The organism is Facklamia sp. P12932 (assembly GCF_050409545.1).
Taxonomy (GTDB): domain Bacteria; phylum Bacillota; class Bacilli; order Lactobacillales; family Aerococcaceae; genus Facklamia.
Genome location: NZ_JBNUPG010000011.1, coordinates 1 through 45567, shown reverse-complemented (window position 1 = coordinate 45567; position 45567 = coordinate 1). Strand labels below are relative to the sequence as shown.

General features: G+C 35.9%; 41 protein-coding genes and 1 pseudogene. 5 read left to right on the top strand and 37 right to left on the bottom strand.

All coding sequences use genetic code 11. The annotated features are described in order from the left end of the window. The 16 genes and pseudogenes from ACQV2P_RS05915 to ACQV2P_RS05840 all read right to left on the bottom strand — a co-directional run. Positions 1-921: pseudogene (locus tag ACQV2P_RS05915) on the bottom strand (transposase); the annotation flags it as partial. 135 nt (positions 922-1056) lie between these two features. Further along, positions 1057-2004, bottom strand: coding sequence for a substrate-binding domain-containing protein (locus ACQV2P_RS05910; protein WP_428894743.1), 948 nt, complete (start codon positions 2002-2004; stop codon positions 1057-1059). A gap of 139 nt (positions 2005-2143) precedes the next feature. After that, positions 2144-2803, bottom strand: coding sequence for a phosphate signaling complex protein PhoU (phoU, locus tag ACQV2P_RS05905; protein ID WP_428874185.1), 660 nt, complete (start codon positions 2801-2803; stop codon positions 2144-2146). 20 nt (positions 2804-2823) lie between these two features. Beyond that, positions 2824-3585 carry a phosphate ABC transporter ATP-binding protein PstB gene (gene pstB / locus ACQV2P_RS05900; RefSeq protein WP_428874184.1) on the bottom strand — a complete coding sequence of 254 codons (762 nt, stop codon included), beginning with the start codon at positions 3583-3585 and terminating at the stop codon, positions 2824-2826. A 1-nt stretch (position 3586) separates the two neighbouring features. Then, positions 3587-4402 (bottom strand): phosphate ABC transporter permease PstA, encoded by an 816-nt coding sequence (gene pstA / locus ACQV2P_RS05895; protein WP_428894742.1) that lies wholly within the window; start codon positions 4400-4402, stop codon positions 3587-3589. After that, a complete protein-coding gene (gene pstC, locus ACQV2P_RS05890) occupies positions 4402-5310 on the bottom strand; it encodes a phosphate ABC transporter permease subunit PstC (protein WP_428874182.1) in 909 nt (302 codons plus the stop codon). The genes pstA and pstC overlap by 1 nt, the downstream gene beginning before the upstream one ends. A gap of 177 nt (positions 5311-5487) precedes the next feature. After that, entirely contained in the window at positions 5488-7245 is a 1758-nt protein-coding gene (gene pnpS / locus ACQV2P_RS05885; protein WP_428874181.1) for a two-component system histidine kinase PnpS, read from the bottom strand. After that, the gene (locus ACQV2P_RS05880) at positions 7242-8009 is read right to left on the bottom strand and encodes a response regulator transcription factor (RefSeq protein WP_428874180.1); all 768 of its coding nucleotides are present in this window, start codon (positions 8007-8009) and stop codon (positions 7242-7244) included. Before ACQV2P_RS05880 ends, pnpS begins: the two co-directional genes overlap by 4 nt. A gap of 137 nt (positions 8010-8146) precedes the next feature. Then, positions 8147-9031, bottom strand: coding sequence for a permease-like cell division protein FtsX (ftsX, locus tag ACQV2P_RS05875; RefSeq protein WP_428875491.1), 885 nt, complete (start codon positions 9029-9031; stop codon positions 8147-8149). Continuing rightward, entirely contained in the window at positions 9018-9704 is a 687-nt protein-coding gene (gene ftsE, locus ACQV2P_RS05870; RefSeq protein WP_428874178.1) for a cell division ATP-binding protein FtsE, read from the bottom strand. The genes ftsX and ftsE overlap by 14 nt, the downstream gene beginning before the upstream one ends. A 42-nt stretch (positions 9705-9746) precedes the next feature. Beyond that, a protein-coding gene (gene prfB, locus ACQV2P_RS05865; protein WP_428874177.1) for a peptide chain release factor 2 occupies positions 9747-10857 on the bottom strand; the annotation gives its coding sequence in 2 pieces (ribosomal slippage) (positions 9747-10784 and positions 10786-10857; 1110 coding nt in all). A gap of 77 nt (positions 10858-10934) precedes the next feature. After that, positions 10935-13391: a preprotein translocase subunit SecA gene (gene secA, locus ACQV2P_RS05860; RefSeq protein ID WP_428874176.1), complete on the bottom strand. Its 2457-nt coding sequence runs from the start codon at positions 13389-13391 to the stop codon at positions 10935-10937. A 225-nt stretch (positions 13392-13616) separates the two neighbouring features. Further along, a complete protein-coding gene (gene hpf, locus ACQV2P_RS05855) occupies positions 13617-14189 on the bottom strand; it encodes a ribosome hibernation-promoting factor, HPF/YfiA family (protein WP_428874175.1) in 573 nt (190 codons plus the stop codon). 118 nt (positions 14190-14307) lie between these two features. Next, positions 14308-15066 (bottom strand): ComF family protein, encoded by a 759-nt coding sequence (locus ACQV2P_RS05850; protein WP_428894741.1) that lies wholly within the window; start codon positions 15064-15066, stop codon positions 14308-14310. Positions 15067-15082: 16 nt separating this feature from the next. Beyond that, the gene (locus ACQV2P_RS05845) at positions 15083-16480 is read right to left on the bottom strand and encodes a DEAD/DEAH box helicase (RefSeq protein WP_428894740.1); all 1398 of its coding nucleotides are present in this window, start codon (positions 16478-16480) and stop codon (positions 15083-15085) included. A 72-nt stretch (positions 16481-16552) separates the two neighbouring features. Next, positions 16553-17425: a DegV family protein gene (locus ACQV2P_RS05840; RefSeq protein WP_428894739.1), complete on the bottom strand. Its 873-nt coding sequence runs from the start codon at positions 17423-17425 to the stop codon at positions 16553-16555. Positions 17426-17538: 113 nt separating this feature from the next. Here ACQV2P_RS05840 and ACQV2P_RS05835 point away from each other — a divergent pair, with 113 nt between their 5' ends. Beyond that, positions 17539-18180: a YigZ family protein gene (locus ACQV2P_RS05835; RefSeq protein ID WP_428874171.1), complete on the top strand. Its 642-nt coding sequence runs from the start codon at positions 17539-17541 to the stop codon at positions 18178-18180. Between the two features lie 6 nt (positions 18181-18186). Here ACQV2P_RS05835 and ACQV2P_RS05830 read toward each other — a convergent pair whose 3' ends face one another. The 13 genes from ACQV2P_RS05830 to ACQV2P_RS05770 form a co-directional block, all read right to left on the bottom strand. After that, positions 18187-19230, bottom strand: coding sequence for an MraY family glycosyltransferase (locus ACQV2P_RS05830; RefSeq protein WP_428881991.1), 1044 nt, complete (start codon positions 19228-19230; stop codon positions 18187-18189). 17 nt (positions 19231-19247) lie between these two features. Beyond that, positions 19248-20081 (bottom strand): ammonia-dependent NAD(+) synthetase, encoded by an 834-nt coding sequence (nadE, locus tag ACQV2P_RS05825; protein WP_428874169.1) that lies wholly within the window; start codon positions 20079-20081, stop codon positions 19248-19250. A 13-nt stretch (positions 20082-20094) separates the two neighbouring features. Next, the gene (locus tag ACQV2P_RS05820; protein WP_428874168.1) at positions 20095-21585 is read right to left on the bottom strand and encodes a nicotinate phosphoribosyltransferase; all 1491 of its coding nucleotides are present in this window, start codon (positions 21583-21585) and stop codon (positions 20095-20097) included. A gap of 137 nt (positions 21586-21722) precedes the next feature. Continuing rightward, on the bottom strand, positions 21723-22694 hold the full coding sequence (locus ACQV2P_RS05815) for a hypothetical protein (RefSeq protein WP_428894738.1): 972 nt from the start codon (positions 22692-22694) through the stop codon (positions 21723-21725). Positions 22695-22759: 65 nt separating this feature from the next. Beyond that, positions 22760-24151, bottom strand: coding sequence for a sugar transferase (locus ACQV2P_RS05810; protein WP_428874195.1), 1392 nt, complete (start codon positions 24149-24151; stop codon positions 22760-22762). Positions 24152-24338: 187 nt separating this feature from the next. Next, positions 24339-25322 (bottom strand): ribose-phosphate diphosphokinase, encoded by a 984-nt coding sequence (locus ACQV2P_RS05805; protein ID WP_428874165.1) that lies wholly within the window; start codon positions 25320-25322, stop codon positions 24339-24341. A 22-nt stretch (positions 25323-25344) separates the two neighbouring features. Then, entirely contained in the window at positions 25345-26712 is a 1368-nt protein-coding gene (gene glmU, locus ACQV2P_RS05800) for a bifunctional UDP-N-acetylglucosamine diphosphorylase/glucosamine-1-phosphate N-acetyltransferase GlmU (protein WP_428874164.1), read from the bottom strand. Between the two features lie 76 nt (positions 26713-26788). Further along, complete coding sequence (gene purR, locus ACQV2P_RS05795) at positions 26789-27619, bottom strand: pur operon repressor (RefSeq protein WP_428874163.1); 831 nt, start codon at positions 27617-27619, stop codon at positions 26789-26791. A gap of 118 nt (positions 27620-27737) precedes the next feature. Continuing rightward, positions 27738-28562 carry a metal ABC transporter permease gene (locus ACQV2P_RS05790; protein WP_428873159.1) on the bottom strand — a complete coding sequence of 275 codons (825 nt, stop codon included), beginning with the start codon at positions 28560-28562 and terminating at the stop codon, positions 27738-27740. Further along, complete coding sequence (locus tag ACQV2P_RS05785) at positions 28520-29215, bottom strand: metal ABC transporter ATP-binding protein (RefSeq protein WP_428875435.1); 696 nt, start codon at positions 29213-29215, stop codon at positions 28520-28522. The genes ACQV2P_RS05790 and ACQV2P_RS05785 overlap by 43 nt, the downstream gene beginning before the upstream one ends. Positions 29216-29238: 23 nt before the next feature. Further along, positions 29239-30216 carry a metal ABC transporter solute-binding protein, Zn/Mn family gene (locus ACQV2P_RS05780; protein WP_428881989.1) on the bottom strand — a complete coding sequence of 326 codons (978 nt, stop codon included), beginning with the start codon at positions 30214-30216 and terminating at the stop codon, positions 29239-29241. A 151-nt stretch (positions 30217-30367) separates the two neighbouring features. Beyond that, positions 30368-31573, bottom strand: coding sequence for a YcjF family protein (locus ACQV2P_RS05775; RefSeq protein WP_428894737.1), 1206 nt, complete (start codon positions 31571-31573; stop codon positions 30368-30370). Positions 31574-31593: 20 nt separating this feature from the next. After that, positions 31594-32292: a zinc metallopeptidase gene (locus ACQV2P_RS05770; RefSeq protein ID WP_428876078.1), complete on the bottom strand. Its 699-nt coding sequence runs from the start codon at positions 32290-32292 to the stop codon at positions 31594-31596. Positions 32293-32640: 348 nt separating this feature from the next. Here ACQV2P_RS05770 and ACQV2P_RS05765 point away from each other — a divergent pair, with 348 nt between their 5' ends. Together ACQV2P_RS05765 and ACQV2P_RS05760 are read left to right on the top strand one after the other, a co-directional pair. Then, entirely contained in the window at positions 32641-32919 is a 279-nt protein-coding gene (locus ACQV2P_RS05765; protein WP_428894744.1) for a helix-turn-helix domain-containing protein, read from the top strand. 421 nt (positions 32920-33340) lie between these two features. Further along, complete coding sequence (locus tag ACQV2P_RS05760) at positions 33341-33748, top strand: transposase (RefSeq protein ID WP_428875430.1); 408 nt, start codon at positions 33341-33343, stop codon at positions 33746-33748. Positions 33749-33813: 65 nt separating this feature from the next. Here the strand turns inward: ACQV2P_RS05760 and ACQV2P_RS05755 are convergent, their stop codons facing one another. Then, positions 33814-35181 (bottom strand): uracil-xanthine permease family protein, encoded by a 1368-nt coding sequence (locus ACQV2P_RS05755; RefSeq protein ID WP_428875429.1) that lies wholly within the window; start codon positions 35179-35181, stop codon positions 33814-33816. 170 nt (positions 35182-35351) lie between these two features. Here ACQV2P_RS05755 and ACQV2P_RS05750 point away from each other — a divergent pair, with 170 nt between their 5' ends. Further along, complete coding sequence (locus tag ACQV2P_RS05750; RefSeq protein WP_428892358.1) at positions 35352-36035, top strand: hypothetical protein; 684 nt, start codon at positions 35352-35354, stop codon at positions 36033-36035. 44 nt (positions 36036-36079) lie between these two features. Here the strand turns inward: ACQV2P_RS05750 and ACQV2P_RS05745 are convergent, their stop codons facing one another. Further along, a complete protein-coding gene (locus ACQV2P_RS05745) occupies positions 36080-37357 on the bottom strand; it encodes an RNA polymerase subunit sigma-54 (protein ID WP_428875246.1) in 1278 nt (425 codons plus the stop codon). A 242-nt stretch (positions 37358-37599) separates the two neighbouring features. Between ACQV2P_RS05745 and pepD the strand changes: the two genes are divergently transcribed. Continuing rightward, entirely contained in the window at positions 37600-39015 is a 1416-nt protein-coding gene (gene pepD, locus ACQV2P_RS05740; protein WP_428873150.1) for a beta-Ala-His dipeptidase, read from the top strand. Between the two features lie 58 nt (positions 39016-39073). Here the strand turns inward: pepD and ypfJ are convergent, their stop codons facing one another. From ypfJ to ACQV2P_RS05710, 6 genes are all read right to left on the bottom strand, one after another. Next, positions 39074-40015, bottom strand: a complete 942-nt coding sequence (gene ypfJ / locus ACQV2P_RS05735; protein WP_428875244.1) for a KPN_02809 family neutral zinc metallopeptidase — start codon at positions 40013-40015, stop codon at positions 39074-39076. 17 nt (positions 40016-40032) lie between these two features. Continuing rightward, positions 40033-41592, bottom strand: coding sequence for a cardiolipin synthase (cls, locus tag ACQV2P_RS05730; RefSeq protein ID WP_428894736.1), 1560 nt, complete (start codon positions 41590-41592; stop codon positions 40033-40035). A gap of 20 nt (positions 41593-41612) precedes the next feature. Further along, entirely contained in the window at positions 41613-43613 is a 2001-nt protein-coding gene (tkt, locus tag ACQV2P_RS05725; RefSeq protein WP_428894735.1) for a transketolase, read from the bottom strand. A gap of 72 nt (positions 43614-43685) precedes the next feature. Beyond that, positions 43686-44249, bottom strand: a complete 564-nt coding sequence (locus tag ACQV2P_RS05720) for a hydrolase (protein ID WP_428894734.1) — start codon at positions 44247-44249, stop codon at positions 43686-43688. Between the two features lie 30 nt (positions 44250-44279). Next, entirely contained in the window at positions 44280-44489 is a 210-nt protein-coding gene (locus tag ACQV2P_RS05715) for a hypothetical protein (protein WP_428875241.1), read from the bottom strand. Between the two features lie 191 nt (positions 44490-44680). After that, positions 44681-45567, bottom strand: an 887-nt coding sequence (locus tag ACQV2P_RS05710) for a transposase (protein ID WP_428894733.1), incomplete at its 5' end; no start/stop codon positions are given.

Below are 45567 nucleotides of genomic sequence, written 5' to 3'. Positions count from 1 at the left end.
TCTCCCGTTTACGTCTTGGCCGTGTATAAGGAAACACCGGTGTAATTTCTTGTTTGAATAGGAATTGAGCGATAGTAGGCGTTTTATATCCCGCGTCTGCAATGACATGCTTAGGGTTAAAAGGAATAATCTTTTCAAAGATTAAAGGAAAAGCTTGGGTATCGTGTGTATTTCCCGGATGGACACTATATCCTAAAACCCACCCATTACGATCACAGGCTGTTTGAATGTTATAGGCAAAAACTTGCATATGATCTCCTTTATGGAGCCATCCTGCCTCCGGATCATTAGGACTGATTGTTTGGGATTTTGTTAAGTGCTCCTTTTCGGTATTTTTTAGAAGCTTTTGCCGTGAATCGCTCGGTCTTCTTGAACGGCTTCCATCATTTCCTCTGCCAACCATTTTGCTTGGACGATCACTTCTTCATTCGTATACTTTCGGCCATTGGCGCAAGCTTTAACATGGCTACCATCGATAAAAATATCCTTTGAATCCACCACGCCAGCCTCAACGCATTGCTTTAAAATTTGGGCAAATATTTGCTCGGCTAAACTTTGAGATTCGAAACGACGCTTATAATTTTTACCGAAGGTTGAAAAGTGTGGCACAGTATCCGTTAAAGAAAGCCCTAAAAACCATCGATAAGCAACATTCACTTCAATCTCTTGAATGGTTTGGCGCATACTTGGAATACCAAAGAGATATTGAATCATAGGGATTTTAATCAAAGTTATCGGGTCAATACTTGGTCGACCGTTATCTTGACAATAGACGTCCTCTACCAAGTCATAGATGAAATTAAAATCAATATGATGATCAATTTTCCGCAAAAGATGATTGGGAGGTACCAGTTCTTCAAGGGCATAAAATGCCATTTGATTACGTGCTTCAAAGGTTTTACTGTCAGCATTTTTTGACATCATACGAATCACCCGTTTTCTTTTTATTATACACAAAAAAGCCCTCTAATTCACTAAGAAGTAGTGGTTTAGAGGGCTTTGTCTTCAGTCTGAGCGCACCCAAGGTGCGCCTTGATTATTTACTTATTCACTTAATTATTTTACCGTATCTTCCCAAGTAGAAATTTCTCCTAAGAAGATTCCACGGATTGCTTCTAGAGTCATTTCTTCAGTAGGGTTTTCATTATTTACTACTACTGCGATACCATCGATAGCAATTGCGTCGTGTTTTAAAGCTTCCATTTCCTCATCTTTTAATTCACGAGAAGCCATACCTAAGTCAGCGGTATCATTCATTGCTGCTTCCATACCTGCAGATGAACCGTTTGAAGTAATATTAATTTCAACGTTTGGTTGGAATTCTTTATAGGCTTCAGCAAGTTTTTCCATTAAAGGAGATACAGAAGTTGATCCAACAACTTCAACAGTTCCTTCTAATTCTGCAGTTGCTTCATAAGGAGCTAGCTCACTTTCTACTTCTTCAGTTTCTGCTGCTTCTTCTGATTCTACTTCTTCACTTTCTGCTTCTACAGTTTCATCTAACTCTTCGCCAGCAGGTGTTACGCTGATGTATCCTTCTTCTTCAACTACTGCTTGTCCTTCTTGAGAATGAATGAATGTTAAAAAGTCATTTGCAACTTCAGATAATTCTTTTTCTGCTGACCATGCAACATTAAATGGACGAGCGATTGGATAGTCTCCAACTTTGATAGCTTCAGGAGTCGCTTCAGAACCATCAACTTTTAATGCTTTCACTGAATCATCAAGTGATCCTAATGAGATATATCCGATTGCTGAAGGGTCTCCAGCAACTGTTTGCATTACACCAGATGTTTGGTTTTGAACAGTAGCATTTTGCGTAGTTAGGTCGTTATCATCTTCATCAACAACACCGACAATTTCAACAAATGCGCCACGGGTACCTGAACCATCTTCACGACTAATTACATTAATTGGCCCTTCTTGAGCCATTGCTGGAACAACTACCGACAACCCTAAACCTGCTACAGCTACTAATAGTAAAGCTTTTAATGATTTTTTCATTAATTACATCTCCTTAAATTTTATCAAATCAGCAACACAACTACATTGCCAACATCGAACTCACTCAACGTTAGCACATTCATAGTATACATAAAATTTGTAAATTTAATGTAAATTTAGTGTTAAGTTTGAGTAAATACTAGTGATTTAAATCAACTATCTCTGCTTTTTTAAGATATACAATTCGCTCACAAATATTAGTGACATAGTCACCAATTCTTTCAATTGAATTCCCAATTGCTAGATAGTTAATTCCTGTATTAACAGACTCTCTATTCTTTTCCATTCGTAAAGCAGAGTCATTATAAAGTTGTTTAAGACAGGCATCAACTAATTCGTCACGGTCGGCAATCTCTTGTGCTTTTACCGCGTCTCTTTCCGAAAAAGCTTCTAGAACATCATTGATCATTTCAAAAACCATTTGAGCCATTTTATTTATTATTTCTGTTAAGGATTTAATTTTTTCTGTATCTTCATTAGTTCGATTAACATTTTTTGCTATTAAAACAGCATGGTCACCTATTCTTTCTAAGTCAACACTGATGCTCATTACTGTAAAAATCAAACGTAGATCTTCCGCCACGGGTTGTTGTAAGGCGATTAAACGATAAGCTTCTTTTTCAATCTCATTGGCTAATTGGTTAATTTCTTGATCTGCTTCTTTTAATTTTGAAGCTGCACTGGTGTCGTCATTATTGAATGCGTTAATAGCTAAATGCACATTTTCGATGACTGCTGTTGCTTGTTCTGATAACTTATTTGAAAAGTCTTCTAAATCCTTTGTGTAAATATTTCTCATGATTGACTCCTTTCAAGTGTCTATCCAAAGCGTCCAGAAATATAATCTTGCGTTTGATCATTAGCTGGATTCGAGAAGATTTTTTCGGTTTCATCGAATTCAACCACTACACCTTCATAGAAAAAGGCAGTTTTATCAGAAATACGTCCGGCCTGTTGCATATTGTGCGTAACGATAATTACGGTATATTTTTTCTTCAATTCACTCACTAAATCTTCGATTTTGTTTGTTGAAATAGGGTCCAAAGCAGAAGTCGGTTCATCCATTAGAATAACTTCAGGTTGGTTGGCAATTGCACGCGCAATACAAATTCTTTGCTGCTGCCCACCAGATACGGCAGTAGCATTTTGATGAAGCTTATCTTTAACCTCGTTCCAAATAGCTGCCCCTTTTAAGGACTCTTCTACTATTTGATCTAATTGTGTTTTATCTTTGATACCGTGAGTTCTTGGTCCGTATGCAATATTGTCATAGATAGACTTTGGAAAAGGGTTGGGTTGTTGGAAAACCATTCCGACTCTTTTACGTAAATCATTAACATCCATCCGTTTATCGTAAATATCCATGCCATCCAAAGCTACTTTTCCATCCACTCGTGTACCCGGTGTCAAATCTTGCATTCTATTTAAAATTTTTAAGAAAGTAGACTTTCCACAACCAGAAGGTCCGATAAGGGCTGTTACCAAATTTTCTTCTATTTCCATATCAATATTTTTTAAGGCATGAAACTCACTGTAATAAAAGTCTAAATTTTGAACTGAGAATTTTGATCTGTTTGCCATTTTATTTTCCTCCTGAACCTAATCGAGCGCCTAAGAGTGTAGATAGCCAGTTGATAATTAAGACCAGCAATACCAAAACCACTCCTGTTGCATAAGCTTCTTTAACGTGAAAACCTTCTGAAGATAAAACATACATATGTGTAGCCAATGTTCTACCCGAACTCAATAGGTTTTTAACCATACCTGAGGACGTACCCATCGTATAAATTAAGGCCGCCGACTCCCCTACAATACGGCCAATTGCTAAGATAATTCCGGATAAGATACCTGGCATAGCAACAGGAAGAACAACTGTAAATATCGTTCTTAATTTACCAGCACCCAGAGCTAAGGAACCCATCCTTAAAGAATTATTAACCGAAAGTAAAGCTTCTTCTGTTGAAGAAATAATGATTGGTAAAATCATAATGGATAACGTTAAAATGCCAGCAATGTGAGAATAGGTTTTAAAAATTACATTCACAAACAGTAACATCCCGAATAAACCATAAACAATTGAAGGAACCGCAGCCAGTGTATCGGTTGCTAACCGAATCCAATGTACATATCGATTTCCACGGTCTGCATACTCAACTAAATAAAAAGCTGAAAAGACTCCGATTGGAGCAGATATTAAAAGTGAACAGCCAATCATAATTAAGGTTGAAATAATAGCAGGCATCATCGATACATTGTTTGAATTGTATTCCCAGGCAAAAAGTTGAGTGTTCATAACCGGCAAGCCGTTCCAAAGAATGAAACCGATGATAAAGAGCAACATACCTATGGTAAAAAAGGCTGCTAGCCAAACAATAAAGCGAATGATTTTTGCGCTCATTAAGTTCTATCTCCTTTCGATTTAATCCACATGAAGGTACCGTTAATAATTAAGATAAAAACAAATAACATTGAGGCTGTCATAATTAGTGCGTGCTGGTGATCACCACTTGCATATCCCATTTCCAACACAATATTGGTAGTCAGTGTTCTTGTTCCTTCAAACAAGCTTTTAGCCAACCTTGGTTGATTTCCAGCAATTAAAACAACCGCCATTGTTTCACCAATCGCACGACCAATCCCTAAGATAATGGCAGATAGAATACCAGATTTAGCCGCTGGGACAATGACATTTAAAACAGATCGCTCATGAGTAGCACCAAGACCCATTGAGGCATTATAATAGTGTCTCGGCACCGCTCGAATAGCTGCTTCTGAAAGTCCAATTACAGTCGGTAGAATCATTACACCTAATAAGACCGAAGCTGTCAGTATATTCATTCCATTATTAGCTGGTAAAAACTTTAATCCTCTGATGAATGGAACCATCATTTGAAGAGCAAAAAAACCATAAACGATTGAAGGAATGGCTGCCATTAAGTTAATTGCTGGCTTAAAGATTCTATATAAAAAATCTGGACAAAAATATGCCATAAAAATAGCCGTTAGAACTCCAATGGGAACTCCAACAACAATAGCGCCAACCGTAACATAAATAGACCCCATAATGAAAGGGAAAATACCATAAAGAGGCTCTTTCCAAGAAGGCTGCCACTGCTGACCTACAAAGGTTTTTAAGAAGCCATGCTTCATTAGAAAAGGAATTCCACCTTGGAATTTCCAAACTCCGTCATCAACTGTTCCACCTACAAAGATGAAATAGAAGATTAAAACAATTGATAAAATAGATAAGAATGCACAAAACATAAAGACATATTTCATGAATCTTTCTAGCACTTTGCCCTGCATTAAGACAACTCCTCCACAATTTACTTGACTACAATAACTCTTGCATTGATAGTACATTGTTATTGTACTTCACCTATGTAAATTCTTTGTAAATTTTCAGCAAATAATGTTACAAATATGTTACAAGACCCTGGGTGAAGGGCTTTCTTATAACATTCTTAACTGTAAGCGTCATCATTAATTAGGGAGAATTATCGTAAACGATGTCCCTACCCCCACTTGACTTTTTACCTCGATTTTACCACCCATCATTTTGACTAAATTGCGCACAATCGAAAGCCCAAGGCCTGTTCCACCTGAATTTCGACTGCGCGCTTTATCAACTCGGTAAAACCTTTCAAAGATTCGATCCATCTCTGTTTCGGGTATCCCTATTCCTGTATCAGCAACAGTTAATTCAATTTTTTTCTTTTTTTCTTTAATACTAATTGTTATTTGACTGCCTTCATCTGAATAGTTAATAGCATTGTCTAATAGATTGGTTAAAATTTGCTCAAAGCGATATTGGTCTGCTTTCAAAGCAATATTGTTATTAGAAATCAATTCGACCTTAATTGATTTTTGAGCAGTTTTTTGAGAAAGAAACTCGATCATATTTTCTGTTACTTTATCCACATAAAAGCTTGATCTAGGTAAATTATTTTCACTTTTTTCAACACGAGATAACTCAAGAATATCTTCAATAATCATTTCCAGTCGATTACTTTCTTTGGCAATAATGTTAACAAATTTATTAGCTGCCTTCTTATCTTTTAGCGCTCCGTTTAAGAGTGTTTCTGCAAAACCTTTGATAGCAGTCACAGGTGTTCTTAGTTCATGTGAAGCGTTGGCTACAAATTCACTTCTTACCGTTTCTAAACGACGGATTTCAGTTATATCATAGAGTAATACCAAAAAAGACATTTCACTGGCTTGATATTCTTGATAGGAAAGGATATTGACATCCAAGAATTTTGATTTAGGTACATAAACTTCTACTTCTTCTTGTACAGGCAAATGTGTTTGCATCACTCGATTAATCAAACTGATTAATTGAAAAGATTTTAAAATTGCTTGGTAAGGACGCCCAATTACTGTTGGCGACAGTCCTAAAATTTTTCCTAAAGCTGGATTCATGAGATCAATCTTTCCTTGAGAGTCAATGACTAATACTCCAAGGTTGATGTTCTCCAGTAATAAAGAGTATTGCTGTTGTCCAGAAATCAGATCATTGCGGTCTTCTCCCAAATACTTGACAATATCGGTAACTGATTGTCCTAATTGATTAACTTCGGGAATCGAATGTTCAAGGTATTCATAATGATAATCGGAATCTCTAACCTTTTCTATCCCTTGCCTTATTGATTGAATCGGACCCGTAGTTTTTAGCAAGGCTAATCGAATAGCTAAGAATATAAGGGAAAGCTGAACCATAATATAAATTGCTACCAGCTTCCAATATTCTTGCCATTTGAAAGAAAAGTAGTTCTTATCGACCGATTCAACCAACCAAACAGTTTGTTTGTTCCAATTTAATTTCTTACCAGCATAGATCCGTTGATCAGCTCTCCAGGAAATTATATTTTGACCTTTATTTTTAATAATCTTTTGATGAATGAGACTCAGACTGCTCTTTGTATTACCTTCTTTTGAATTTCTCCATAAAGTATTGGGTACTAAGCGATTTTTCGAATTATTTCTTTGAGAAATTAAAAAAACCTCGCGATCTTCACCACTAAAGATACTATCTAGGTCTTGATAATAATCTTCTATCCGACTTTGATCTTTAATGAATATGTAAGCTGAATGAGTTTGCACTTGATCTTGTAAAATCGTATAAATTGTCTGCTCAATTTGTCTGTAACCCAAATAAACTAAAGATAAAATACCTATCATAAATAGGACAATTCCTAGTCCCAATTGTCGGCGTCTTTGGCTCGGGTCTATCAGTTTCATGCTTGTGGTACCTCAAATTTATAACCAAACCCTCTTACCGTTTTAATATATTCAGGACTTTTTGTGTCGCTTTCAATTTTTTCCCTTAAATGTGAAATATGGACATCGACGATACGCGTTTCACCCGCGTAGTCAAAATTCCATATGTTATTAAGCAGTTGATCACGACTAAGTATACGCCCTTTTCTAACTGCCATATAGAGTAAGAGTTCAAACTCTTTGGGCGTTAAATCAATTGATTTACCATCACATATCACTTCATAGCGGTCTGGAAATATTTCTAACTTACCGAGCCTTATCACATCATTTGAATTCTCAGATGCATTAGTAGGAACTTGTAGAGGTGTAATATCTACTGATTCTGTCTGACTTTCAACCTCTTTTACATTCTTTTCGCTACTTTGCATCCTACGCCCAATTGCCTTAATTCTGGCAATAACCTCCCTTGGGCTAAAAGGCTTGGTCATATAATCATCTGCTCCTAATTCTAAGCCAATAATCTTATCATATTCATCATCTTTGGCCGTCAACATTAAAATAGGTGTTTCAATTTTTTCTTGACGCACACGGCGACATACATCCATTCCATCCATTTTTGGAAGCATAATATCTAAAATGATAAAGTCAAACTTTTCTTTTTTAATCAATTTATAAGCGGTCTTACCGTCTTCTGCAGTGACCACATCAAAACCAGCTTGATTTAAATTGTATTCTAATAACATTAATATCGATTGTTCATCATCGACAACCAGCACTCTTTTCATAGCCAACCTCCTAGGATCTCTAAGTACTTTCTTATTCTATCAGACGCCTTCATCTATTAAAAGATATCTTCTAATCAATAGCTTTCACTACTATAAAAAGACCTCCCTTTAAAAGAATAGGGAAGTCTTTTAAATTTCTATTTAAAAAATTTGTTTACAGCTCTTTTTGCTGCTAAAACACCTAATAGATAGCCCAAAACCAGCAAAATACCAGATATATACAAGATATTAGGATAAATAGGCATGGCATACTCCGGATTAAAAGCCAGTAACTCTTGAGCCAGGCTAAGGATTGCTTGGTAGGAAAAATATAAAACAATACTGGCTATGGCAGCGCCTATAATTCCTACACTTCCCCCTTCAATAACGAAAGGTGCCTTTATATAAGATTTTTTTGCACCTACCAGCTCCATGATTTCAATTTCTCTTGAGCGCGACTGAATAGTTACTTTAATTGTGTTGGAGATAAGTAAGATAGCTATCAGAATAAAAACAGCTCCTAAAATAGCTATAGCATATCGCATAATTTCAATTGTTTGGATCAAGCTCTCAAGATTGACTGAACCAATATTAGCACTTTGAACCCATTTTAATTTTTGAACTTTTTTGGTTACTTGCTCTAATGAATTAGCTGAATTTACAGTGACTAAGTACATATTGTTAAGAGGATTTTGATCCATTAAAACATCAAAATCTTCTGTAATAACTTCTTGGTAAGACTCTAATTCTTCTTCTGCCGACCGATAGACAACTTTAACAACATTATCCATCGCTGCAATTTCATCACCAAGTTTTCTCTCATCAGCAACCTCTGCTAAAGGATCAATCATCACTCGTACTTGAATCTCATTTTCAATCGTTTCTGTCAATTGATTAATATTCAATACGAGAACAAAAAAGGTGCCTAATAAAAATAAAGTTAGACTCATAACTACGATTGATGCAGAAGTCAGCCAGCCATTTCGAAATAAATTTCTCATTCCGTCTCTAAAATGACGAATACGGGATCTAATCCATTTCATTTTTTACACCTCTTTTTATATCTCTTACCAATCTACCTTGGTGCATTTGTAAAATTCGGTGAGGGTGGGAGTTAACGATATTATCATTATGAGTTCCCATTAGAATAGTTACTCCAGAGCGATTAACTTTTTCTAAAGCTCGCATTATCAAAACCGCACTGGTTGGATCTAAATTACCCGTCGGTTCATCCGCCACAAGCACTTGAGGACGATTAGCTAAAGCTCTCGCTATGGAAACCCTTTGTTGCTCTCCACCTGACAACTCGTTCGGTAATTGATGCATTTTAGACTTTAAACCAACGATATCAAGAACTTCCAACACACGTTTTTTAATTTTCTTTTTACTCTCTCCTGTAACTTCTAATGCATAAGCAATGTTTTCAGCTACTGTAAATTGGTGTAAAAGTTTGAAATCTTGGAAAACTACACCAACTTGCCTTCGTAATAGGTGAACTTTCCTTTCAGCTAAGTCATGCGCTTTAAACTGATTAACAATCACTTGTCCGCTTGTAACTTTTTCTTGACGATTTAACAATTTCATCAGCGTAGACTTCCCCGAACCACTAGGTCCTACTAAATAAACAAATTCTCCCTTATTTATCTCGAGACTCACATCTTTAACAGCCCATATTCCATTACCATACTGTTTGCTCGCTTTAATTAGCTTAATCAACAATTTCACCTCACATACTAGTAATTCTTCACTCTTTATTACTTATTTTTCTTCTTGGATATTCCACCTTAAGTAAGCATCAATAAAAGGATTTAATTCTCCATCCATTACAGCGTCGATATTCCCCGTTTCATAATTCGTTCGATGGTCTTTTACCATTGAATAAGGGTGGAAAACATAGGACCTGATTTGTGAACCCCAGGCATTATCTTTTTGCTCACCTTTTATCGCTTGTAATTCAGCTTCTTTTTCTTCCACTTCTTTTTGATAAAGTTTTGCTTTCAAGAGGCTCATAGCTTGCTCTTTATTTTGAATTTGTGAACGATTGGATTGACTTTGAGTAACAATTCCTGTCGGAAGATGTGTAATTCGAACGGCAGAAGAAGTTTTGTTTATATGTTGTCCGCCAGCTCCTGAAGCTCTATAAGTATCGATACGTAAATCTTCAGGATTTACTTCTAGCTCAATCGAACCATCAATCATCGGAGTAACATCAATTGAACAAAAGGAAGTGTGTCTGCGCGCATTAGAATCGAAAGGCGATATCCGTATGAGACGATGAACCCCTTTTTCCGACTTCAGATGTCCATAAGTTTTATAGCCAGAAACCTCAAAAGTAGCGCTTTTAATGCCTGCTTCATCCCCATTTTGATAATCTATAAATGTTATCGCATAATGATTGTGACTCGCCCAGCGTTCATACATTCTCAACAACATTTCGCCCCAATCTTGGGATTCTGTCCCTCCCGCTCCTGGGTGAATTTCCATAATCGCATTGAGATGGTCATGATCTCCCGACAAAAGAAGAGATAGTTGATAATCATCAATTTGTTTATTGAGTAAGACCAGCTTTTCTTCTAGCTCTTTTTGTAATTCAGGATCTTGGCCTTCTTCAATAAGCTCTAGTCCAATCATTGCATCATCCAGTCCTTCTTCTAATTGATAAAAAGAGTTTTTTTCGAGTTTACATTTATTTAATTCTTGAATTAAAGATTGAGCAGCTTGATTATCGTCCCAAAAATCTTCCTTTAACATCTTCGATTCCATTTCAGCAACGTCTGCTTCCAATTTATCGATGTCAAAGGGACCCCCTTATTTTTTCAATATTAAGTTGGGCTGATTCTATTTGGTCCTTAATTTCATATATTTCCATCATATCACCTTACTTTTTAAAATTGACACAAAAGGTCCTTTGGAGTTAATCCGCAGGACCTTTGCTATTCTGTCATATTAGCCTTTTAATGTTTTTACACTTTGGTGTTTAGGCATTGAACTTGGTTTTACCCGAGGGCTTGTGGAATTAACTTGCTCCCTCTCCAAATTCTGACGAATTTGTGCCTTCATTATGAATCGAGTGATGTCATATTCAATTGCAGCAATCATTTCTTGGAAGCGATCAAAGCCTTCTGTTTGATATTCTGTTAGTGGGTTCGTTTGAGCGTATGCTCTTAGACCAACACCTTGACGTAAATGATCCATCGCATCAATATGGTCTGTCCATTTCGAATCAACCACACGCAAAATAATTACTTTTTCAAATTCTAAAACTTGTTCAGGACCATTTAGTAAAGCAATTTTCTCATCAAAAGCCGACACAGATTCATTATACAAATAATTTATTAATTCTTCTCTGCTCTTACGTTCTAAGTCTTTTATTGAGATTTTTTCTGGACTAAATAATGTATTGTGAACGAAGTCCAATAGACTGTCTAAATTCCAATCCTTTTCATCGTTTTCAGTAGCATAGGCCACTTCACGCTCGATGGTCCGTTTAATCATTGCTTTAATATGAGGTGTTAAGGTTTCTTCTTCATTAATCACCGCCAATCTTTGACCATAAATAACTTCTCTTTGCTCACGCATAACTTCATCGTACTCTAAAACACTCTTACGAGTATCGTAATTATTACCTTCCACTCTCTTTTGGGCTGATTCAACTTGACGAGATAACATCTTACTTTGAATAGCAAGATCTTCTCCTTCATTGTTGTCGTCTGTCATATTCAGTTTTTCCCAAACCTTTTGAATTCTGTCTGATCCGAAACGACGCATCAAATCATCTTCTAGTGATAAATAGAATTGTGATGCCCCGGGATCTCCTTGACGTCCTGCCCGTCCACGTAACTGGTTATCAATTCGACGTGATTCGTGACGTTCAGTTCCGATAACAGCGAGTCCGCCTACTTCTTTAACTCCTGATCCTAACTTAATGTCGGTTCCCCGTCCAGCCATATTGGTCGCAATGGTTACCGCACCTCTTTGACCGGCAGCCATAACAATTTCAGCTTCTTTAAAGTGATTTTTAGCATTCAAGACTTCATGAGGAATACCTTCTTTTGTTAATAATTTTGATAGGTACTCTGAAGTTTCTACAGCCACTGTCCCTACTAAAATAGGTTGCCCTTTAGCATGACGTTCTTTGATTTCTTCTACGACGGCAGCAAATTTAGCTTTTAAGTTTGGATAAAGCAAATCTGGGTGGTCTTTTCTAATAACTGGTCGATTGGTTGGGATTGAAACGACGTTAATATTGTAAATTTCTCTAAATTCTTCTTCTTCCGTCTTAGCCGTTCCCGTCATTCCAGATAATTTTTCATACATACGGAAGTAGTTTTGGAAAGTAATCGTTGCCATTGTCTTGGACTCATCTTGGATTTCAACATTTTCTTTTGCTTCAATCGCTTGGTGAAGTCCATCTGAATAACGACGACCGTCCATAATACGACCTGTAAATGGATCGACAATCTTAACTTCCTCTTCGTCTACCACATAGTCAATATCATGAATCATAATGTAATTTGCGCGTAAAGCTTGATCAATATGATGAACCAGTGATGAATTTTCAACATTATACAGGTTTTCTAAGCGAAAGATTTTTTCAGCCTTGTCAACTCCAATATCTGTTAAAACAATTGACTTAGAAGTCAAATCAATGGTGTAGTCTTCTTCTTCTTTCAATCCCTTAACAAAATAATCTGCTCGATTATAGAGGGCTGTCGATTTCTCACCTTGACCAGAAATAATCAACGGTGTACGAGCCTCATCAATTAAGATAGAGTCCACTTCGTCTACTACCGCAAAATATAATGGTCTTTGAACCATTTGAGACTTGTAAACAACCATATTATCTCTTAAATAGTCAAAACCTAATTCGTTATTTGTAGAATAAGTCACATCACAAGCATATGCTTCACGCTTTTGAGCAGCGTTCATTGAGTTTAGATTTAAGCCGACTGTTAAGCCTAAAAAGCGGAAAACTTCTCCCATTTCTTTAGAGTCACGAGTTGCTAAATAATCGTTAACAGTAACAACATGAACCCCTTTACCTGACAAAGCGTTTAAATAAACAGGCATTGTCTCTGTCAAAGTTTTACCTTCACCGGTTTTCATTTCAGCAATATCACCCTTATGAATGACAAAGCCGCCTTGAATTTGGACACGATAGGCCAATAAGCCTAATACTCGATAAGCAGCTTCTCTTACAACAGCAAATGCCTCTACCTGAATATCATCTAAACTTTTTCCACTAGCTAATTTATCTTTTAAAATAGTAGTTTGGGCACGCAGTTCTTCATCAGTCATCGTGCGGTAATCTTCTTCTAAGTCGATTACCTGGTCAGCTAATTTTCCGGTTCTTCTCAATTCAGCATTATCATTTTCAATTAAATTTTTTAAAAAGTTGGCCATTAATATGCTCCTTTAATTCCCATAATCCTCATTTACCCATTCCATGAATAAATTTTCTCACTGTAACATTGTATCATTAAAAACTCGACTTTCAAACATTTTTATCTGCTAGTGTATTGTAAAAGTTTAATTCCTTCTGCTTTTTAACAATAAAAAATGAAGAGCATTGATAAGCTCTTCATTTAACATTTGATATTCACTATATTCTAAGGATACAACTTAATCTTAATCCATTCTCGCTGTTTCAATTAATCCATATCGACCATCTTTACGGCGGTAAACGATATTAATTTCGTTTGTTTCTCCTTCTTTATATACGAAGAAGTCATGGCCTAGCATATTCATTTGTAAGACTGCTTCTTCTGAATCCATCGGTTTTAAAGCAATTCGCTTTGAACGAACTATTTGTAAATCGGGTTCGCTTTCATCTTCATGATTATTTACATTTGAAGCTTGTACCAAATCTGATGTAGTTATTCCTTCGAAGCCTTTTTCACGTGATTTGCGATTAATTTTAGTCTTATATTTCCGTACTTGTCGCTCTAATTTATCAACTACAAAATCAATACTCGCATATAAATCAGGTGTTGTCTCTTCAGCTCTGAGCACTAAGAAAGATAAAGGAATAGTTACTTCTGCCTTTGCTGTTTTATCAGGATAAACCCTCAAATTTACATAGGCAGTTGCATTCGGTACATCATTGAAAAAACGCTCAAGTTTTGAAACTTTCTTTTCGGCGTATTCTCGAATAGCTTGAGTAACCTCGATATTTTCTCCACGAACATTATAGTTAAACATAAATATCCCTCATTTCCTCTCTATTTGGTCTAAGGCTAATGAGCCATAAACCCAAAAGCTATTACTAGCTTAAAATTATTATAACACATGCCCACATCGATTGAAAGCGCTACACATTCTAAGCAAGTGATTGATTTCTTGCTAAAGTAATACTTTTTAAATCCATTTCTTCTTTAGCAATAGCTTCAAAATGTTGAACTATCTCTAATTTTGCTTGTATCATAGTTGCCCCTGTTGTATAAACATCATCAAAAATCATTAGACCTTTCTTTTCTTTTAATTTTTCTTTTTCTATATTTATCCAAGCAAATGGACGATTGAGTGTTAAACGATCTTTTCGACTTTTTGCTGCTTGTCTAATTTCATTTCCAATGTAATGGAAGGGACAACAATAAGGGATGTGGGCTATTTCTAATAAATATGCGGTCGGATGAAACAATCTCCTTTTCAAGCTTGATTCAGAGCTAGGTAAAATTAACCAAAGGTAGTTTGGATAGTGTTTATATGTTTTCTTTAAGACATGCTTCATTACATTCGCCATCCGGCAATCTCCATCATATTTATAACGAGTGATCCAATTTTTAAAACCAGCATTGTAGTCAAATAAGGCTTGATTGTTTATTAGCTTTAGAGGATATTTTTGGCGCCAGCGATAACAATCTAGACAGTAATTCTCATCAGTATCTTTGATTCTATAAGTAGTTTGATAGTGGTTGCTACCATCTAATTTTCTTCCACAGGCTCTGCAACTTTCACTCTGATAATGATAAGGAACGAATGATTTTAAACAGTCTGAACACAATGGTTCAAATTCAATAGCTTGCCAGGAAAATAACTGTTGCCAACTTAAATCACGTTGGTAATTTTTCTGGCACATCAAACAGACCCTTTCATCAAGCATTTGCATTTAAAAGTCCTCTCTTGCTCGCTAACTGATTCATTCCCTTAATTTCTATAGCCGCTCTTTTCATTTCTTTTGTAATACCATAATGACCAAAAACAACTTTACCTGATGGATAAGCAGCCTTCCTTCCTACCCTGCCACTCATTTGAACTAAAGCTGATTTAGAGAAAAGAGGGTCCTCAGCACCAAGGACAAACACATGACAGTTTTCAAAAGTTACTCCCCTTTCAAGAATAGATGTAGAGATTAGTATGTCATAATGACCTTTGCGCATTTTTTCTACCTTTTGATGTCTTAGAGGATCTGTTGAATATACATAGGTAAGTCTAAGGCCTTTAAAAAGTTTCTCTAACCAGTCAGATAATAGAATTGCCAACTTGATATTGGCTATAAAAATTAGTTTTCGACCTTCAAGCGCAATAAAATGTTTTAGGCTTAAGAGAAGTTTGGAATTCTTTTGTTGATTTACTAAGTTAGTTTTCCAATCTCCCAACCACAAAAATATGGGTTCAACCAAAGGAAAACCATGAAATCGCGCTGGTAAAATGGTCTGGTGAATCAAGCCTTTTTTGACCGCTTCCACAATTTTTTTATCCGGTGTTGCTGTCAGAAAGATTAATTTACCCTTCTTTTTAACTGCTCGATTTACCGCGAAATGTAAACTCTCATTATCAACATAGGGAAAGGCATCTACTTCATCCACTATTACTAGGTCAAAGGCTTGAAAAAACCTTAGCAACTGATGGGTAGTTGCTATTAAAATTTCACAGGGCTCATATTTTGTTTCACTCTTTCCATGAAGCAAAAGAACTTTGACCGAATTAAAAGCAGCTTTAATTCTTGGAAAAAGTTCAATGCACACGTCAACTCTTGGAGAGACTAAAGCTATCTTTCCATCCTTTCTTAATATTTCATCGATTATTGGAAAAAGCATTTCTGTTTTACCAGCTCCCGTTACAGCATGGATTAAATGTGGGTGACTACTATCATCCAATTGTTCCGCAACTTCTTGTGAAGCCTTATTTTGCTGTGGCGAAAGTTTCCCTTGCCAGGTGAGAAAGGATTTTTGATTTCTTATAGTTAAAGGTTGATTGTTTGGTAAATAATAAAGCAAATCGTTACTACAAATTCGTCCCATTTGAAGACACGAACAACAATATATAATCTTCTTTTTATTAAAATAAAACTTATAGTATTGTTGTTGATCTTGACAATTGCACCTGGAACAAAGGATGTGCTTTTGTTTTATTTGTATAGCAGGCATTGCGTGTAGATGATTAAATATCGTCTCTAATTTCCAGCTGGATTGAGAAAGAAATTTATCCCAGATTATTGTTACTTCTCTTTGAGTCATTAATTGACCAATAAAATACTCTTTCCACTCCATCAAAAAAATCTCCTTCCATGTCTTTTTATAAAGTACACAGAAGGAGAATAATTAGTGCTATTATTTACTTGTTTAATTAGGATCGTAATTAGGCATTATGGCCAAGCCAATACAACCTTTTCCGGTATGTGTACCGATAACAGGGCCGATCGAGTTAATTTCTATATCAGAGATCGTTAACTCTTTTTCAATTAATTCTACAACCACACTACATTCGTCTTTAGCATTGGCATGTGTCATCATAAGCTGAATACCTTGGGGATATGATTCAATTGCTTCTTTAATTAGTTGAATCCATCTAGCATACACCTTTTTATTAGTACGGATTTTTTCAAAGAGAAGAATATTTCCTTCCTCATCAAAATGCAATAAAGGACGAATTTTAAGCAATTGGCCTAGTGTAGCAAAACCTGCATTTAAACGTCCACCTTTAACTAGGCTCTCTAACTCTTCGACCATCAAATAAGTTTGTGTATGATTTGCTTGCCAAGTTAGTTCAGCCACGATATCTTCTAATTCCTTATCCGCTTCGAGTCCTTTTAAGGCTTTCCTTGCCAAACCTTCAATGACTATGCATGAAGACTTAGAATCGATAATATAACTTTGAATACGATCTTGGTATTCAGTTAGTACCGATTGCGCTAAAGCTAAAGTTCCTGATATTTTTGAAGATAGATGGATAGCTATGACTGCTTGAAAACCTTCTTCAACAATCTGATCCATCAATTGGTAGTAGTCACCTGGATGTGGTTGAGAAGATTTAGGTAATCGATCACTTTTTTCCATATACTGATAAAACCGCGTCTGCTCATCAATATCAGATGAATCTTTAAAAACAGTCCCATCATCAAAAATAACACTAAGATCGACTTGAAAAATGTTTGATTGACTGGCTATTTCCTGGTTTAAATATGCTGTAGAATCTACTATAATTGCTGTTTTCATTTTTCACTACCATTCCCTGTCTGACTAATAATCAGTTGTTTTTTAAATATGTTACACTGTTTAAAGAATCTATATGTTATCTATTATCCTAACATAAATGAAAGGAAAGCTATATGTTTAATTATTTAAGTATCCAAAAAGAAATTGTACATGAAATTGAAATAAAAAAATCTCGTTTTATTTGTTTTCTGTTTCCAATCAAAAGTGAAGAAGAATTTAATCAACACTTGCTTAGTATACAAAAAAAGCATTATAAAGCAAATCACCACTGCTATGCTTTTAGTTTAGAGGCTGACTCAAGTATTCAACGCATGAGTGACGATGGCGAACCAAGTGGTACAGCAGGTCTACCAATGCTTGAAGTTCTTAAAAAAGAGGAATTAACTTTTGTCGCAGCCATTGTTGTTCGCTATTTTGGTGGAAACAAGTTAGGTGCAGGTGGTTTAATTCGCGCTTACACCCAAGTAGTTAGTGAAAGCTGCCAATTGGCCAATAAAATTAAAAATGTTAACCAGACCCTTCTTCAAATTGAAATGGATTATGCACAGCTTGATCGCTTTAATCATAATCTTGCTCAAATGCCTGGCTTACCTTCTGTTCTAACCATCGAATATCTCGAAAAAATTCAAATGACAATCGCTATTCATTCTGACTTCCTAAAGGAATTTGATAGCTATTTAGTCAATTTTTTAAGTGGACAAGTTAAAATAGACAGTTTAGGTAATCGAGATATAAATATACCTTTTAAAACTTAAAAAGATTCATTTGTTTGGAGACTCTTTTCCAATATGCACAGTAAAATAAACCATTGCTACAATCAATACCATTGTCATCACCCATATCAGCCACTTTAAATTAGGAAAGGCATGGAGGGCTAGGGTAATCAATGAAAAAACGGCAGATAAAGCCATCATCATTTTATTGATTGAACTTTCATTATAACCCCTTCGCAGTAACCGATGATGGATATGCTCTTTGTCTCCTTCAGTAACCGGGGTTCGTTGGTGTAAACGCCTCATGAAGGCAAAAACAGTATCAAAAAGTGGAACAGCAAATAAAAGTATTGGAAAAATAAAAGAGTAAAGACTGGCGTTTTTTAGATTAGTAACGGTTAAACTAGCGTACATAAATCCAATAAATAAAGCCCCAGTATCTCCCAACATAATTTTAGCAGGTGGCCAATTAAATATTAAAAAACCAGCAATTGCTGCAAATAAAAATAACAACTTTAATACAAAATCCAATTGAATGGTTAAAGAAAAACCTAAAGTTATTATAACCATTGAAAAAAGACTCACCAGGCTAACACTTGAAGCTAGGCCATCAATCCCATCTAATAAATTTAATGCATTAGTTACTAAATAAATCCATACTATGGTTAAGAGATATTTCAAACCATTAAAAAGTAATGGGTCTTCAAAATTAATGAGTTGAGATGAAAAAGAAATGTCACTATAAAAATAGACATAATGACAGGCGATTAAAATACCGATTGATTTTTTTAAAGCAGATAAATTTAACCTATCATCTAAAACGCCCGTTACAAGGATAATTAAGGAGGCTACAAAAAGACTCCCTTGCTTATCCCAAAGAGTAAAAGGATTTAATAAGTAATAGCTTAACCAATATGCCATAAATACAGCAATACCACCGTAAGCAGGTGGTGTTTTTTTGCTATTATTCTCTCTATTCTTAAAATCAAGGGGCTTTGTAAAATTAAGCAACTTTAATAAGGAATAGGAAAATGCTAATGACAATATGAAAGCAAGCACTACCCTCATTATTATTTCCAGTACAATGGACATTATTTCATCTCCTTAAATCAAGATTCCCTCCAAAACTGATCAAAGACAGTGACTGGCAGATGGCGTTTATGTTGGCTACTTAAGTACCATTTTTCAATTATTGCTGCTTCATGGTCTTTTACTTCACGTCCTGTCAAATAACGATCAATGGTTTGATAAGAAACACCCAACGCTTCTTCATCGGATAACATAGGACGGTCTTCTTCTAAATCGGCTGTCGGTATTTTTTGATAAAGGTCTGCCGGACAGTTTAGGGACTGTAGCAACTGCTTACCCTGATCTTTGGTTAAGCGCCACAAAGGCATTACATCCGCTGCCCCATCTCCATATTTAGTAAAGAATCCTGTGACACTCTCTGCTGCATGGTCACTTCCTACTACAACACCTGAAAACTGTCCTGCTACCGCATATTGCATCACCATACGCTGTCTCGCTTTAATATTTCCTTTATTAAAATCGCTAACTTCAATTTGTTCTTTTTTCAAAGCTTGAACAACTCCTAAAGTCGCCTCTTCAATATTTAGATTTAAAATTCGGTCTGGTGCAATAAAATCTAGAGCCTTTAGTGCATCTTCTTCATCATTTTGGACAGCATAAGGAAGTCGTATAGCAATAAATTGATACTGGTTATCGTTTGTTTCAGTTCGGATTTCTTCAATAGCCATTTGCGATAATTTCCCTGCTAAAGTGGAATCTTGTCCTCCACTAATACCTAATACCAATGACTTTAAACCTGCATTTTGATAGAGATAATCTTTCAAAAAGTTAATAGATCGCCGAATTTCAGCTTCTGGTTCAATCCTTGGTGAAACTTTTAAATTCCCTATGATTTCTTTTTGCAATTGTCTCATATTATTCTCCTTATCAGAATTGATCTGTTTGAAACGCCTCAACTCTTAAATCAACTTGGTCGCGAACCTCTTGTATACTATCCATTTTCAAATCGTATAATTTTTGCGATAAATCAACTGGATAAACTTGTGGATTTAAAATGCGCTTATGCTCTTCCCATAAGCAGTTAATCTTATCCTCTGAATAATCTTTAATAGTTAATATATCTGGTAAATCATATACTTGCTGACCCTCTTTGTATATATCTATTAAAAGTGGACGCGCTTCAAAGTCCTTAACAGTTTTATTGATATAGGTATGAACTGGATGGAACATGAAAAGTTCCTCTAAAAGATCGGGCCTTTCATCTATTAAAGCAATATAGTCACCTTCCACCTTGCCATCTTTTTTTCGAGTAATTCGCCAAACTTGTTTCATACCGGGTGTAGTGATTTTTTCTGTATTGGAAGAAATTTTAATTGTCGGTACAATCTCACCTTTGTCATCTTCGATTCCAACTAATTTATAAACAGCACCTAGAGCAGGCTGATCATAAGAAGTTATTATTTTAGTTCCAATACCCCAATCGTTGATTTTTGCACCCTGCATTCGTAAGTTTAAAATGGTTTTTTCATCCAAATCATTGGAAGCTATTATGCGCGCTTCGGTGAAACCTGCTTCGTCCAATTGCTCACGAATTTTTTTTGATTGGTAAGCCATATCTCCCGAATCAATTCGAACACCGATAAAATTGATTTTGTCACCCATTTCTTTAGCTACTTTTATAGCGATAGGTATGCCTGAACGTAATGTGTCATAAGTATCTACTAAGAAGACGACATCACGATGCGTTTCAGCATAAGCTCTAAAAGCTTGATACTCATCTCGGTAAGCTTGTACCAAAGAATGAGCGTGAGTACCAGAAACAGGAATACCAAATAATTTCCCAGCCCTAACGTTTGAAGTTGAATCAAAGCCTCCAATAAAGGCTGCACGCGTTCCCCAAATAGCCGCATCCATTTCTTGCGCTCTTCTAGCACCAAATTCAGAAATTTTATCCCCTTCACCCACTACCGAACGAATACGTGATGCCTTTGTGGCAATTAAAGTTTGGAAATTTATTATATTTAAAATAGCTGTTTCAACTAATTGGCACTGACCAAGTGGTCCTTCAACTTGCATCAAAGGTTCGGTTGCATAACAAAGCTCGCCTTCTTGCATAGACCTAACAGATAACTCTAGTTTCATATCTGCCAAGTATTGAATAAATGTTTCGGGGTATATTTCTAAGCTTCTTAGATAATCCAAGTCAGTCGCTGAGAAATGAAATTGATTCAAATAGTGAACAACTCTTTCTAAACCAGCAAAAATAGCGTAGCCATTGTTAAAAGGGTTTTTGCGAAAGTAGACTTCAAAAACAGCCAGTTTTCGATCAATCCCTTTTTCCCAATATGTTTTCAACATATTGATTTGATAAAGATCGGTGTGGGTCATTAAGCTGTCATCAGAATATTTATAGATCATTTTAATCTCCTCAACTGAATAATTTTATTTATTGTATCATACTATTGCCCTCAATGTTGATTCAAAAAGAGTGCATAAGTTATAAGCTCATTATAAAAAAGCCTTTAGTTGAATGCTCAACTAAAGGTTTTTACTAATTACTCTTCTATGGTATTTTCTTCAGAAGTTTGCATGGCCTCCAAAGGAACCTGAATATTAAAGCTTTGACCATACTGGTCAAAGTCAAAATTAGCCGAAATACTTATAAGCTCTGGTAAGTTAGACCAGTCTGTTTGACTCACTGAATCGATAAAAACTTTAGGGTCTGTGTCAATCATAAAGAAAAAGTTCTTTATCAGCCCTGTCACACTCTCATATGTAACAGTCATTTGTGGATTCATATTAAAGAAATCTTCAAACATATCAGGATTCAAGAATTCCCCCAGAGATTCTTCATATTCTCGGTCGATGGGTTGTCCCAGATCTTCTGATTGATCAATCGCTTTGTTAGCTGATTGCTTAACCAACTGTTTTAAATCGATTGCCTTATCTAAATCATTGTAAAAGCTAGCTCCATTAATATCTTTTTTCAACTTAAAAAGATAATCTTGACCTTTTTCTTCAAATTCAAAGTATTTATCAATAAATGTTTTGGCCTCTGAAGTCATTTCGCTTTCTACTAAGCCATTTGATACATTTTTAAAGGATGCTTGAAGACTATCTAAGATATCTTCTTCTGATACCGTCCATTCTGAAGTCTTCCACTCTTTAGATTGAGTGTTGTAAATATAATTAAATCCTTCTTTAGCATAGCTTTCAAAACCTACAGCCTCTGAACCTACAAATGGAGAAACAATTTTTGCTACCATTTGTAAAGCGATCGGTTGAGCATTTACTAATGCGTCAATTTCTAGGTTTCCAAAATCACTGGTCATATTTTGCGAGGAAATTTTCACACCTACTGTACCTTCCATATGAAAGGATTGGAATTCTTGTTGGTTTGCTTTTACCGCCACATCTTGCCAAGCATCTGAAACTGTTTCTTGAGCACTCACATAAGACTGAGGGATTAGCAGCAGATTAACCATTATCATTAAAAAAAGTGTTTTTACCTTATTACGTTTATTCATAATATCCTCCTTATAATTTACTAGCAAAAGCCTAACATAAACAATAAACAACATCTAGAAATAGCTTACTCATAAATATGAATTTTGGATTGAAAATCCTTCCATGAAGGTTGGCAGAGATCTTCTTGGTCTAAACCTCTTGAAGAAACCTTATCAAATAATATTTTTAATGTTTGAAACAACAATTTAAAATCAAAGGCTAATGAGTAATTTTTAATATAGAGCAGATCAAAGTTTAATTTATTATTAAAGTCTGTAGCATATTTTCCATAGACTTGAGCATAGCCAGTGATTCCTGCACGTACATGATGACGCAATTCATAATAAGCATTTTCTTGACTAAATTGATTAACAAAAAAAGGACGTTCAGGTCGCGGTCCAACGAGCGACATATCACCTTTTAACACATTGATTAATTGTGGAAGTTCATCAATCCGAGTAGTGCGAATAAACTTTCCTACTCTCGTCACTCGTGAATCATTAGAACTAGCTAATACGGGTCCAGATTTTTCTTCAGCCGTTTGAGTCATTGAACGAAATTTTAAAATGTTGAAAGGTTTAGATCCTTTTGTAATTCTAACTTGACGATAAAAAATTGGTCCCTTACTGTCTAGTTTTACAGCTATGGCTGTTATTAACATGATAGGCGAAGCTAAAATTAATAAAAGAAGAGAAGAAGCAATATCAATCGTCCTTTTGATAATAGCTTGTTCAAAAGCAATTGAAAAAGTAGATACTTCAATTAAACTTTCATCTTCAAAGCTCATTATATTTGGATTAACCATCATTAAATTTGCAAAGTTAGTCGATAAAAAGAGCTTTTTGTTATTCCGCATCAAATAATCGTATATTTTTAGTCGTTCTGTTTCTTCGATATAACCAGTAAGGTAAACAATATCGACCGCATCCGATAATTTAACCACACGCTGGTAATAATCTGACAAGACTACATGAGTTACCTCATGTCTACGATTGGTCATTCTATCAAAATTAACCACTGCATTTAACGCCTTTTTATTCTCCCCTACGACTAAAACTCGTTTACGGCCAGATAATCGATGATAAAGGATGTAAGCTACAGCATTAAATAAATATACCAATATTGTCCCTACGAAAAGGTTAAGTAAAATAACAGATCGCGGAAAAGTTAGCCAAGACCCAGCATAAGTAACGGCCATCATAAAAAAAGACAAAAATAATTGAGATAGCATGGTAAAGTAGAAAAGGTCCATTAAAGTTTTATTATAAAATATATAGGTACCAAAGAAGAAGTTGATCAAAATAAAACCTATTGCTATCCAGAAATAACTTGATTCAAAAGCTATAAAATTTCTATAGGGAATTTGGCCTGAAAATTTTAAATAAAAGGATAATAGAATTCCTAAAAGACATACCAGTGAACCCATTATAACTACAACAAAGCGTAATAAATTATTCCATTCTTTTCGATGGTTCATAATAAAACCTCTTTCTTTCCGTTGGTTCTTACTCATTATACCGACTTCTTTAAAAAATAACCATCAACATTTAGTCTGATTAATTTTTACGCTCTCATATATTTGTATTGAAATAACTTAAGCTCGTCCCATCTAATTTAAAGATAGAACGAGCTTAAGCTTCAAATAAAAAATTTACAATTAAAGTCTACTCAATGATAGTGAATTTTTCATTGAAAAGAGGTGAAACAGAACGGTTCTCGTGAATACGTTTAATTGCTTCAGCAATTAAGTGTGCAACAGACACAATTTCAATTTTATCAATTTTTTTGTCTTCAGGCAGTAGAATGGTGTCTGTAACAATTACCTTCTTGATAACAGAAGTTTGCAATCTTTCTAAAGCTGGCCCAGAAAGAACCGGGTGAGTACAGGTGGCATAAACTTCTTTGGCTCCACGATCAATCAAAGCTTGAGCAGCGATTGTAATTGTTCCTGCCGTATCAATCATGTCATCAATTATCACTGCTGTTTTATCTTTAACATCTCCAACAATACTCATCACTTCTGCAACGTTAGGACGTGGGCGACGTTTATCAACAATAGCAATTGGTGCCTTTAAAAATTCTGCTAGTTTTCGTGCACGAGTTACGCCGCCATGGTCAGGTGATACAACAACAACATCATCGCCAAAAAGTTTGTTATCAATAAAGTAATTTGCCAGTAAAGGAGCACCTAATAAATGATCTACAGGTATATCGAAAAACCCTTGAATTTGGGCAGCGTGTAAATCCAATGCCACTACACGGTCTGCTCCTGCTTGCTCTAACATATTTGCTACCAATTTAGCTGTAATTGGTTCACGAGACTGTGCTTTACGGTCTTGACGTGCATAACCATAGTAAGGAAGCACTACATTGATTGTTTTTGCTGATGCGCGACGCAAAGCATCAATCGTAATTAATAATTCCATTAAATTATCATTAACTGGTGAGGAGGTCGATTGTACGATATATACATGTGCCCCCCTAGTCGATTCATCAATATTTACACGTATCTCTCCATCAGCAAACCTAGATAAAGAAATTTCACCTAATTCTACTCCAACAGCTTTTGCAATTGCTGCCGCTAACTTTTCGTTAGAACTTAATGCAAAGATCTTTAATTTTGGATCCTTATAGTGTTCACTTGCCAACCAAATCCCTCTTTCCTTAAATTTATTTATTGATGTATTTAGTCCAATAACCTAACTTATTAACCTGTTCGCTACGTGAAATAGCTAAGGCTTCCGCTTCAACATCCTTTATAATAGTTGAACCAGCAGCTATAAAGGCACGGTCCCCAATCTCAAGTGGAGAGACGATATTAGAGTTACTTCCAAGAAATACTTGATCGCCGACTTTCGAACGATATTTTCTTTTACCATCATAGTTACAAAAAATAACACCACAGCTTACATTGACATCTTTTCCTAATTCAGCATCACCGATATAGGCTAAGTGACCTGCTTTGGTATCTTTACCTAGTTGAGAATTTTTAACTTCAACAAAATTCCCAATACGGACGCCCTCTGCCAAATAGCTATTCGGTCTTAAATGCGCAAAAGGTCCTATTTTTGCTTTATCTTCAACCTTTGATTTCTCAATAACTGACTGAGTAATTATTACTGAGTCCCCTACTTGGCTATCTACAATCTCACTGTTGGCACCAATTCTTACTGATTTACCAATAAATGTTTCGCCCTTAAGCTGAACTCCCCCCTCAATCACCGTATCTTCACCAATTTTTACATCCGCTTCAACATAAGTCATTTCAGGATTAATAAAGCTCACGCCATTTCGCATATGATTTGTAATGATACGTCGGTTCATTAGCTGCTGAGCTTTAGAAAGCGCTACTCGATCATTCACTCCAATTGATTCTGCAAAATCATCCATATTAAAAGCATGAACTTTTTTTCCTTGTTTTTGAAGAATTTCAATAATATCTGGTAAATAATACTCGCCCTGGGCATTCCGATTGCTCACTGATTTCAAAGCTTTAAACATACTTAAATTATCAAAAATGTAGGTCCCTGTATTAATCTCATCTATAATAAGTTCTTTTGACGAAGCGTCTTTTTGCTCCACAATTTTAAGAACTTGGCCTTCATCATCACGAACAATTCGACCATAACCAGTAGGATCTGAGGTTCTTGCAGTCAAAACGGTTGCTTTTGAACCTGTGCTTTCATGATGCTCAAAGAGTTTAGTTAATGTTTCTCCTGACAATAAGGGTGTATCTCCACATATAACTAAGGTACTTCCTTTTTCATTTGCCAGAAGATTCTCAGCTTGGAGTACTGCATGACCTGTTCCTAATTGCTCGGATTGAAAAGCAAAATCAGTGAGGTTTTTTAATTCTTCTTTCACTAAATCTGCCCCATTACCAACAATAGTTACGATCTGCTCGGCACGACTTTCCAAGACTGATCGAACAACATGTTCTGCCATGGAAATTCCACTAATTTTATGGAGAACTTTAGGTAAGGCTGACTTCATGCGTGTACCTTTGCCAGCTGCTAAAATAACCGCCATTCTTTTCATTCACTCACACTCCTTCTATCTGCGACATTTACCCTTATATTATATCTATTTAAGGACCATATGGCTATGCAGTTTCCTAATTAAAAAAATTTCCTGCTTCAATTTCCAATTGATAATGACCTAACTCATTGTTATAACGTAATTGAGTTTCAAAAAGAGCGTGATAATTTGGAATACTCATTCGATTTTTTACCTTATTCTCTGCAAAAACGCATATTCCAGCTGCTTGCGAATCAAATTCTTCAATTAAATTTAAAAGCCCTGTTAATGTTCCGCCATTACGAAGAAAATCATCCACAATTAATACACGACTTTGCGATTGCAAAGCTGACTTCGAGAGTTCCATTTTCTTAACAGTCTGCGTAGAACCCGAAGTATAATTAATCGAAATAGTTGATCCTTCTCCAGAGGTAGATTCTCGACGTACCACAACATAAGGTTTGTTTAGATATAATGCTACTGCCGCTGCTAATCCTATCCCTTTAGCTTCTATGGTAAGAATGGTATCAATCTCTTTATCTGCATATTTAGCTGCAATAAGTTGAGCAATCGGATTTAAAACACTCGGATCTTGTAGTAGGTCATTCACGAAAATATAGTTTCCTGGGAGAATTCTCTTACCTTGAGAGAGTCGCTCTTTTACTTGACGCTGAATAATTTCAACTTCCTCTCCCGACAGATGTGGACGAAAAATAACACCTCCTGTTTTACCAGTCAATGTTTCAAGTTGCCCTAGTTGCATTTCATCAAAAACTCCTCTGACCATTCCCAAATCTTCACTAATTGATGATTTAGCACATTGAAATTTATGCGCAAAATCTTGTAAGTTTAAGAGTTGGTTGGGATTATTCATTAGTTGTTGGGTAATTGCTATTAAGCGCTGGTTTCGTTTATATTTTTTTATCATTTATAAAAAGCCTCCTTTTCCAAACATTAAGCAAACTTTATCATTATTTGTTCGAATTTTCAACAAAAAATCTCTATCGAAAAAGAGTTCTAACAGCTGTTAGAACTCTTAAAAATTATCAATGCTTATGTTTGCGTAAGTATCTTTGTAGGCTTTGAACAACAGCTACTAAAACGAATATCAAAATAAATATTAAAGTAATAGATGCTCCAGGAGGGGTGTCTAATCTGTAGGAAGCGAATAATCCCAAGTAAATTCCCACGATGTTTATCACAAAACCAATCGCTATTGCTTGTTCAAAGGACCTAGAAAGTCTAATAGCTGTTGAAGAAGGAATCACAATTAATGCTGATACTAATAAAACACCAACAATTGGCATCATAATGGAAATAGCAACCCCTGTTAAAATTGAAAAACAAGTTGAAATAAAACGAACCGGCAGTCCTGCTGTTTTAGCAGTAGCTTCATCAAAAGATATAATATAAAGTGGTTTTCTAAAAATTAGATATAAGCATAAAATCACCAGCGCTAGTCCAATTAATAAATAAACCTCTTGGTCTTGAATTAAGATAATCGATCCAAACAGATATTGGTCTACTTTAAATACACCACTATTGGAATTAAAGCTTAGAAGAAACAAGGCTAAAGCCATACCAGTGGACATCATTAAAGCCACAGATATTTCAGTGAAATGTCTATACACCGTTCTAAGATACTCAATTCCCAGTGAAGCAATCACAACAATCACTATGGTCGAGTATGTAGGTTGGATACCTAGTATAATTCCTAAAGCAACTCCAGCTAAAGAAATATGAGATAAGGTATCTGCCATTAAAGATTGCCTTCTGAGAATGAGGAAGAGACCTAAAATAGGTGTTATAAAGGACATGGCTAATCCTGCTATAAAGGCGCGTTGGATGAAGTCATACTGAAACATCTCCAAGGAGAACCCTCCTCTCTAATTAAGCGAATTTCACGATCATAGAAGCCTTCAATTTCATCATCAGCATGTGTCACCATCATGATGGATTTACCATGATGCTTGGTAAGATGTTGCAAAAGTTGATAGAACTTTCGGCGTGATTGGCTATCCATACCGTTTGTCGGTTCATCTAAAACATATAAATCTGGATCCAATGCAAAAATGCGCGCTAAAATAATCCGCTGTTTTTGGCCGCCTGAAAGTTGCCCGATTAATTTATCTCGCATATTCGCCATACCCACTGCTTCAAGGGCACGATCAACGTGTTCATAATCTTCAGCATCTAAAGATTTAAACCATCTATTTTGACTGTAACGACCCGACTCTACAAAGCGCTGAACCGTGCTAGGGAAGCCTGAATTAAAGGCGGAAATGTTTTGTGCAACATAACCCAACGATAGCTTATCTCCTGCTTTATTTTTTTTGGCAATACTTATTTCTCCTGTTGCTGGCTTTAACAGACCGATAATATTTTTAACTAACGTTGACTTAGCCGCTCCATTTTCTCCCGTTAAAATAACAAATTCTCCGGATGCGATATCAAAAGTGATATTATTCAAAACTTTTTCTTCTTCATAATAAAAAGACAAGTTTTTAACGGATAACACCTTCATTTTTGGCCTCCTTACACTAGTTTCTAATTTTGAAGTAGTTGTTCAAGATTTTTACGCATTAATGTAAAATAGTTTTCCCCTGCTGCTGCCTCTTCCTCAGAAACTAATTCCAAAGTTCTTAAGGGCAGTAATTCTGCTTTAGTAGAGCTTGCTACTGTTTGAGCAATCTTAGAATCAATAGCAGGATCAACATAGATTTTGTTCACTTGTTTTTCTGCTAATAGCTTTTGCATTTCAGCAATTTGTTTGGCTGAAGGTTCTTGATCTGAAGAAAGTCCTCCAATTGAAATTTGCTCTAAGCCATAAGCCTGAGCTAAATAGCTAAAAGCTTTATGTTGAACCACGATGGTTTTATTTTCTAAATCTTTTAATTTAGTCTGAAATTCTGTATTTAATGCTTCAAGTTTTTCAACCAAAGCCTTACAGTTCTCTTCATAGACCTTCTGATTATCAGGATCTATTTCTATCATTGCCTCTTTAATGTTTTTGGCTTGTTGACTATAAACCATTGGGTCTAACCAGGTATGAGGGTCAAATTCATGAACGTGTCCTTCGTGACCATGCTCTTCACCTTCATGATCGTGCTCTTCACCTTCATGATCGTGCTCTTCACCTTCATGATCGTGCTCTTCACCATCACCGGATAACAAATCAATGCCGTCGGTTGATTCTAAAACTTTGGTAGTATCTAAATCAACTAAAGACATTAAATCCTTTATAAAAAATTCCATTTCATCATCTTGATAAATAAATAGATCACTTTCTTGAACTTTAATTGCAGCTTGTGCACTTGCTTCATAAGCGTGAGCATCTTGATTGGCATCTAGTAGCATAGAAACCTCCATTTTATCTCCTGCTATTTCTGAAGCCAAAAAGTACACTGGATAAAAAGTGGCCATAACTTTTGGCCTGTCTTGTGCAGAAACAATTTTAAAAGTTGTATGACCTACCATCGCTAGACTTAAAAAGATAGTAGCTATTATTTTCATTAGTTTATTCATATTATTTTACCCTCCGTTTAAATAGTAATAGTTACATATATCTTTATGTATAGTATCTTCCTACTAGAAGTTTGTCAAGGTAAATTTTAAGATATAATTCACTAAAAAAGCGGTAAGTCCTCTATTAAGAAGGCAAACCGCTAAATTGATATTACTCGTATTGATCTAAACTGTTAGTCATCCATTCTGGCAATGAATCTTTGACCTTGTCGGGAAATCGATGACTGATTGTTTCGAGCTCCTGACCAAATGTCTTGCGCATCAAAGCTGTTATCTCCTTAGGTAATAACTTTTTCCCTTGATTCTCTGCAAGCGTTATCTGCTTTAGTATTTCAATGTATGAATAAGCTAATGCTAGAGTAACAGTTGAGGCAGTAAAACCATTAACCATTCCTCCTGTAACTGATCCCACTCCTGGCACCCATTTAGCAGCTGACGAAGCTAGGTATTTACCCACCATACTCGCTAAACCTGTCCCTCCTACCCCAGCCATCATACTAACAATTTGTTTTTTATCGATAGACAAGCCGAATATACTAGTAATGTGAGCTAGCATTGTAATTTGGATAGGAACTAAAAGAGCTGAGTCAGCAATCGGTAAGGGGGTTAGACCAATTCCAAAAGTTGTTTTCATATACTTGTTTGCCCAACTTCTAGATTGAGCTATTTTTAAAGCCAAGTCTACTCGTTGGGCATTAATAAAAGCCTTCTCTACCTCTTCCGGAACAAACTCATAACTATGTTTAGTCAACTCTTCTAAGCCATAAGCTTTAATTTTTTGGCCACCTGCTAATTCAAAGTCTTTGGCTAAAACAGGAATAACCCCTTGGACTTGAGGGACTGCTTTTTTAACAGAATCTTTAAAGCCTTTAATATCCTCACCAATTGCTTGTGTTAAGACCACAATAACCGGCAGTTCTTGAGCCAGCATTGCAATTAGGGTAATTTCTTGCGGTTCAATTCTTGCCATCGTCGCATTGATACAATAGTAAACCAAGTGAATAGGCTCTACCGCATCGCCTTTTTTAGCGTCTTTTACTAAATGAAGTAAGTGTTGGATACTTTCATCTTGCGACTTTGAATGTAACTCTAATCCTTTAGTATCATAGATAACTAGTGGTAAGCCTTTTTTAGTTATTTTCTGGACCTTTTGAGTCACTGGAAGACCTACTCCTGTTGAAGCAATATTTTCTCTAAAAAGAGCGTTCACAAGAGTGGATTTTCCCGATCCCGTTTTACCAGCGAGTAAAATGCGAATGGGCTCCATCTTTTCCACTTCCTGATCTGCTTGCCTTAATAGATCAAGTGCTAAGTTAAGATTTAAAGGACTAGTCTTAAATTTCTTCCATAAATCCATAATTCGCCTCCATCTATGCCTTAATTCCTACGCGAGCGATTAGATAAAATTATTAACCTTAAAATTTGTAAAGCCGTTGAAAAAGTAGCCGCTATATAAGTAAGGGCTGCTGCATTCAAAACTTTACGAGCAGCGGGCAACTCCCCTTGAGTGAAGATATCTAGCTGTTCCAAAGAAATTAAAGCCCGTTTACTTGCATCTAGTTCAACTGGTAAAGTTACTATTTGAAATAATAAAGCCGTTGATAGTGCAATGATACCAATTGTTACCAATCCCATCATTTGGAAAAGAAAACCCAAAATGATAATTGGCATACCAATCATTGAGCCAAATTGTGATACGGGAACTAAAGCTGATCTTAATTTTAGAAATTGGTAGTTCTTAGCATCTTGCACGGCATGACCACACTCGTGAGCTGCAACTGCTACCGCTGCTACAGAGCTGTTGCTATAAGTAGCTTCCGATAATCTTAAGATTTTCTCTTTGGGACTGTAGTGGTCTGTTAAGTTCCCAGCTACTCTTTCAACTCTCACATCTTGAATTTGATTTGCTTGCAGAATTAATTCCGCGGCTTCTTGTCCACTTATATTACGCTCACTCATTAATTCGCTGTATTTAGCAAAGGTTGATTTAACCTTCCATTGAGCATACATTACAATAGCCATACCTATTAGTATTAAAATATATGTTGAATCAAAATAAAAACCGTAGGGGTACATTGAATTCCTCCTTTAAAGTTCAAACACTATAAACAGTATTCTATCAAAACTTCCTTTGGTTTTCTATTTTAGTAACTTTTAGATGAAAATTTCCCAGTCCTGATACTTAAATTAAAAAACATTTAGAAATGTACTGACTCCTTAAACCCGAACAAGGATTTAGGGGGGGTGTATGGCAAAATATAATTTTGAATTTATATTATAGTTAGTAAGAGAAATCGAAGAAGGATATGAAAGAAAATTTCTTTCAAGAAGGTCTGGAGTCAAAGCTTCAAACGTTTCTAATTGGATAAGACAAGATAAAATGTATGGAGAAAATGGACTTAGAAAATCTATGTCTAAAACTAAATACAGCGGAGAATTAAAAAATCTGTAATAAAATATAGGCAATACAATGAACTATCCTATAGAGAAGCAGCAGAGTACTTTAAAATTAATAATCCTTCAATAATTGCTAATTGGAAAAGAAAATATAAACAAGAAGGTTTTGAAAGATTCAATGCTAATGAAGGAAGACCTATAAAGAATGGGGATACGACTATGTCTAAAAACACCGATAAATCAAATGAAATTAAGAAGTTAAAAAAATCAAAGAGAAGAATTAATAGAGCTAAGGCAAAGAAATGAATATCTTGAAGCAGAAATACTCTATCTAAAAAAGTTAGATGACTTAATTCAAAAGAAAAAATCTCAAACAAAAAAAGACAAAAATAGTACTTGAAATAGGCTAGTTAAACCGGATATTAAGTTAAAAATATGGCTTGATATAGCAAAACTACCAAGAACGTCTTTCTACGAATGGAAAGAAAAGCGAGATAGAGTTAACCATAAAAGAGTATTAAGAATCATGAAAGTTAGTAAACTTCTATGTAAAAATTTCCACATAAGAACAATGAAATATAGCTCATATAGAGGAGAAATAGGTAGGATAGCAGATAACAAATTAAATAGAAACTTCAAAGTAGAAAAAGCTAATGAAGTATGGGTGAGTGATATAACAAAACTTAAAGTTAAATCTTCTGAAAACAGGTTATAACTATCACCAATAATGGATTTATTTAACTGTGAAATAATATCATATCATTTAAATATATCACCTACTGTATATTTTACCAATAAGTCCTTAGAAGATGCTGTAAAGAAACTTCCACAAGATCACCATTTAATAGTTCATACAGATCAAGGATTTCATTATCAACCTAAGTCATGGGTAAAAATCCTTGAAGATAACACTATAAAACAAAGTATGTCAAGACGAGCTAATTGTCTAGACAATTCGCCTATGGAAAACTTCTTTGGGCTTCTAAAACAAGAAATATTTTATGCGATTAAGTATGATAGTATAGATGAATTAGCTGAAGAAATAAAAAGATCTATTTATTGGTATAACCATCATAGGCTAAAAGAAAAATTAAACGGCCTTTCACCTATTGAATATAGGTTGCAGGCCGCATAATTAATTTTAATATTATTGTTCGTGTTTATGGGTTCACATCAAAATTCTAAATGCTTAATTATTTTTTATTTTAATTCAGGTAACATAGCATTCAAAGTAATTCCTACCAGTGCACTTAAGGCTGTTCCGGAAACAACAAATGAGCCTCCCAAATCTAAAACAGCTCCCCCCAATCCGATAACCAACATAGCTGAAGCAATAATTAAATTTCTAGATTGTGAAAAGTCAGTGTGATCTTTTATTAATACCTTCAGACCATTACTAGCAATCACACCATACAATAGAATCGACATTCCTCCCAATACTGCGGAAGGTATTGATGCCACTAAAGCATTAAATTTGCCAAAGAAAGATATCAAAATAGCTAGAAAAGCTGCATTTCTAATGACACTAACAGATGCAATTCTTGTTAAAGCAATCACACCAGAGTTTTCACCATAAGTCGTGTTTGCAGGACCACCAATTAAAGCTGAAACGAAAGTAGCTAACCCATCTCCTGCTAAAGTTCGGTGTAATCCTGGCTTTGATAAAAAATTACGATCACAAATTTCACTAAGAACCACATGATCACCTGTATGCTCAGCAATGGTAACCAAAGCAATTGGTAAAATCGCCCAGGCTTCTGGTCCAAAATAAAACTTATATTGTTGCCAATTTGCAACAGGTGTAGCAAATGGAAGGGATAAATCCGGCAAACGAATCCAACTAGCTTCTATTACGGGAGTATAATCAACGATTCCAACCATTAACGAAAGAAGATAGCCGCCAATAATAGCGATTAAGAATGGAATTACTTTAAAGAAGCCTTTACCAAATATCTGCATGTAAACTGAAATGAGTAGCGTTCCTACTGAAACGAAAATGTTTCGCCAATCCCCACCCGATACAAAGCCAGCATTATTTACTGCAGAAGAAGCTAATCCTAAACCGATAACAATAATCATCGGCCCAATAACAATCGGTGGTAATATTTTATTCAACCAATCGGTGCCGGTATACTTGATTACTCCAGCAATCACAACGTAAAATAAACCGACCATCATGATTCCAGTTTGCGCTGCAGAAACATCCCCATCTAGTTGTTCCATTGCTAAAGCCATGGCAGCAATATAAGCAAAAGAGGATCCCAAATAAACTGGCACCTCCCCTTTTGTTATAGTAAGGTAAATCAATGTTCCTATCCCACTTGCTAACAAAGCAGTTGAAACAGATAGCCCTAAAATTAAGGGAACTAAGATCGTTGCTCCAAACATAGCAAAAACATGTTGAAAACTTAATAATAATCCTTTGGTAAACTCCGGCTTTTCGTGAGGTTGCAGCAATAGCGTCATTTTATCTTTTGAATTTTCCATTTTAATCTCCTTATATGAAGGCATAAAAAAGAGCCCTTTATTTGAAAATAAGGACTTAAAATACTCAGTAGACTTTGGCATCCTCGCTGGAATGCATTAAAAGTCCTTACATTTCTAATCGATTTTATCATTGTTTGACCAAGTTGTCACACTCTTTTTAGGATTTAATTTAGTAATTTGTTATCAACTTGTTACCTAATATCCATATTTTTCTGATACACTGATGGAACGAAACAAAAAGGAATGATTTCATGAAAAAAATACTTAGCCTTATGATTGCATCTCTTTTATTATCTGCCTGTCAGATTTTCCAATACTTTCAAGAACCAACCGCTAATGAGAAAAATGAACAATCAGAATTGGCTGCTGTCTCCCAAGACCAAATAACTAGTCAAACAACTGAAAACCTTGAATCAGAAGATAGCCAAAAGGAGCAAACAGAAAAAAATAAACAGAGCAATACAGCCCCTCGCTTTTTAAAAGAGAAACTAAGCGTTTCTTCTGATTTCCCTAATTTGACACTTCCAGATGAAGTGCCTCAAGATATTAATCAAGCCATGGAAAGCTATTATCTAAATAATTTTACAAATCAAGAGCAACAAGTTAATAAAAATAAAGTAGCAAGTAAGGATTTAAATCAAATCCTTTCACAAATTAATTCGGAGGAAGATTTAAGCCAACTAGATGTTTCTATTGATCAAAGCCAATTCCAAATCAATGGAGAAACAATCTTTATTCCTCGCATCATCGTACCCTTAACTTACCAAGAAGCCGAAAAGATTGCCAGTGATAACGATACACGTTTAATAAACCACGCTTTAACACAAGTAGGAAACCGATTAGTGCTATTAGCTTATTATCGTCCTCAAACAAAGGAACTTATTCCTATGCATCTAGTCAATTCAACACACTCACTCTTTTTCTATCAGCAATAAGCATAAAGTCCCAGCCATTTGTTAAATGGCTGGGACTTTATGCTTTATCCTTTTGCTTGCTTTTTTAGAATATTTTGACGATAGCGCTCTACTAAACGATGACTGATAATGATTTTTTTATCTGCCAGTTGATCGATAATTTCTTGATCAGAAACATCTTGGCCATGCTTTGTTATAACATCTTGAATAAAAGCTTGAATATTTAGAGCAGACAACCCACTACGTCCGACTTTTGCTGAAACATTAATAAAATCCGAAAGTGGAGACACATTCTCTCCATAAGCGAGGTTCTTATTGATAATGATGCGACTGACAATAGACTCAGATAAGCGCAGCTGATGAGCAATGTCTTTAATTAATAAAGGCGTTGGGCTTTTGTCTTCTCCTTTGAGATATTGCAGCTGAGATTGAACGATAATCTTAGTCACTGCAATTAACAATTTCTCTCTAGAGCGAATACTTGATAACATTTGCTGGTAGAATTCCTTATGCGGTTGGATATATTCTTGAAGCTCAGTATTATTTTTAGCTTCCATTTCATCATAATAATCTTGATCAAAAATTAGCCGTGGATAATACTGACGGTTAATGTGAATTTGTATTTCTTCTCCCATGAGTTGCAGTTCAACATCTGGAATCAAATTAATTCGCTCAATTCGTTCATATAATGAAGATGGGCGTGTCCGCAATGTATGGTAATAATTAACAATTTGTTGGATTTCAGCTAGCGTTAAGTTTGTACGCTCCATAATCTCTGCATAATCTTCTTCTAATAATTCAGCAAAATAATTTTCTAATAAAAAATAGGCATGATTTGGCGAATGTTGGTCTTGGTCTGTTTGCAACATTAGACATTCTTTCAAATCATAAGCCCCAATCCCAGTCGGCTCTAATTGTTGAAAAAGAGTAATGGCATCTAAGGCAATCATAGGGTCTATTTGTAGTTTTTTTGCAAGTTCTCCATATTTATAAGGTAAATAGCCACGTTCATCTAAAAAGGGAACCATTTGCACCATAGCATCTCTAATCGGTGTTTGCCTATATAACATAATCTGCTCGAAAAGGAAGGTTTCTAATGTTTGAGGAGAGCTTGGACTTTGAATATCAATATCTGGATCAGCTGCAGGCCTTCTTTCTTGTAAAATCTGGGAAACCTTATGCTCAATAGGGTATTCAAACTCTATAAACGGATTATCCAAAAACTTTTCTTCAAAATAATAGGTTAGCTGTTCGCCATTTAAGTCTAAAATTTCTAAAAGTAATGGATTTTGTGTGACTTCTTCTTGTGTAAGCGATCGAAAAATTTTTACTTCTTCTGACATCTAATCACCTTCTTTCTGACTTTTATCATTCTCTCTCTATTATAGCTAATGCTTAGAATTTCGTCTAATCATAATTCTTGTACTAGCACAATTTAATGTGCTTAAATTATTTAAAAAGACTAAAATTTTAAAAATAATTTTGAAAACCTTTGTATCTGCTTTTTTTTAGTTTTATAATCAACTTAGAAGCCATTTGATAGCGTTTGATTTTGTCGACGCTTAAGATGAAAGGAGAAATTAAATTGTTAGAAAATCTACAACCTAATCGAGTCTTCCACTACTTTGAAGAGTTAACCAAAATACCTAGAGAATCTGGTAATGAACAAGCAGTTAGCGACTACCTGTATCATTTAGGAAAAGAATTGGGTTATGAAACTATTCAAGATGAAGCTAATAATATTATTATTAGAAAGCCAGCCCATCCCGACTATATGGATCATGAACCAATCATCATTCAAGGACATATGGATATGGTGGCTGAAAAGGCAGAAGGCATAAAACACGACTTTGCCAAAGACCCTATTCCATTGGCAGTAGAAGGGGATTGGGTTAAAACCAAAGGGACAACCTTAGGAGCAGATGATGGAATTGCAGTAGCTATGGGTCTAGCAATCATTGAAGACAAAGAAGCTAAACACCCTGCTCTTGAATTGCTGGTTACTACGGATGAGGAAACCACCATGTCTGGTGCACGAGCTGTAAAAAAAGAAAATATTCGTGGCAAAAAATTAATTAACATTGATGCAGAAGAAGAAGGCATCTTACTGGCCGGTTGTTCTGGTGGCCATAACCTTATTGGTAAGCAAAAACTTAAATATCAAGCTCGCCAGTTAAAAAACACTTTTGAATTAACTATTAATAATATGTTAGGTGGACATTCAGGAATGGAAATCCACCAAAAAAGAGGAAACTCCATTAAATTTGCCTTACAGGCTATGAACTTAATTAAAGAGGTGTCCGACTATGAATTAGTGTCGATTGTCGGCGGATCAAAACATAACGCGATACCCCGCGATGCAAGAGTAGTATTTGCATCAGATGAAGAAGATTATTCCATTGATTTTACAAACTTAATCGCTAAATATCCTCTTGATAAAGACATGCAAGTAACCATTAAAAAAATTGATAATATAGATGAGGTCTTATCGGCACAAAGCCAAGAAAATATTGAGCAATTTATCGCTGAAGTCCCACACGGTGTCTATAGTATGATGGAAGAATATCCTGATATTGTTGAGTGTTCTAACAATCTCGCTATCTTTGATATTCAAGATCGTCAATTAAAAGTCACTATTTCCCTTAGAAGTTCGAATCCTGAATCTTTTGATAAACATACTGAAAATGTGACAAAAATCTATCAAAAAAATGGATTTGATGTGATTGAAGCAGATTATTATCAAGCTTGGGAATTTGCAAAAGAGTCTAGTCTAAGAGAGACTGCCCTAGAAGCATTTAAAGAGACTTTTAATAAAGAAATGAAAGTTGAGGTTGTCCATGCTGCTCTTGAACCGGCTGTTTTTACAGATACTTTCCCTGAAATGGAAATGATTGCAGTAGGCCCTACGATGAAAGACGTGCATAGCCCTAATGAAAGACTTTCGATTTCTTCAACTGAAAGAACCTTTAAATTTATCAACAAATTGCTTGAAAAGCTTTAGAGAAAAGCTTTAGAACAAAAAGAACGCTTTATGAAAATTCATAAAGCGTTCTTTTTTGTTAAATATCACCATTAAAGGTATCTGCTTCTTGGAAATCACCAGCATATTTATAGCCTCTAGCAAACCATTCTTGTCTTTGCTTAGATGTTCCATGAGTAAAGGAATCAGGAACTACATACCCCATCGTTTCTTTTTGTAAAGTATCATCCCCTACTGAAAAGGCTGCTTGAAGTGCTTCTTCAATGTCTCCTTCATCTAAGATACCTTGCTCATCAGCATAGCGTGCCCAAGCTCCTGCATAATAATCTGCTTGCAATTCTAAGCGAACCGTTAATTCATTCTTAACGCCTGGATTTTGTTGAGCCAGTTTCTGATAATCATCCATTGTCCCTAGCTGTTGTTGGACATGATGCCCCACTTCATGAGCCAGAACATAAGCCATCGCAAAGTCTCCTGGAGCGCCATATTTATTAGCTAATTCACGATAAAAACTAACATCTATATAGATAGCTTGGTCACCTGGACAGTAGAAGGGGCCTGCAGAACTTTGGCCAAATCCACATCCACCAGTATTTGTTCCTTCTGTGTAAAGGACTAATTTTGGTCTTTTATAAGTTAAATCATATTCAGCGAACTTTTCAGTCCAAAAATCTTCGGTATTAGCTAATACTACTGAAAGAAACTCTCCTTCTTCATCAGTTATTTGATTGTTAGAGTCGGACTTTTCACTAGCATCTTCAAAAACGACACCTGAATCACCGTAGTTGTGATTCGTTGGTTGCCCGCCTCCTAACAAAGAAGATCCTCCTGTAAAAAAGGAAATAAGCAAGATTCCTATCAAAATCCATTTAAATTTCCCTTTTGACATCAATAACATCATTAGGAGATTACCACTCATACCACCCGAACGGCCTGAGCCCATTCCTCCGCCAAAAGAACTTCCGCCTTGGCTTCGACGGTCTTCAACATTTTTACTTCGTCTTAAATCTTCCCACCTCATTTTCGGCCTCCTTAATACTAGACGAATGGAGCTAACAATCTCAACAATGCGTCGATAATCCTTCCAGCAATCGAACGTCTTAGGTGCTTCATCCGAATTAATTCAGCCACACTCTGTGCCTGAATAAAGTCATCTTTAATCGCTTTTATTTCTGGATGATAGTATAGCAAGGTAGCCGTTTCAAAATGAAGATATAGTGAACGATAATCTAAATTAAGGGTACCGACTATCGCCAACCGATCATCTGAAACGAATGACTTAGCATGTAGAAAACCGGGAGTATATTCATAAATTTTTACTCCACCTTCTATCAAAGGACGATAGAAAGACCTAGTAATTCGATAAACTAATTTTTTATCAGGAATTCCTGGTGTCATCAAGCGCACGTCCACACCCCTTTTAGCTGCTAAAGTCATAGCCGTTTGTAACTCATAGGAAATAATTAAATAGGGAGTAAAAATATAAACATAACGCTCTGCGGTGTTGAGAATCTCACGATAGACATTTTCACCTATTACTTCACTATCTAAAGGTGTATCACTAAAGGGTTGGACATAGCCGCTGGACTCATTACCTTCGATAATACTTAAACTTTCATCTAAACTGGCTTGGTCAGTAAATTTTTTGTCATCTGAATCTTCAGTTACGTAGGCATTCCACATAGTTAAAAACATTTGTGAGATGTTCCATACAGCAGCACCTTTAATACGAATCATAGTGTCTTTCCAATAGCCAAATCGCTCCACCGCATTAATATACTCATCTGCAATGTTTAGACCCCCTGTATAAGCAATCTTATCATCGATAACAATATACTTGCGGTGATCTCGAGTATTGTAAACAAGAGAAACAATTGGCCGCACTGGGTTAAATTTAAGGGCCTTAATATTAAATGCCTCCATTTGTTCGACAAAGTCTTTAGGAAGTCTTAAAAGACAACCGAAATCATCATATATTAAACGTACTTCTACACCTTCTTGAGCTTTTCTTTTAAGCACGTCAAAGATTTGATCAAACATTTGACCTTGTTCAATAATGAAGAATTCAAGAAAAATATGTGAGTGTGCTGACTCTAGGTCTTGAATAAGTGGTTCCATCATTGATTCGCCATTCGCAAAATACTTAACGTCTACCCCCGCAGAAACAGGCATTTTTGCGTAATCATTGACATACTTTGCAATGCCTGCAATCCGTGGATTATCTTGTGCTAGCGACCCTAAGGCATTGGGCACCTTTTTTAAGTCCCTTAAATGATAGCGATTCTGACGATTAAGTCGTTCTGTCATATCTGCCAAAGGTCGTTTGTTACCAGCATAGAGATAAAACAAAGAGCCTATGATAGGTGAAACTGCTAATAACACAATCCATGATAAGCGATAAGCAGGACTTTCGTTCTTATCTAGCAAATAAATGATGATCCCAAAAGATACAATAGTCATAAAGAGGTTTAGCCAAACAGAATAGGCAACTAGATCTTTGACCAATACAACTATCCATATAATCTGGAGAATAGTTAAGGCTGCGATAATTAATAAACGAACAATTAGAGGCTTTGTCTCATTTGTTCTTTTCCCCATACCTTCTCCCCCTTTTAATTTTATAATTCAAAGTGTTTAAGATAAGCTTGAGCGATTTTTTCTGCTGAAAAACCAAAGTGTTCAATGGCTTGGTGGCCTGGAGCTGAGGTACCAAATTCATCAATACTAATGGTTAAGCCATCCATACCAATATATTTATGCCATCCAAAGCTAGATCCCATCTCTATAGAAGCTCGTTTGTCAAGCTGTTTAGGTAGTATCATTTCTTTATACTCGTCACTTTGTTGATCAAAAATATTTTGAGCAGGCATCGAAATAACATTTACATAAACTTCGTTTTCAGCCAATAGTGCTTGAGTTTCAATAGCTACTGAAACTTCAGATCCTGTAGCAATTAAAACACCTTGTGCGTCTTCCTTGGCAGGTGAGATGATATAAGCACCTTTACGAACACCTTCTTCTGCTAATTCATTAGAGTTGTTGATAACCGGTAAGTTTTGACGGCTAAGAACTAATAAAGTAGGGGTTGTTTGAGATTCCACGGCAATCTTCCAAGCCACCATTGTCTCGTTTGCATCTGCCGGTCGGATGACATTAAGATTTGGCATGGCACGAAAAGCTGCTAAATGTTCAATCGGTTCATGTGTTGGACCATCTTCACCTACAGCAACTGAATCATGTGTTAAAACATAAGTAACGGGTAATTGAGATAAAGCTGACAAACGAATGGCCGCTTTTAAGTAATCTGAGAATACAAAGAATGTCCCACCATAAATTTTATTTCCACCATGCAAAGCAGCTCCATTCATCATGGCAGCCATGGCAAATTCTCTAACACCAAACCAAATGTTTTGTCCTTGTCGACTTCCTGGCATAAAGTCTTCTGTCTCTTTAATCATGGTCTTGTTTGAACCAGAAAGGTCAGCAGAGCCTCCCCATAAATATGAAACTCTAGCTTTTAGGCCTTGAATGGCTGTTCCAGAAGAGCTTCTTGTCGCTTCAGCTTTAGCATTCACATCGAGAAATTTAAGGTCAGCTGCATAATCTTCAGGTAATTCATTTGCAAAAGCTGCTTTTAATTCTTTTGCTAATTCAGGATTAGCTTCTTGATATTGTTCAAATAAATTTTGCCATTCATCTTGAGCTTTTTTTCCACGTTCCACTATTTTTTCATTAAAAACAGATTTAGTCTCTTCGGGCACAGTAAAGGCTGGATAATCATATCCATATTTAGCTTTAGTTTGTGACCAAGCGTCTGCTCCCAATGGCGCTCCGTGAACTTTAGAAGTTCCCTCATTCGGTGATCCAAAACCAATCACTGTTTTTACTTCAATAATTGAAGGTTGGTCGCTTACTTCTTTAGCAACTTCGATTGCTTGAGAAATAGCCTCTAGGTCATTACCATCTTCTACTCTTTGATAATGCCAATTTTGACTCTCAAAACGTTTTTTAATATCTTCCACAAATGATAAGTCTAAGTCACCATCTAAAGAAATATCGTTTGAATCATAGAGAACCACTAATTTGCCTAATTTTTGACGGCCAGCATAAGAACAAGCTTCATAAGAAATACCTTCCATTAAGTCGCCATCACCCACTAATACATAGGTGTAATGATTAATAACTTGATGTTGGTCCGTATTATATAAAGCAGCCGTATGTTGTTCTGCCATAGCCATACCAACTGCTTGCGCAATTCCTTGACCAAGCGGTCCCGTAGTCGCTTCAACTCCATCAGTATGACGATATTCAGGATGCCCTGGTGTTATAGAACCTAATTGACGGAATTGTTTTAAATCTTCCATTGTAACTTTGAAGCCAGATAAATGTAATAGACTATATAGCATGGCTGAACCATGTCCAGCAGATAGCACAAAACGGTCTCTATTAATCCATTGACTATCTTTAGGATTAATATTCAAATGACTCGACCACAAAGCATAGGCCATTGGCGCTGCTCCAAGTGGTAATCCTGGATGTCCTGAGTTGGCCGCTTCTATTTGGTCAACACTTAAAGCACGAATCGTATTTACAGCAATTTGATCTTTTTTAGAAAACATATTGAACTCCCTTATACTTATTTTAAATTTATTATACCATCTTTCTGCTTAGTTTTTATATCCCGTCTTATTTTATTTTTTTTTACGATATTTAGCCATCAATTCAGCGAAGATATCTGCAGAAGCAGGTGGGTTATAGGTAATGGTATTAGCACCTACTTCAAGAGTCTCTAAGATGCTGGGGCCTGTTGGACCTCCTGTAGCTATGATAGGTACAACGTCACCCACTTGTTGACGAATTTCTGCCACTAACTGAGCGGTTCTAGCACCTCCAGAAACATTTAACATATTAGCCCCTGCATTTAATTTCCCAATATCATCATCATGCTCACTTGAAACAGTTGCCACTACAGGAACATCAACCACCTGGGCAATCTGACGGATTAGCTCATTTTCCATTGGTGAATTAACGACTACTCCAAAGACTCTCGCTTGCTCAGATTGAAAGGCTAGTTGAATACTGCGCTCGCCACTGGTCGTTCCTCCTCCTTCTCCGGTAAAAACTGGTACGGATGAGACATTAATCAATGACTGATTAATAGCCATTTGTGGTGTGAAAGGATAAACTGACATAACAGCATGGGCATTTGAGTTTCGAATAAGGGCCACATCTGGCGAAAATAATAAACTCTTCATTCGATGACCAAAAATCCGAATTCCAGAAGCTTAATAGATTTCGTCCGGCATCTCAACTAAGCGATGGCGTAATTTAGATGAAAATTCCGGAACTTGTTTTGATACTTGCGCCTCCAGCTCTTTGATGACAACCCGACTGTTATTTTCACTATCTATCTCTGTTTGAATGGATTCGTAAGAATAGCCTCGCCCTTTATAATGAGCCATGAAGTCCTCTTTATTAAACTTATCCTCTGCCATATAAAATCTCCAATTCCTTTTAATATCCTTTATTCTAAACAATCCTTAACTAAAAGCTAGAAAAAAGATAAAGAACCAAGCAAAAGCTCGGTTCGCAGACTGAAGACAAACCCTGTGTGAGTTAATCTCAAATAAGGGGTTGTCTTTATTTTAGTTATAAATCACATGAAAATAAAAAAAGCGAAGCCTTTTTAGCTTCTCATCTCCAATATGTTTGCCAATTTCTTCATGTTCAAGCAGGCAAAAGTAAGCCCTGCTTTGAATTCCATCAAGGCTTTCCCAATTAAGTGGGTATATCGAAAGCCATGGTGCTCTTTGGCAGTGCCAAATAATCTTTCAACTGATTCTTTTCGTTCTCTATAAAGTTCCCGCATGCCATCTGAATGCCTAATATCTTCGCATGTTTCAAGGGCTTCCTGCCAAACGTGACGCGTAATGACTCGTTTACTTTTTTCGTGTCCGCATGCTTTATACTCGCGGTAGCCTTTGCGATTCGTCGTTGTGTAACGATATACGACGTTATTCTCATCCAAATAACAGTCATAGTATTCATCGTAAATAATATCTCTATTCTCGGGTTTACGTCTTGGCCGTGTATAAGGAAACACCGGTGTAATTTCTTGTTTTAATAGGAATTGGGCGATTGTGGGTGTTTTATACCCAGCATCCGCAATGAGATAAGCGGGATTAAAAGGAATAATCTTTTCAAATAGTGATGGGAAGGCTTGTGTATCGTGAGTGTTTCCTGAGTGAACGCTGTAACCCAATACCCATCCATTTCGATCACAGGCCGTTTGAATATTATAGGCAAAAACTTGTTTATGGTCTCCTTTATGAAACCACCCCGCCTCCGGGTCATTCGGACTGATTTTTTGGGATTTTTTTGAGGACTCCTTTTCTGTATTTTTTAGAGGCTTTTTTCCATGGATCTCACGATCTTCTTGGACAGCTTCTAGCATTTCATCCGCCAACCATTTGGCTTGAATAAGTACTTCTTCGTTCGTATATTTCCGACCATTAGCGCAAGCTTTAACATGGGTGCCGTCAATGAAAATAGCTTTAGAATCAATCATGTCCG

Coding starts and splice junctions, on each gene's coding strand:
- ACQV2P_RS05910 (WP_428894743.1), bottom strand. CDS start 2,004: ATGAAAAAATCATTAAAAGCTTTACTATTAGTAGCTGTAGCAGGTTTA.
- glmU (WP_428874164.1), bottom strand. CDS start 26,712: ATGAAAAGAATGGCGGTTATTTTAGCAGCTGGCAAAGGTACACGCATG.
- ACQV2P_RS05810 (WP_428874195.1), bottom strand. CDS start 24,151: ATGAACCATCGAAAAGAATGGAATAATTTATTACGCTTTGTTGTAGTT.
- ACQV2P_RS05815 (WP_428894738.1), bottom strand. CDS start 22,694: ATGAATAAACGTAATAAGGTAAAAACACTTTTTTTAATGATAATGGTT.
- ACQV2P_RS05760 (WP_428875430.1), top strand. CDS start 33,341: ATGGATTTATTTAACTGTGAAATAATATCATATCATTTAAATATATCA.
- cls (WP_428894736.1), bottom strand. CDS start 41,592: ATGGGGAAAAGAACAAATGAGACAAAGCCTCTAATTGTTCGTTTATTA.
- ftsX (WP_428875491.1), bottom strand. CDS start 9,031: ATGAAATGGATTAGATCCCGTATTCGTCATTTTAGAGACGGAATGAGA.
- ACQV2P_RS05830 (WP_428881991.1), bottom strand. CDS start 19,230: ATGTCCATTGTACTGGAAATAATAATGAGGGTAGTGCTTGCTTTCATA.
- ACQV2P_RS05785 (WP_428875435.1), bottom strand. CDS start 29,215: ATGAAGGTGTTATCCGTTAAAAACTTGTCTTTTTATTATGAAGAAGAA.
- ACQV2P_RS05820 (WP_428874168.1), bottom strand. CDS start 21,585: ATGATCTATAAATATTCTGATGACAGCTTAATGACCCACACCGATCTT.
- ACQV2P_RS05745 (WP_428875246.1), bottom strand. CDS start 37,357: ATGTCAGAAGAAGTAAAAATTTTTCGATCGCTTACACAAGAAGAAGTC.
- ACQV2P_RS05780 (WP_428881989.1), bottom strand. CDS start 30,216: ATGAATAAACTAATGAAAATAATAGCTACTATCTTTTTAAGTCTAGCG.
- phoU (WP_428874185.1), bottom strand. CDS start 2,803: ATGAGAAATATTTACACAAAGGATTTAGAAGACTTTTCAAATAAGTTA.
- ACQV2P_RS05755 (WP_428875429.1), bottom strand. CDS start 35,181: ATGCCAAAGTCTACTGAGTATTTTAAGTCCTTATTTTCAAATAAAGGG.
- hpf (WP_428874175.1), bottom strand. CDS start 14,189: ATGTTTAACTATAATGTTCGTGGAGAAAATATCGAGGTTACTCAAGCT.
- tkt (WP_428894735.1), bottom strand. CDS start 43,613: ATGTTTTCTAAAAAAGATCAAATTGCTGTAAATACGATTCGTGCTTTA.
- ypfJ (WP_428875244.1), bottom strand. CDS start 40,015: ATGAGGTGGGAAGATTTAAGACGAAGTAAAAATGTTGAAGACCGTCGA.
- ACQV2P_RS05720 (WP_428894734.1), bottom strand. CDS start 44,249: ATGAAGAGTTTATTATTTTCGCCAGATGTGGCCCTTATTCGAAACTCA.
- ACQV2P_RS05880 (WP_428874180.1), bottom strand. CDS start 8,009: ATGAAAAGAGTGCTGGTTGTCGATGATGAACAATCGATATTAATGTTA.
- purR (WP_428874163.1), bottom strand. CDS start 27,619: ATGATAAAAAAATATAAACGAAACCAGCGCTTAATAGCAATTACCCAA.
- nadE (WP_428874169.1), bottom strand. CDS start 20,081: ATGAGACAATTGCAAAAAGAAATCATAGGGAATTTAAAAGTTTCACCA.
- ACQV2P_RS05835 (WP_428874171.1), top strand. CDS start 17,539: ATGTTTAATTATTTAAGTATCCAAAAAGAAATTGTACATGAAATTGAA.
- ACQV2P_RS05715 (WP_428875241.1), bottom strand. CDS start 44,489: ATGGCAGAGGATAAGTTTAATAAAGAGGACTTCATGGCTCATTATAAA.
- ACQV2P_RS05770 (WP_428876078.1), bottom strand. CDS start 32,292: ATGTACCCCTACGGTTTTTATTTTGATTCAACATATATTTTAATACTA.
- ACQV2P_RS05845 (WP_428894740.1), bottom strand. CDS start 16,480: ATGGAGTGGAAAGAGTATTTTATTGGTCAATTAATGACTCAAAGAGAA.
- ACQV2P_RS05775 (WP_428894737.1), bottom strand. CDS start 31,573: ATGGATTTATGGAAGAAATTTAAGACTAGTCCTTTAAATCTTAACTTA.
- pnpS (WP_428874181.1), bottom strand. CDS start 7,245: ATGAAACTGATAGACCCGAGCCAAAGACGCCGACAATTGGGACTAGGA.
- ACQV2P_RS05750 (WP_428892358.1), top strand. CDS start 35,352: ATGAAAAAAATACTTAGCCTTATGATTGCATCTCTTTTATTATCTGCC.
- pstB (WP_428874184.1), bottom strand. CDS start 3,585: ATGGCAAACAGATCAAAATTCTCAGTTCAAAATTTAGACTTTTATTAC.
- pstA (WP_428894742.1), bottom strand. CDS start 4,402: ATGAGCGCAAAAATCATTCGCTTTATTGTTTGGCTAGCAGCCTTTTTT.
- ACQV2P_RS05850 (WP_428894741.1), bottom strand. CDS start 15,066: ATGTGCCAGAAAAATTACCAACGTGATTTAAGTTGGCAACAGTTATTT.
- ACQV2P_RS05840 (WP_428894739.1), bottom strand. CDS start 17,425: ATGAAAACAGCAATTATAGTAGATTCTACAGCATATTTAAACCAGGAA.
- secA (WP_428874176.1), bottom strand. CDS start 13,391: ATGGCCAACTTTTTAAAAAATTTAATTGAAAATGATAATGCTGAATTG.
- pstC (WP_428874182.1), bottom strand. CDS start 5,310: ATGCAGGGCAAAGTGCTAGAAAGATTCATGAAATATGTCTTTATGTTT.